The organism is Paenirhodobacter hankyongi (assembly GCF_003664585.1).
GTDB classification, from domain to species: Bacteria; Pseudomonadota; Alphaproteobacteria; order Rhodobacterales; family Rhodobacteraceae; genus Rhodobacter; species Rhodobacter hankyongi.
On record NZ_RCHI01000019.1, the window covers coordinates 1 to 55182 of the forward strand.

Here is a 55182-nt window from a genome sequence, read left to right on the forward strand (position 1 = left end):
GGCCAGATCGTGCTCGGTCGCGCGCAGGTGCTCGGCGAGACGCTGGTCGACACCGAGATTGGGATCGAGGATTTCTCGGTGAAGGAGCGCGACGCCTTCGGCAATTTCACCATCGTGCCGCGGCCATATTCGGATGGAACGAAGTTCCGCTTCAGCTTCCCGACCGGCGATGCACGCCGCATCCGCAAGATCCTCGCGCGGGTGCGCGCCACCCCCGCCGTCTATTACGCCGGAGACGAGACGAGCCAGTTCGGCACGACCGTCTACGGATACTTTCAGAATTTCTGGATCCCGCTGACGACCTCCGTCAGCTTTGGCAGCCTTGAAGTGGAGGGCCTTACATGACACTTCCGACGATCACCACGCCGCCCGCGTCGCCGAGCCGCAACGATCCGGCGACGTTCTCGCCCCGCGCCGATGCACTTGTGGCCTACATCGCGACGCTGGTGGCGGATCTCAACGCCCTCGTGGCAGAGGTCAACAAGTATGGCGACGGGTTCCCCCTGTTCGTCCCCACGGGCTCGGCCGCCGCGCCCGGGCTCTCCTTTGTCGGGGACGGCGACACCGGCCTGTTCCGCACCGGCGCCAATGCCATCGGCCTGGCGACCGGCGGGGTCGAACGGGCGCGGATCACCGCCGCCGGCCTGCAGCTTACCGGGCTCCTGAGCGGCACCGCCGTGGTGCAATCCGCCGCCGACACGACGCCAGGGCGTCTGCTCACCCCGGGCTGGATGGGGCTCGGGGCGATGTCCAGCCCGGCGCTCGACAATATCGACAGATACGACATCCCGCAGGGGTTCTGGTGGGTCTCGAGCGCCACCACGCTCGGCACGCTGCCGACCGGGGCGACCGTCGGCGACGGTGTGCTCGTGCTGCGGCCGACCCTGAACCAGACGACGCAGATCTATACGACGCCCAACAACGGGCAGACCTGGATCCGCAAGAGTTACTCCACCACCTCCTGGGGCCCGTGGCGCCGCCTCTATGACAGCGGCAATGTCCTCGGCACGGTGGGGCAGGCGGCGGGTGTGCCCACCGGCGCGCTCTTCGGGGCCGGAAGCAACGCGAACGGCAGCTATGAGATGCGCGCCGACGGCTACCTTGAATGCTCGGCCACGATCACCTCGCTCACCACTGGTGCCAAAACGTGGACCTTTCCGGCCTCGTTCGTGGCGGCGCCCGTTGTGACGATGACGGCCGTTTCGGCATCGGTGCTGGCCGCTGCCCAGCTCGATGCGGCCCCCGACGCAACCGGGTGCACGTTCTCGGTGCGGGACAAAACCGATACTCGCCTCGCCGCCGCGGTGCACCTGCGCGCCACCGGCCGCTGGTCGACGATGACCTAAGGAGAACACGATGAAAATTACTCTGACCCCGCAGTTGCGCCAGCAGGCACTCGTGCTCGAGCGTGTCGGCTCGGTCATGACGTGCAACGGTGTTGCGACCGATCTCGCGGCCTATACGGCCACGCCCGAAGCGCCGCACGACTGGATCGTCGGGCAGCCCGAGCAGGTGAGCGGCGAGTGGCATGTCACGATCGTGCTACCGCATGGCGCCGAGGCCCCCGAGGCGACCCGCTTCCCGGAGCCGATCACGGTGACCGCGGACGGCCCCGTGACCCTGCCGCCGCACGATGCCCCCGCCGACTGACTGGCGATCAAAACAACCCATGAAGATGCACCCGCCACCGGCGGGTTTTTTGTTGCCGGAAAGGGGCAGGACAGTGACGACTGACAAACTCGACCAGATTGCGACGCGGGCCGGATGGGCCACGATCCCGGGGGCGATCTCGTTCCCGGCGTGGTGGCCGACGCTCGAGAGCGCCTCGACCTTCGCCTCGCAGCTGGTGCCGATCGTGGGCTTGCTGATCGCGGTGGTGAACCTCGCGCTGCTGATCCGCAAATGGCGCCGAGGCCGGGGCCGGGCCTTCTGCGCCGACGAGAGCGGCGCCGTGGGCCGGCGCACCGTGGCGGGGCTCGGTGCGGTGCTGGCGCTTGCCGCGGCGGTCATCACTCCTTTCGAGGGGCGCGAGCTACGCGCCTATCGCGACATCGTCGGCGTCTGGACGATCTGCGACGGCGACACGCAGGGCGTGCGGCCGGGGCAGGTGGCGACGCCGGCCGAATGCGACAGCCGTCTGGCAACCCGGGTGGCGCAGTTCGAGCGCGAGATCCGGCCGTGCCTGCCCGCCGAGCTGCCCGACCCGACGCGCGCCGCCTTCATCTCGGCCGCCTACAACATCGGCTCCGGCGCGTTCTGTGGCTCGAGCATGGCGCGGCGGGCCCGGGCGGGCGATCTGCGCGGCGCCTGCGATGCGCTGCGGCTGTGGAACCGGGCCGGCGGGCAGGTGGTGCGCGGCCTCGTGCGCCGGCGGGAGGCGGAGCGCGACCTGTGCCTGAGCGGGCTGTGAGCCGGGCAGGGGGTACGCTGGCACTCTGCCTCGCACTTGGTGCCTGCGGCGCGCTGCCCGGTCTGCTGAGTGGCCCGAAGGTCGCCGCGAACGGGCAGGCGGCCCGCACCGCGGCGCAGACGCTGGGCACCAGCACGCAGCGCGATCAGGCGATCCGCACCGCCACCGCCGGCCGCGACGTCGTGCAATCGGCCGACGCCAATGCCGTGCGCGCGGGCCGCGTCGAGCGCGTGGTCGTCGAGGGCAACAGCCCGCCCTGGCTGATCCTCGCCTTTGCTGTTGCGCTGCTGCTCGACAGCCCATTGCGCTGGCCCGAGCAGATCTGGCGCGCGGTCAGGGGGAGGCGGGCGTGACGGTCACGCCGCGACGAGGTGATAGGGGCGCACAAGGCAATCCGCCGGGATGTGCCACTCGCTGCTCAACTTGTGGATCATGTCGAGGGTGAGTGCACGCTTGCGGTTCAGCACCTCGGACGCGCGCGGGCGAGAGCCGAACAGGGCCGCCAGATCGGCCTGGGTGCGGCCGGTCGCTTCCATGTGGGCCCGCAGGAAGTCGATCGGCTCCATCGGCTCGATCGGGAAGTTCCGGTCTTCATAGGCCTCGATCAGATCGGCGAGAACGTCGAAGCGGTCGGCGTCCGGAGTTCCCGGCGTCGGCTGGTTGTCGAAATATCGGGCGATCTCAGCGAGCGCCCAGTCGTGGTCCGCCTTGGTGCGGATCGGTCGGATGTCCATCATCAGATCGTCTCCGGGTTGATCTTGTCATAGTCCTTGTGGGTGCCGACGAACTTGATCAGCGCCCGGCGAAACGGGTAGGCGAAGTGGACGATCAGGCGATACTTGTTGCCCCCGATATCGAAGATGACGCGGTTGTCGCCAACGAAATCGACCGTGGTGCCAAACGCGGACTTCACATCGGCCGGGCCCGCCCAGTTCGCTTGAGATGCAATGGTATACCATGCCTTCAGCGGAGCTTCGGCGCGCGGCTCCCGTTCCCAGAAGGTCCGAAGCGTCGATTTTGCGATGATCTGCATCGTGCATCCATTGTTCCCGTATCGGGAATATCAGGCCGCCGTGAAGCGAAGTCAATAGCGGCGTTCCCAATTTGGGATCTTTGTTTGCGGGAGGCCGCGCGATCGGTGCGTCCTGTGGCAGTCATGCAGAGGCGTCGGCGCGCGGGCGCCTTGCCTCGCACGCTCGGCCTGTAGCACTCTGCCCGGTCTGCTGAGCGGCCCGAAGGTTGCCGCGAACGGGCAGGCGGCGCGCACCAAGGCGCAGCCCCTCGGCACAAGAGAGCGCCAGCCCGCCCTGGCTGATCCTCGCCTTCGCCGTCGCGCTCCTCCTCGACAGCCCCTTGCGCTGGCCCGAGCAGATCTGGCGCGCGGTCCGGGGGAGGCGGGGAGGTCAATAGGCATTAGCCATGAAGCCAATCTTCACTTGACGCGCCGTCGAATTGGGTGCGTCGTCCCTTGCCGAAGGGGGGTGACCCATGAAACATTTGTTCATGATATTGGTCCTTTGTGTTTCTGCTCTTCTCTTTCCGGCTAACGCCCAGTCTGGGCAGCCCTTTCTGCCCCAATCTCTTCAGATTGAGATCGTCAAGCCGGATGCCGCGATCGATCTGTTAGGCCGGATCCAGAACCAGGAGCCGAAGGAAAAGGTCTTCAATGCAGCCTGCTGCAAAATCTGCCACAAGGGCAAAGCCTGCGGGGATAGCTGTATCAGCAGATCATACACTTGCCACAAGGGGCCAGGGTGCGCCTGTGACGGCTGAGATGCGCCACTGTCAGCGGCTGCGTCGCCAGTCCCAAGGCATTTCGAACTGACTGGCCCAGATGCCGCGCTTGGCCGATCGTGCCCGGTTCTCTGCGGCAACGTAGTCAAGAGAGTAATGGCGATAGGCGACAGCCCAGCCATTCTCAACCATCCAGGCATTGAGGTTGGTTCCACGGGATCTGCAGATCGCCACAACACGTCCATAGCGATCGACGTCCCGAGGTTGGCAGGAAACAGGTGCTCGGCCGATCTGGTCTGCCAGGGCATTTGCGGCATCTGTTCCGCAGGCCCAGGGTTTTCCCGCGATGTAGCACCGCTGCCGCCCCTCGGGGCAGTCGATGCCATGCAGCCTAATGCGCTGGCCGTGAATATCGATCGTGTCGCCATCAATCACCGAGGCTGTGCCGCTGATATCGGCAGCCTGCACCGTGGTTGAAAAAAGGAAGGCGGAAATGAAAGGCAGGAATTTCATCGGAAATGGCCTTTGAAATGTTGGTTCTTGCGTTGAGAGCCGGCCTTCCCCTAGCTGGCCATCACTGAGCATCATGCAGCGCCAACCAGTTCGCGCCGGGCGGCTGAGGCGAGGAAGGACGAACGGGTCATGTGGCGCGCCCGGGCGGTCTCGTCGATGGCGCGCAGGAGCCCGCGCTCGATCGAGATATTGACCCGGGCGAGAGCGGTGTCCGCCGGGATGTAGGGCACCGGCATCAGCACTGCGCCGGCGGCGAGTTCCTCGGCCACCTCCGGGCGCTTGCGGATGGTCTCGATCGACGCGGCCTCGACATCGGGTTGATCCTCGAACCAGAGATCGAGCGCCTCGGCAGTGGCCCGGGGGATATCGTCCCAACTGTCAGCGGCGGCAAAACAGCCGGGAAGATCCGGGAAGGTCAGGCCATAAGCACTGCCCTCGTCGTGATGCACGAGCGCGGTATAGTAGCGCATCTTGTCCTCCTTGACGTGGATGCGGAGAGGCGATGGTGACGGGGCCTAGAGCAGCCCCGCCTGTCGGTAGATGCTCCTGACGGTGCCAAGCGGCAGGTCCTTCTTCGGGTGGGGCGGGATCACCATCCTGTCGCCCTTCCGGAGCTTGTGGTGATCGCCTTTGACGGAGACCACCTCGAACCCTGCGTCTTTCAGAACCTTCAGGAGCTTTCGGGAATTGGTCTCGAACTCCATCGCCCCTCCTTCGTGGGTATTTATATACACACTCATTCCATCGCATCAAGGAGGGTGTGTAATTAAGTGTGTTTCCCTTGTCGCCGATCCCGGCGGCAGGGGCGGGCTGCGCCAACAGCCCGACCACGCGGTGACGTTTGCCCCGTTCCGCGCCGACCCGCCCGTGGGTTGATGGTCGCCTGCTCCCCGCGCGGGAGGGTGACATATGGAACGAATAGCGAACATGAAGCAAGTGAAACCCGCGGCTCCGGTCGCCCCCTGGCTGGGCGGCAAGAAACATCTGCACCGCCGGATCATCGAACGGATCGAGGCAATCGACCACAAGACTTACATCGAGCCCTTCGTCGGGATGGGCGGTGTGTTCCTGCGTCGGCGGTTCCGGCCGCGGCTCGAGGTGGCGAACGACCTGAACGGCGAGATCGTGAACCTGTTCCGGGTGCTGCAACGGCACCATGCGCAGCTGCTGGAGGCGCTGCACTTCCAGCTGGTGAGCCGGAGCGAGTTCGAGCGCCTGCGCGCCACGCCACCCGAAGCGTTGACCGACCTCGAGCGCGCGGCACGGTTCCTCTACCTGCAACGGCTCAGCTTTGGCGGAAAGGTCGCCGGCGTCTTCGGGGTCGATGCCGGGCGCGCGCGGTTCTCGGTCGAACATCTTGCGGCGGTGCTGGAGGCGGCCTGGCGCCGCCTCGACGGGGTGGTCTTCGAGAATTTGGACTGGGCCGAGCTGGTCCGGCGTTATGATCGCCCTGGCGCGCTGTTCTACCTGGACCCGCCGTATTTCGGGGGCGAGAACGACTATGGCAAGGGGATGTTCGACCGCGGTCAGTTCGCCGAAATGGCCCGGCTGCTTGGCAGCATCGACGGCCCCTTCATCCTGTCCATCAACGACACGCCAGAGATCCGCGAGATCTTCGCCGGGTTCGAGATCGAAGAAGTCGCGCTGAGCTACTCGATCAGCGCGGCCGGCGCCACGGCTGCACGCGAGCTGCTGATCTCCAATCGGGCCCCGGCCGGGCTGCTGATTTGACTGTGGGCCCGGCACTGGAATGTGCCGGGCGGCGGAGCGGGCGGGCGGATCGGCGGGGGATCTGACCGCCCGTTTGAGCCCCGCTCAGCCCCCGCCGGACGGTCAGGCCCGACGCCGGGTTTCGCCGCGCCCGGCCCTGAGCCGACCTTCACCGAGTGAAGTGATGCTGCGGTGCAGCTTCATCAAAGCAGACATTGCCAATTGAGCCTAATCGTCATCGCCCGCTCCTACTTCGACCATATTTCTGCGCTTGACTGTATTTCTCCAATGTTTCGGGATTTAGCTGAGTGAAATCCTCATCGACCCAAAATTTCGCAAAACTCTGGGGATTAGTGGTCCGCCTTCCGTAGACAGTCGGGACGCCATTGAATTTCACTCCAACAGCGTGGCCGAAGCCGCGTTGATCAAGCTTTACAAGTTGTGGATGACCTCCCGTCATGAAGGATTTTGAAGGGATGCCATTGACTAGATCACAGAGGGACCAAAAGCAGGTCCGAGCCACGTCGCCTTGATCACCTTTGGCAATCCATTTTTGCCGGTCCTTGTTCGCGCGACCACCTAGGCCCGAACTATAGACATACGCCGACTTTTTGCTGTTCAACTCATTCTCACCAATCTGGTTCACGCTCCAACTTGAATTCGCGCGCCCGGCATGATGCAAGCGAAACAGTTGAAAGTCTGAAGGCCCTTCGGCATCGCAGCGCGCGCCGTATAGGATTTCAAGCTCACAAATCGGCCCCTTCAGAGGGGTAGCACAAGGCAATTCACAAAATTCTTCAGCCCGGCCTCGGGTCCCGGGCGAAGATTGGATCACAGCACGCTGAATTTCTTTCAGGAGCTGCCGCAGGAAAGATTGGCCCCATTGGAGATCCCCTGAGAGGGCAAAAATTTCTGGGGTGCAAACGCTTTCAAAGACCTTCTTTTCTCGCAAAGACACTGCTTGACCAGTTTGAAGAGATGTCCCTTGGCTATCAGCCCCCAAGTAAAATGTCCTTTTGCCTGTGGCTGACACCGAGAGCCATGCTGTGACGGTTGTCATACTCGTGCGGCCTACTTTCAGAAGTGGAAGTCCAAGAGGCTATGCTTTCCAGTGCAAACTTGGATTCTGGGGGACATACCAAAGGTCGCGAACCTGCGTGTCGTCGCTGTTGGGCGTAGGATCGGCATCCCTGACGCGGAAGGTGGTCGGAATCTTCACCGCGCTTCCGAAGATCAGCGCGTGCTGCTTCGGTAGAGATGGCAAGCGCCTCAGAACTGTTTCCGAGATGAATGGCGTCATCTGCTTAATCTGCGAAAGATCGTCGGGGTTTTGGATGCGGTGAATGATGAAGTTGTTACACTGCGAGAGAACCGTCTTCGAGAGCTCGCTTGGCCGTTGTGAAGCCACAATCAAGAAAGCCCCGTATTTCCTGCCCTCTTTGGCAATCCGCTGGAAGGTTATGCCCGCGTCGATGGCAAAGCGGCTCGGGCGCTCTGAGATGTAGCGGTGCGCCTCTTCGAGGATCAGATGGACAGGCATCTTGTTTCGGGGCGTCGCGCGGCGCATCCGGTCGAAGATCAGCCGTGCAACAACGGCAGAGGCTAGTTCGACGATCTCGTCCGACGCATCGTTTAGGTCGATGATGCAGATTTGACGGTCTTTCCGGTAGCTTGTGCCCTCCCGTGCAAGACCAAGGAGTCGATCAACGAAGTGCGTCGGCTCCCTGTCGTAATCCTGCAAGCCTTCAACAGATGCCCGCAAAAACTCGAAATCTGGATTGTCAGAAACAGACTTCAATCGTGTAACCAGTTGCGAACAATATTCCCTTATCTGCTTGTTTCCGTTTGCTTCTTCATAAAATAGGGCAAGATCGAGTGCTGCTTGCAATCTCCCAAAGGAAAATGGTGTATTTCCGTAACTGGGAAGCACAGGTTCGTCCGTGACCTGATTTTGCAGGAGTGCCAACACAGCTTCGTAGTTTTCTGATGTGCTAGAATTTCTTCCGTCTTTGAACTGCCCAAAATCATTGTACAAACCCGCTTTGATCGTGCCCCTACAAATCTCATCCGTGGAAAACGTATGAAGTAACGCGAGGATTCTCCCCTCTTTGCTTGGCACACTGGCATCATCATTTAAAATAGATAGAATGATCTTTGCCAAAACGTGGTTTCGAACACCTTTAAGATCATCACTAGCTCCGTCAACGACATCCGCGACAGGCTCTTCCTGAAAAAGGGTTGTTAGCCCGAGTGCGGTTCTCAGCGCTGGCAGTTGTGTTTTTTCGCTAGCGCGCAACAACAAAGCCCACTCGTCAACGGTCATGAACCAGTGCGGCAGACGAAATCTGTCAACCAAATCTGCACCGATGAAACCTTCGTCCAGAACTTCAGCTTCAGCTTCTGAGCTCGTTGCTTTGAAGTAGCTCGCTTGAATTTGCCAAGGCATGTCTTCAAATGCTTGTCGATACTCACCGTTGACATCAAATAGGACGAAAGAAGCACCAATTGCCCAAAACTCTTCTGCTCTATCAAACACGGACTGAATAATAGAAGCTACAGTGCAAGATTTTCCGCTTCCGGTATTTCCAAGAACAGCGACATGCCCACCGAAAAGTGCGTCAAGCTGCGCCTTCACAGGATAGTCCTTGAAAACCGCTGACGTGCCTATCTCGATCGTATGGGGAACCGTTCCCTCCTTTTGAGCCCCCTCAGCGTCGGTCTTTGTCTCACGATCTGCTGGTTGCTCCACGTTGAAGATGCGGTCCAGGTCTTCATCACGCGCATAAAGGGCATCTGCATAAAGCGGCGGAAACGTCGAGACCCCAAATTTGAAAGAGCCTCCTTGGACCGGCATTGAGCCGACGGGAACCACATCGAGGAACTTTGCTGCCGTGGTTTTGTCCATCTCTGCTGCGTTGCCGTAGGCTGGCGAAAAATCCTTCTCTCGGAGCCCGATAACCTCCAAGACGACATACTCGGATTGGGTCGGCACCATCAGATACGATCCCAAGGTCGCGACGTAATGGACATCATCGAAGCCAACGACTGTGAAGTTATCGCTCCCTCTATGCAGTTCGACGACTAGGCGATCCGCTGAAACGCTAACGATCTTGCCTATGGCACGGCTTGCATCATCCCTCGCCATTTTCGCCACCCTGCTGCTTGGAGAGCAGCTTCTTGAAGACCTTTTCGATAGCCTGTTCTTCTTTCTGGTCAGTGCTCGTTGGCATCAAGTCTTGCACGATACTGTCGAAGTAGTGCGCCTTCTTGCCTGTCGCCTCGTCGCTGCCCCAGATGAAGGAAATCCTCGGGTCTCCTAGCGCTGCGAGTTCTTTAGTCACCGGATTGTTGGCGTCGTCAGGATTGAGGAAGGCGATCAGGCGGAAGCCCGGGAGGGTTAGTCCCTGAAAAATAATGTTGTTAATGTGCTCGTCGCCAAAGCTGAATCCCATCACGAAAAGGACACTTTGATCTTGAACGACCTGACGCTGAAACTCACGGAACATGTCCGAATAGGGCGAGCCAAAACTCGCGGTCTGCTTCGAGGGCGTCGGATAGATCATGACGCGATCCTTGGAAGGATCGGGCTTGTCAGCAGACTCCCGGATCGGGAAAAGACCTGTCTCCTCTTCCGTCCAGTTTACAGACCCATGGAGCTTGCAGAAATGCACGTATCCATCGACCGCCGCCCACCTTTTTGAGGAAATATCGAGCTGTTCAGCTAGGGCGCGGCGGTATGTGGAAGGGTTGAAACGGCGCTCAACCGTGCCCGCAAACCCGTTGGAATAGGGAATGCCGGATCGATCCATCGCCCTCTCGTTAAAGAGGTCGTAATTTGTGGTGAAAACCCAAGGCGGCGCAAGGCCACGGGATCGGGTGGCCAGCGACTGATAAAAGCGCCGATACAGCGTCACGACTGCTTCGTCGCCGTTTGCAAAAGGTCCTTCAGTGCATTTCTGAAGGATGAACTTTTTCACGCCTGCGATGACGGCCTCGACGGTTCCGAGGGCACCTTGAAGATCCGCCTTACCGCTTCTCTTACAAAACTGCTGCGCCGTCATGAGGGCTTCCATCAACCGCTCCAGGTTTTTTCGAAAGTCTTCATGGGTTAGATCGATCCCCAGCTGATCGTTGAGGGTCATTATTTGTTCAGCTGTCACAAACACGCCGACGCCAGGCAGACCTGGAATTTCTTCAAGCGTTACCTGGAACTCTGCGGCAAGCGGCCCCATCGTCGGAATGCCAAGATCATTGCCTTCGTGCATGTAGGATGAGCAACCGGAGCCGATGAGAAAAGACAGGTTCTTGGAACCGAAGGCCTCTGCCAGATGCCGCCGGATAATTTCAGCGCGGTCATCATACCCTGCTTCAGGGGAGAGTTTTGCAAACTCGTCTCTGTTCCCTTTTCTAAAATTGATCAAGCAACCACTCCAAGTAAATTTCGTCCTTGCTGTCTCGCCACACGGTAGCCCAGGAACTCAAATGTTGTAAGTCCGGTTTCGGCGGTTATTCCTCAATCATAGGTAGATGCAGCGAATGGCCGCTCCCCGCCCTGGGCTGCCGGCGGGGCCTCACACCTCGACCGGCCGCTCTCCGCCCTTGGCCACCGGTGGGGCCTCAGTCGCCGATCGCCTCAATCAGCTCAGGCCCGTCATCGCGCATCGAGAAAGGTCTGACAGGGTGGTGTTCGAGTCTGGCGTCGTCGCCAAGGCCTGCGCCATCGGAGCCGCCAAGCCAGGCTCCGCGCTCGTCGGCGTTCAAGATCACCGGCATCCGTTCGTGCAGACCCGCCATTGCATCGGTTGCAGCGCGGGTCATGATCGTGCAGGTCAACAGGTCGTGCCAGCGACTTGCCAGCCCTGCAAGAAACAGGTTCTCCTCATTCCCGGCCGAACGGAAGAAGTGTGGCTGGCGGCGCCCCTTCGGTCCCGTCCATTCGTAAAACCCGCCCACCGGGATCAGGCAGCGCCCGTGGCGCCAGACCTGCCGGAAGGTCGGCTTCGTAGGCGCATCCTCGACCCGCGCGTTGAAGGTAGCCGCCTTCCAGTCCTTCGGGGCGTCACCGGAAAACCAGGATGGGATCAAGCCCCAGCGTGCCGTGAATGCCGTCAGCGGGTGCTTTGCAAGGATCACAACTTCGTCCGTCGGCTTGACGTTGTAGCGCCGGGGGAACGGGGCGATCTTGATCTGCGACATCTCGACCTCAGTGTTCCGAAGGTTCGGATCGATGAAACGCCCGCACATTTCAATGCTCCCCCTCTTCGTAATCAGCCGCAGGGCAGGCGGTGTGCATCGCGGCGCATGCATTGGACATTAGCACACAGCGATCAGGCGGTCCGCACCGCCAGCACTGGCCGCGACGTCATGCAGCCGGCAGATGCCAGCGCCGTGCGCGCTGGCCGCGTCGGGCGTGTGGTCGCCGAGGGCAACCGACCGCCCTGGCTGATCCTCCTCGACACCCCATTTCGCTGGCTCGTGCAGATTTAGCGCGCGGTCAGAGGAAAGAGTGGGGAAGGGTGGTGAGCCCCTAATCGGCGCTCAGGGTGACCGTTAGAACATGCTCTTCGTGGCTTTACATGTTCATCAGTTGTTCGATTTTTGTTCCGTAAAACTAATGGTCTTTTATGTTGATTTATAAAGATTTTCTTTGAAACCTAAATCTGGTGCGTCTACCAGTTTCGCCACACCCGCACGTGCCGCCTTCTAGCAACGCCCCCGTGGCCTGAACAGGGGGCGTGCGAAAAAATCCTCGCCCGATGAGGGAATTCGTTCTAATCTCGAAACAAAGCCGAAAACGGCGCGCCTTCAAGGCACAACGAGCAGGACAGACCCGATGGATAGGCCCCCCTCGGGACGGGAGACGCAGGGTGCGGATGCACCCGGCACCCGTTCCGCATCCGTTGTCGACCCGTATCTTCACTCCGGCGCCGCCCTGGCCGGCATCGCGCTCGGCACCCGGGTGGCGACGCTCGACGGGCTCTTGCCGGTCGAGTTCCTGAGCCCGGGCGATCGGGTCATCACCCGCTCCGGCATGTGCCGGCTGCGCGCCGCGACGGCGATGCCGGCGCGGGACGGGCTGGTGCAGATCTCTCCCGGCGCGCTCGGCCATGACCGGCCCGAACGCGCGCTGTTGCTGGGTGAGGGCACGCAGGTGCTGATCCGCGACTGGCGGGCCGAGGCGCTCTTCGGCCGCAAGGAGGCGCTGATCGAGGTCTCGCGGCTGATCGACGGGCAGTTCATCGCCCGTGTGGGCGCCGAGACGGTGCGCCTCTTCACCCTGCATTTCGACACGACCGAGGTGATCTATGCCGACGGCGTCGAGATCGGCTGCGCGCCGCTCGCCGCCGAGGTCTAGAGCAGGATCGCGCGGAACACCTTCGGCAGCTCGTCGGGCAGGTCCTCGGCGATCAGGCCGGGGCCGAAGCTGCGTGCCGCCTCGACATGCAGCCAGGTGCCGGTGCAGGCCGCCTCGTAGGCAGAGAACCCGCGCGCGAGCAGGCCGGTGAGGATGCCGGCCAGCACATCGCCCGAGCCCGCCGTGGCGAGCCATGGCGCGGCGCGCGCGCCGGTGGCCAGATGCAGCGCCGCCTCGCCGCCGGGCGCGGCGATCGCGGTCTCGGCGCCTTTCAGCAGCACCGTGCAGCCGGCCCGGTCGGCGGCCGCCCGCGTCGCCTCGACACGGGTCAGCACGCCGTCGGCAAGCGCCGTCGCAAGGTCGGGGAAGAGCCGGCCGAATTCGCCCAGATGCGGGGTCAGCACCACGTTCTCATGCAGCTGCGCGAAGAGCTGGCCGGGGTCGGCGGCAAAGGCACTGAGCGCATCGGCGTCGAGCACGGTCGCCCGTTTCGCCCAGAGTGCGGCGGGCACCATTTCCTGCGCGCGCGGCAGGCCGAGGCCGGGGCCGAGCAGGAGCGCGTTCAGCCGCCGGTCCTGCAGCTTGCCGCGCAGGCTGTAGCCATCGGGAAGGGCGGCCAGCATCACCGCGGTGAGCTGGGCGGCGTTCTCCGGAATCGCGGCCTGCGGCGGCAGCAGCGTGACAAGCCCCGCGCCGACCCGCAGCGCGGCGCGCGCGGCCAGCCGCGCCGCCCCGCCGTGGCCGACGCCGCCCGCCAGCACCAGCGCATGGCCATGGCCGTATTTATGCGCCTCGACGGTCTTGCGCAGCGCGGCGCGCATCTCTTCGGTCAGGGTGATGTGGCGGATCATGCCAAGGCTCCGGCGGTGGGATCGGCGCAGGGTAAGGCGGCGAGGGTGAGGAAAGGGTGAATCACAGTCCGATATCCGCGGTCACGACGGCAAGCCCCGCGGCGCGCAGGGGCGGGTGCACGGGCTTCTCGCGGTGGAAGGTGACGACCAGATCGCAGGCGGGGATGACCGGCGGAGGGGTGTCGGCGGCGAGGCCGGAGGGGATGTCGATCGCGACACGCCGCCAGCCTTCGGGATGCGCGGCGACGATCTGCCCGGCGATGGCCAGCATCTGCGCCGCGGCGGCGGGCAGGGGCGGGCGAAAGCCGATGCCATAGAGCGCGTCGATCACCACCCCGGCGCGGCAGCCCGTCCAGTCCTCCGCCGCAAGCGCCTCTGACGGCAGGGCGCGGGCGCCGGGCTGGGCGCTCCAGGCCTCGGCAGTCGCGCGCGCATCGGGCGGCAGCCGCTCGGGCCTGCCCAGAAGATAGGTCGCGACCCGCCAGCCGCGGTCGGCAAGCAGCCGCGCCACCACAAATCCGTCACCGCCATTGTTGCCCGGTCCGCACAGCACCACCGCGCAGGGCGGCTCGGCCGGGGTCGCAAGCGCCGGCCAGGTCTCGAGGATCGCCGCCACCACGCCCGTGCCCGCCCGCTCCATCAGCGCAAGGCCGCTGACCGTTCCGGCGGCCATCGCGGCCTGTTCGATGGCGCGCATTTGGGCAGATGTCAGAATTTCTGCCATAATCCCCTCGAAGTCTTTTCTTTTCGCCGCTATAATGCGCCATCTGCACAAAAAATGTGCGACGCATTGCGAATTGCCGGACTGCTCGACCCGGCCCCAGCCTAGCCGATTGCGAGCCCGGCTGGAAAGTGGTCAGTGAGGTTCGGCTAGACCTGAAGGGGGGAGTCGGCGGTATGAAAAAGGTTGAGGCGATCATCAAGCCCTTCAAGCTCGATGAGGTGAAGGAAGCGCTTCAGGAAGCCGGGATCCAGGGGCTTTCGGTGATCGAGGTGAAGGGGTTCGGCCGGCAGAAGGGCCATACCGAGCTCTATCGCGGCGCCGAATATGTCGTGGATTTCCTGCCCAAGGTGAAGATCGAGATGGTGCTGCCCGACGAGATGGTCGAGGCCGCCGTCGAGGCGATCATTTCCGCCGCCCGCACCGAGAAGATCGGTGACGGCAAGATCTTCATCTCTCCCGTGGAACAGGCGATCCGCATCCGCACCGGTGAAACCGGCGACGACGCGGTCTGAAGAATTCAGGGCCGGTGGCCCGGATACCCAATGCTCAAAGGAAAGGGTTATTTGCAATGAGCGCAGTCAAGAAAGCTCTCGAACTGATGAAGGCGGAGGAAGTCGAATACGTCGACGTCCGCTTCACCGACCCGCGCGGCAAGCTGCAGCACGTGACGGTGGTGGCCGATCTCGTCGATGAGGACTTCTTCGAGGAAGGCTTCATGTTCGACGGCTCGTCGATCGCCGGCTGGAAGTCGATCGATCAGTCCGACATGAAACTGATCCCGGACGCCTCGTCGGTCTACATCGACCCCTTCTATGCGGAAAAGACCCTCTGCGTGCATTGCGACGTGGTCGAGCCGGACACCGGCGAAGCCTATGACCGCTGCCCGCGTCAGGTCGCCCACAAGGCCGAGGCCTATCTCAAGTCCTCGGGCATCGGCGACGCGGCCTTCTTCGGCCCTGAGGCCGAATTCTTCATCTTCGACGACGTGCGCTACTCGGTCACGCCCTCGAAGGTCGGCTACGAGATCGACGCCGAGGCCGCTGCCTGGAACACCGATGCCCTCATCGAGACCGGCAACCTCGCGCACCGCGCCGGCCACAAGGGCGGCTACTTCCCGGTGAACCCGGTCGACGAAGCCCAGGACCTGCGTGGCGAGATGCTCTCGACCATGAAGCGCATGGGCATGAAGGTCGACAAGCACCACCACGAAGTCGCGACCTGCCAGCACGAGCTGGGCATGATCTTCGGTGGTCTGGTCGAGCAGGCCGACAACATCCAGAAGTACAAGTACGTGATCCACAACGTGGCCCACGCCTACGGCAAGACCGTGACCTTCATGCCGAAGCCCATGAAGGGCGACAACGGCTCGGGCATGCACGTGAACATGTCGATCTGGAAGGACGGCAAGCCGCTCTTCGCCGGCGACAAGTATGCCGACCTGTCGCAGGAAGCGCTGTACTTCATCGGCGGCATCCTGAAGCACGCGAAGACGCTCAACGCCTTCACCAACCCGTCGACGAACTCGTACAAGCGTCTGATCCCGGGCTTCGAAGCCCCGGTGCTGCGCGCCTATTCGGCCCGCAACCGCTCGGGCTGCGTCCGTATTCCGTGGACCGAATCGCCGAAGGCCAAGCGCGTCGAAGCCCGGTTCCCCGATCCGGCGGCCAACCCCTATCTCGCCTTCGCGGCGCTGATGATGGCCGGCCTCGACGGCATCAAGAACAAGATCGATCCGGGCCCGGCGTCGGACAAGGACCTCTACGACCTGCCGCCGGAAGAGCTGGCCGCGATCCCGACCGTCTGCGGCTCGCTGCGTGAAGCTCTGGAAGCGCTGGAAGCCGATCACGACTTCCTGCTCGCCGGCGACGTGTTCACCAAGGGCCTGATCGAGGGCTACACCGCGCTCAAGTGGGAAGAAGTCTACGCCTACGAGCACACCCCGCACCCGATCGAGTACCAGATGTACTACTCCTGCTGATCCCGTCCGGGACAGCGAGAGAAAGGGCGCCCCTCGGGGCGCCCTTTTGCATTGCGCTTCCCCCGCATCTCGGGTCTCATCCCGGTCATTTCAGGCATGAGGCAAATGATGTTTTTCCATTTCATCCGGGGTTTCGCCGTGGCGCTGATGCTGCTCGGGGCGCTGCCGCAAGCTGCGCAGGCGGGGGAGCGGCAGGGGCGGGCGACCGTCGGCGATTATCTCGTCGGCTGGTTCACGATGCCCCGCCCGGCGGGCGAGCGCGCGGATGTGCTGCTGTTCACCTTCGTCTGGAAAGACCCGGTGCCCTCGAGCGGCGTCAGCGAGGCCGACTGGGCCTTCGAGGCGCAGCGGCAGGGCACGGATGTCTATACGCTCAAGCAGATCATGGGGCGCGAGGTCTATCGTCCGGCGCGCGGCGGCGTGGCGATCTGCACCGCGAGCGCGGTCGCGAAGGGGCTGTGCGGGCGCAAGCTCGGGCTGAGCGAGGCGAAGCGCGCCGAGATCGCGGCCTCGGTGCTGCGTGTCGACGGCCGCTGCACCGCCGCACCCTTCGATCCGGCCTTCAACCGGCGGATGTCGAATGCGGTCGGAGCAGTCGATCAGATCGTGGTGCTGCGCGCCAGCTGTCGGTGAAAGGGCGGGAAATCGCCTGTTTCGCCCCGGTTATGAGCGGCTGCGCACAGATTCTGTTTGGATCTGTGGAATTGAGCCGAGCCTGCCGCGGCGGCATCTTGGCGCCATCCCATACAACACGGAGTCCTCCCGCATGAAATCGCTTCTTCTCGCCGCCGGCCTTGCCCTCGGCCTTGCCACCGTCGCCGTCGCCGAGCCGGTCGAATATGATCTCGACCCGAGCCACAGCCAGATCGTCTTCCACTACAGCCACCTCGGCTTCTCGACCACCACCGGCATGTTCTCGGGCTTCAACGGCAAGATCATGTTCGACGCCGAGAAACCGGCCGACAGCTCGGTTGCCGTCAGCTTCCCGGCGAAGTCGCTGTTCACCGGCTGGGACGAGCGCACCGCGCACTTCCTGACCGAGGACTTCTTCGGCGCCGACAAGAACCCCGACATCACCTTCAAGTCGACCTCGATCGAGGTGACCGGCGAGAAGACCGGCAAGATCACCGGCGATCTGACGATGAACGGCATCACCAAGCCGGTCGTGCTGGACGCCACGATGACCCAGATGGGCGAGCATCCGATGATGAAGAAGCCGTGGGTCGGCTTCGAGGCCACCACCACGGTCAAGCGCACCGATTTCGACATGGGCATGTATGCGCCCTACGTCGGCGATGACGTGACCATCGCGATCTCGATCGAGGCCGCGAAGGCCGAGTAATCGGTCCGCACCTGAGATCCGAAACGGCCGCGGGCAGACCCCGCGGCCGTTTTCATTTTTCGCAGCCGTGGCCGCCGCTGCTGCGGGCTTGGCTGCGCCTTGGGCGGGGCGTATCCTCGCGCCATGATTGCACCGATTGTCTTGCTGATCCTGCCCCTTGCGGCAATTGCGGCTGCGCTGACCGTCCCCGGGCTCTCTGATCTGCTGCTGGCAGGGCCAGCGGGGGGCCAGTCTGGTTCTGCTGCTGGCGCTGCCGGTCGCGCAGGTGATGGTGGTGCCGAAGGGGATGCAGGCCGACGAGATCTTGCGGTGACCGGGGCCGAGCCGCACTGAGGCCGGGACGGGCCGGGGCGGCGTGCCGCCCGCGGCCCCTGGGCTCACTCGGGCACGAAGGACATGTCGATCACCGACATCGGGTCGAGCGCCGCCGGCGCGAAGCCCTGCGATTGCGCCACCCAGTCCCAGGTCTTGGCGACCTGCGCCGGGTCGAAGCGGCCGAGCCCCGCGGCCCGCGTCACCTCGTTCTCGATCAGCGGGATCGCGGCGCGGAATTCCTGTGCGGCGATGGCGGCATCGACCTCGGGCACAAGCGCATGGATCGCCGCGGCCGCGCCGTCGGGATCGGCGATCGCCGCGGGCGTCGCCTTCGCCAGGGCCCGCAGGAAGGCCCGGGCGACCTCGGGCCGCTGCGCAAGGAAGGTGTCGCCCGCGGCCAGCGCGGCGCTGTAGCTTTCAAGCCCGTGCTCGGACATCGGGATCACCACCATCTCGCGCCCGGCCGCGGCCATCACCGCGCGGTCGAGCGGCGCGACGGTGACCCAGTTCACGATCGCGTCGACCTGGCCGCTGGCCAGCATCGGGGCAAGCGCGCTCGCATCGACCTTGACGGTGTCGATGCGGTCGGGGTCGAGCCCGTTGCGCCGTACAAACAGCGGCCAGGTGACGGTGGTGCTCGAATAGGCGGGCAGGGCGATCTTCTTGCCGGCAAGGTCAGCGAGGGTGGTGATCCCCGAATCCGCCCCGACATGGATCGAGCCGGGGTTCTTGGTGAAGAGCGCGTAGATCACCTTCGCCGGCACCTTCTGCTCGGCCGCTGCCGCCAGCGCGGCGTCAAGCCCGACATTGCCGATGTCGGCCGCACCGGCAGCGACCTTGGACAGGGTGTCGGTCGCGCCATTGCCGCTGCGGATCGTGACGTCGAGCCCCTCGGCGGCGAAATAGCCCTTCGCGAGGGCGTAATATTCGATCGCATTGGTGCCGCCGGGCACCCAGCCGAGCTGATAGATCACCGGTTCCGCGGCGCCGGCCGCAGTGCCGAGGGCAAGGGTGAGGGTCGCGGCAAGGGCCGCAAGTCGCAGTCTGATATCCATGATGAGGGCTCTTGCCTGTTGCGCCGGATCGATCACTGCACGGCCGGACCGCCCCTGAATAGCGCCGATTATCGCCCGCAGAGGTCTCGAAACGAGAGCGCCCGGCGCGCCGGAAACCGGGCCGCAAACGGCACGGACCGCGCCCCCGGAGAGGGGCGCGGCGCGGCGTTTGTCGATGTGCGGGGGCCTCAGTCCCCGGGGGCCGTCGGGCCGAGGATCGTCTCGGCGCCCAGCCCGAGCCCCGCCAGCATCCGCCGGTATTCGATCGACATCCGGTCGGCCGGGATGTGGATCTCGTCGCGCAGGTCGAGCGGCAGCTCGAGCGGCGATTGCGCCTCGACAAGCGGCGCATCCTCGGCGTTGATCCGGTTCTGGAAGGCGATCATCTCGGCAGGCTGCAACCGGCCGGTGCGGTCGACGAGGATCTGGAAGATGCGGGTCGTCATCGCGCTGACCGGCGAGGCGATGTCGAAGACGTGGAACTCCGATTCCGCGTCGGTGATCGTCAGCCAGGAGGCGAAGGGCAGGGTCAGCGCATAGGCGTAGTGCCGCGTGCGGCGGCCCTGCGGCGCGGCGCCGGGGGTCTTGTAGCGGGTCTGCTCGGTATATTCCGCCTCGTAGGACAGCGTGCCCGCCCCGATCTCGACCCGATAGGGCGCGATGGTGCGGTCCTCGTCGCCGCCGAAGGTATCGGGATGCACGAAGGGGATGTGGCACAGGTCGTTGAAATTCTCGACATGGCGCGCGGCAGAGGCCTGCCAGACCGCCGACGGGACGCGGGCGATCGTGCCGATGCCCGCCTCGATCAGCGGCCAGTCCGGCAGCGGCGCGCGCGGGCTTTCGGCAAGGCAGACCCAGACCAGACCATAGCGTTCGGCGCTGGCCCGGATGTCGAGGCGCAGCCGCTTCGGGATCGGCACCTCGGCGCCGAGCGCGGGCACCTTGCGGCAGGCGCCGCTGCCGTCATAGCGAAACCCGTGCAGCGGGCAGGTGATCTGCCCGGCGCAGACCTTGCCGCGCGAAAGCCTGCCGCCGCGGTGCAGGCACAGATCCTTCGCGGCATGGACGATGCCCGGCTCGTCGCGCCACAGCACCAGCCTTTCGTCAAGCAACCGCACTGGCACCGGCGCCGCGGCCACCTCTTCGGACCAGGCGACGGGGTGCCAGAAGCCCGACAGGATGTGCCAGTCGCCCTCGGCAAGGCTGCACGCGCGCGGCAGCGCGGTTTCGGTGCGGGTGGTCTTTGCGGGAAGAAACATGAGGCGCTCCTAGAGGTCGAGAACGAGGGTCGTGCCCGGCTGCCCGCGCGAGACGCAGACGAGCATCCGGTCGCCCGCGGCCTGTTCCGCGGCCGAGAGGTAATAGTCGTGATGGGCGATCGCGCCGCCGAGCACGCGGGTCAGGCAGGTGCCGCAGACGCCGCCCTCGCAGCTGGTCTCGGGCAGGACGCCCTCGGCGCGCAGCCGCTCGAGCAGGGGCTCGTGCGGCGCGACGGTGAAGCGGTGGCCGCTGCGGGCGAGCGCGACGGTGAACGCGCCGGCGTCGGCGGGCGGGGTCTCGGGTGCGGCGGGGGCGGTGAAGCGCTCGACATGCAGCACGACGTCGGGCCGGGCGGCAAAGGCGGCAAGCGCCGCGTCGATCATCCTGGCGGGGCCGCAGCACCAGACCTCGGTTCCGGCGGGGGCGGAGCAGGCAAGCGCCGCAAGGTCCGGGCGCGGGCCGCAGGCGGTGTCGTAATGCCACACCGGCGCACCCGGCGCCGCGCGCAGCGCCTCGGGGAACAGGCCCCCGCCGGCGCCGCGCGCGGCGTGATGGAGCGTGACCGGCCGGCCCGCGGCGATCAGCGCGCGGCGGATCGTGAGCATCGGGGTGATCCCGATGCCGCCCGCGATCAGCAGCGCCGGGCCGTTCGCGCGCGCCGGTCCGAAGCCGTCGCGCGGCGCCGAGACCCGGACCTCGTCGCCCACCCGCCAGCCGTCGTGGATCCGGCGCGATCCGCCGCGGCCAGGCGCGGCGAGCGCCACCGCGATCTCGTAGCGCCGCGGGTCGTCGCCGGTGAGCGAATAGGGCCGCAGGCCCACGCCCGGGATCTCGATCTCGACATGGGCGCCGGGGGCCGCCGCGGGCAGCGGCGCGCCGTCGGGGGCGGCAAGCGTGATGGCGAGGACGCCTTCGGCAAGCGGTGCGATCCGGGTGATGCGGAGCAGGAAACGATCTGCAGTCATCGCTCAGACCGCCGTCGCGATGCCGAGTTCCTCGATCCACTTCTGATACTCGATCAGCGGCAGATCGCCCGGGCCGAGGGGCAGCTCGATCTGGGTCCAGAACGGCGGCACGATCCAGGGGCGCTGGCTCTCGATCAGCGGCCGGTCCTGCTCGCGCACATGGGCGGCCATCTGCAGATAGACCGGGTCGCGCTCGGCGGCGAGATCGTAGTCGCGGGCGAAGATCCAGAAGTTGATTGTAAGGTTGTAATCGACCGGCGAGGTGGCCAGCCAGACGACATAGCGCCCGGCGGCGGACTCCTTCACCAGCCGGATCACGTTCGGCATGCCGACATGGTCGGTATAGGTCAGCCGCACCGTCGCGCCGGCATCGCTTTCGGGGCGCGACATGTCGGTGGTCATGATCCCGGCGGGCTGGTCGGCCTCGTATTGCACGATCAGCTCGGCGCCCTCGCGCCAGACCCGGTGCAGCGGCGGCTCGGGATGGGCGCGGTCGCCGAGAATGCCCTCGTGCACCCAGGGAAAATGGGTGTCGTCGAGCGTGCCCATGATCATCCGCGTCGCGCTGGTCCGCATCGGGTGCTCCTCGAGCAGGCGTACCTTGCGGAACCGCGGGTCGGCCTCCTCGGGGAAGTCCGGGATCGGGAAGCGCGGTTCCTCGGCGAGGCAGACCCAGATCAGGCCATGGCGCTCGGCGACGGCGAAGCGGCGCAGCCCGGCGGTCTTCGGGATGCAGCGGCCGGCGGGCAGCTGCGGGATGCGCGCGCAGGCGCCGTCGCCCGCGAAGGCCCAGCCGTGATAGTTGCATTGCAACAGCTCGCGGCCGTCGACCCGGACCACCGAGCCAAGCGACAGCTGCGCCTGGAAATGGCGGCAGGTGTCGGGGAAGGCGGTGGCGACACCGTCGAGCCGCACCAGCACCAGCCGCCGGCCCAGCAAGGTGACGGCGCGGGGCCGGTCGGCGAGGGAGGCGGCCTCGAGAACGGGGTGCCAGAAGGGTTCCATCCCGGCGCGGAAGCCGGCGATCGCCTCGGCCGAAGGGCCGTCTTCGGAGCGGAAATCGGAGGGAAGGGCGTTGGTCACGGGTCTTTCCTTGTCTGTCAGGAGGAGCGCCGCGCGTCGGAGGCGGCGAGGCTGTGGGGGAAGAACAGGCGCTGCACCAGCCCGACCAGCCCGAACAGCGCCAGCGTCAGCACGCTGAGCAGGGCGAGGCCGGCAAAGGCCAGCGGGATGCGGAAGAAGGCGGTCGAGGTGCGGATGAAGTAGCCCACGCCCTCGTCGGCGGCGACGAACTCGGCCACCACCGCGCCGATCACCGCGAGGGTGATCGCGACGCGCAGCGCCGAGAAGAGATGCGGCAGCGCATAGGGCAGGCGGATCTGCCGATACTCGCGCCCGGTCGTCGCACCAAGCGAGCGCGACAGCTCGATCAGCTCGTCGGGGCATTGCAGGAGCCCGGTCGAGGTGCCGACGACGATCGGGAAGAAGGCGATCATCGCGGTGATGACGACGCGCGGCAGATCTCCGGCGCCGAGCGTGACGACGAGGATCGGCGCGATCGCGACGATCGGGGTCGACTGGATCACCAGCAGGATCGGATAGATGCTGCGCCGGAACAGGGCAAAGCGCGAGATCGCCACGGCAAGCGGCAGGCTGATCGCCACCGCCGCGGCAAAGCCGAGCAGGACGATGCGCAGCGTCGCCCAGACATGGCCGAGCCATTGCGGCGCCGGCACCGCCAGGGCGGCCGCGGCGACGGCGCTTGGCGCGGGCAGCAGGAAAGGCGGGATCAGCCCGGCGCGCGCCGTGACCTCCCACAGCGCCAGAAGGCCGGCGACGGCGAGAGCGGGCGGCAGCCAGAGCGGAGCGCTTGCGCGCAAGAGACGGAAGAGGGGCATCAGGCGCGCTCCGTCAGCAGCGCGCGCAGATGCTCGCACAGGTCATGAAAGCGCGGCAGGCGCAGGGTCTGCGGGCCGCGCGGCGCCGGCAGGTCGACCTCGATCGTCTCGCGGATCGTGCCGGGGCGGGCGGACATCACGCAGATGCGGTCGGCCAGCAGCACCGCTTCGGGGATCGAATGGGTGATGAACAGCACCGCGCTGCGATGGCGTTCGCGCAGGCGCAGCAGCTCGAAGCTCATCTCGTCGCGGGTGAGGGCGTCGAGCGCCGAGAACGGCTCGTCCATCAGCAGCAACGACGGCGCGCCGAGCAGGGCGCGGCCGATGCCGACGCGCTGCTGCATGCCGCCCGACAGCTCGGCCGGGAAGCTGCGGGCGAAGTCCTGCAGCCCGATTGTCTCGAGCATCCGCGCCGCGCGGTCGCGGTCCGCTCCGGTGACCGGGCGGCCGCGATGGCGCAGCGGGAACAGCAGGTTGTCGGTCACCGTGAGCCAGGGCAGCAATGCGGGGCGCTGGAACACCATCGCGGTGTCGTCGCGCGGCCGCTCGATCGGGTGGCCGAAGATCCGCCCCGTGCCGGCGCGGATCGGCAAAAGTCCCGCGACCATCCGCAGCACCGTCGACTTGCCGCAGCCCGAGGGGCCGACGATCACGGTGAAGCTGTGCGCGGCGACCTCGAGCGAGATGTCGCGGAGCGCGGTGACGCTCTGCCCGCCGGTGCCGCGGAAGACCTGGCTGACATGCTCGAGCGCCACCGCGGGCGGGGCAAGGGGGCGCGCCGCCCCCGGGGGATGGGCGGGCGCACATGCCATTGGCGCAATGGCATGATCGTCGGATGTGATCGGCATCTGGGGTGTCGCGTTCCGTGTGGTTCGTCCTGTTCGCCCGAGGACAGAAACACGAAATCAGTGCGCCCATATAGCGCCGTTTTCAGATGCCTGCGGTCTCGTTTCGAGAACGCTCGGGGGCCGAGACCGTCGCCAGCCACTCCGGCAGGAAGGCCTTGAGCTGTTGCGAGAAGTTCGCGACCGCCACCGGCATCGAGGCATCCGCGACCCCCGCAATGAGCCGCTGCGGCGTGATCCCGGGATCGCGCAGCGGCAGGAAGGCCAGCCGCCCGGCGCGGATGTCGTCGGCGATCCCGACCGGGGTCATCACCGACAGCCCGCCGCCGCGCAGCACGAAGGCGCGCAGGAAGGCCATGCTGTTCGACCGCACCCGCGGCGCCAGACGCAGCGCGCTGGTGGCCATCACGTGGTCGATCTGCTCGAAGATGGTGATCGTCTCGTCCGGCAGCAGGACCTGTTCGCCCACGAGGTCGGACAGCGTCGCGCGGCTCTTGCGCTGTGCGAGCGGGTGGTCCGGCGGCGCGATGATGCCCAGCGGGAAATCGGCGCCGGCGACCTGGAACAGGGCATGTTTCGGCGGCGGGTTGAAGATCAGGCACATGTCCGCCTCGCCGCTGCCCACGGCCCTGATGCAGTCGAGCAACGGCATGCCGCGCACCGTCAGCTCGATCCGCGGGAAGCGCGTGCCGAAATCGAGGATCGCATCGGGCAGCACGTCGTTGAGCGCGGTCTCGATGCAGGCGATGGTGAGGTGTCCGCGCGCGCCGGTGCGCAGCTGCTCGATCTCGGACAGGGTCTTGCTGTAGTCGCGCAGCGTGGTGCGGATGTGCAGGCTCAGCAGCTCGCCCGCCGCCGTCGGCCGCACTCCGCGCGGCAGCCGCTCGAACAGCGGGGTGCCGAGCGTCTCCTCGAACTCGTTGAGATGGCGGTTGATCGCCGAGGGCGCGACGTTGAGCACCTCGGCCGCCCGGCGGATCGAGCCGTGCCGGACGATGGCGTCGTAATAGATGAGAAATCTGCTGTGCATCGGGTCCGCCGCTGTCTTTCGCCCATTCGCCTGCGCGGGGGGGCGAAGTCAACGCCCCGCGGCGGCGGCGGTGGCGGCCGGTGCATCGTCCGCGGCGGCCGGCGCCTGCCACCTGCCCGGTGTGCGGGCGGGCGGCGCGAAAATGCGGCGTCAGGTCAAGGAGGGCCCGGCGCGGCTCATCTGTCGGCGAGTCGATAGCCGACCCCCGGCTCGGTGAAGATCCAGCGCGGGTCGGCGGCATCATCGCCGAGCTTGGCGCGCAGCTGGCGGATATAGACGCGCAGATACTGGCTGTCGCCGGCATGGGCCGGTCCCCAGATCGCCTTCAGGATCATGTCCTGCGTGACCAGCCGTCCGGCGTGACCGGCCAGAAGCCACAGCAGATCGAATTCCTTGCGCGTCAGTTTCAGGTCCTCGCCCGACAGGCTGGCGCGATGCTCGACCGCATCAATGGCGAGCGGCCCGAGCGTCAGCGCGGCGGGCGCCGCGTCCCGTGCCCGGTCGCGCAGCAATCCGCGCAGGCGTGCCAGCAGCTCGCCGGTCGAGAACGGCTTGGTGACATAGTCCTGGGCGCCGGCATCCAGCGCGGCGATCTTGCCTGCCTCGTCGCTGCGCACGGAGAGGATCAGGACCGGCACCTGCGACCATTCGCGAACCGTCTTCAGCACCGAGATCCCGTCCGCATCGGGCAGGCCGAGATCGAGAATGATCGCCGCCGGGGCCTCGCGCGCGGCGAGCGCGATGCCGTCCCGCGCCGTCGCCGCCTCGGAGACGACATGGCCTTCGGTTTCCAGCGCGACGCGCAGAAAGCGCCGGATCGGCGCCTCGTCCTCGACGATCAGGATGCGGGCAGCGGCGGTCATGCGGATACCTCCGGGTTCCAGAGCGGCAGTTCCATCACGATCCGCGTGCCGCGCCCGTCGGGATGCACGGCCTCGGCGCGGATCGCGCCGCCATGGGCTTCCACGATCCCCTTGCAGATGGCAAGGCCGAGGCCGGTTCCCGCCTGTCCACCGTCGCCCTGCTCGGCGCGCCAGAACATGTCGAAGACATGGGCGGCCGCGCCCGGTGGCAAGCCGGGCCCCTCGTCCTCGACCGACAGCACCGCCCGCCCGCGCGACTGGCTTGCCGCGATCCGGATCGCGCGGCCCGGCCCGGCATATTTGCAGGCATTGTCGAAGATGTTGACCAGCACCTGTTCGATCAGCACCGGATCGACCTGCGCCGGCGCCATGTCGACGGGGATCGTCACCTCGACCGGATGGCCCCGCAGCGGACCGCGCAGCCGGTTGCGGGCCGATCCCACCAGTTCCCGCAGGTCGATGGCATGGGTTTTCAGCTTCAGCGCGCCGTGGCCGAGGCGGGTCATGTCGAGCAGGTTCTGGATGTAGCGGTCGAGCCGGTCGCCCTCGTCGCGGATGGTCTCGGCCAGGGTGCCGCGCGCCTCGGCGGTCAAACCCGGCTGCGTCAGCCCCTCCGCCGCGCCGAGGATCGACACCAGCGGCGTGCGCAGGTCGTGACTGACCGAGGACAGCAGCGCGGTGCGCAGCCGTTCGGTCTCGCTTGCCACACGGATCTGCGCCAGATCATCGGCAAGCCGCACCCGCTCCAGCGCCAGCGCCACCTGATCGGCCAGCGCCTCGACCAGCCGCCGGTCGCCGGGCGGCGGCTCGCGCCCGTCCTCGTAGGCCAGGCCCAGAACGCCGATCCGGCGCTCGGCGGCCAGCAGCGGCAGGAACAGCCAGCGCGAGGCGGGCAGGGTCGCCGAGCCCTTGCCCGTGGGTTCGCCATGCTCGAAGGCATAGGTCGCCGCGGACAGCTCGCGCGGCTCCATCCGGTCCTCTGGCGGAAAGGCCCCGACAATCGCAAGCTGCCCGCTTTCGTCGGGCAACAGCAGGATCGACTGGCATTCGAGCACCGCGGCGACATGGCTGACCGCCGCCCAGACCACGTCATCGACGGAGGCCGCCGCCGCGGCCCGGCGCGAGAAGTCGTAAAGCTTGCGCGTCCGGTCCGAGATCGCCCGCTGCGCGACGGCCCGGTCGCGCAGCCGCGCGGCAAGATTGCCGGTCAGGATCGAGACCGCAAGGAACAGCAGCAGCGTCACGAACTGGCCGCGGTTCCAGATGTGCAGCGTCATCCGCGGGTCGGTGAAGAACAGATTGTAGGCCAGGAAGCTGAGCACCGCAGCCGCGACCGAGGGCCAGCGCCCCAGTTTCGCGGCAACGGCCACCACCACCGTCATGTAGAGCAGCGACAGGCTCAGCACCGGGATCAGCCGCTCGGCGCCAAGGGCGAGCAGCGTTGTCGCGCCGACCGCCAGCGCGACAAGGCCGAGCGGGCGCAGCTGGGCGCGCAGATCGGCCCGGGCCGGCCGACGGCGCTGACGCTGGCGCGCCGGGCTTTCCTCATCGGTGACGAGGGTCAGCTCGAACTGCGTCGCGCCACGCAACAGGCCGGCGACCACCGCCTCATGCGGCGAGGGCGACAGCCAGCGCGCAAGCCGCGCCCTGGGGGCGGGCCGCGGAACGACGATGCGACGGACATTGTGCTTTTGCGCGAAGTCCAGCACGTCCTGGGCGGCGTCGCGTTCGGTCTGCAGCACCGTCACCTCGGCCCCCAGCCGTTCGGCCAGACGCAGCGAGGACGTGCCCGGATCGCCCGCAAGATCGCGCTGCGTCTCGGCGCGCAGGCTGGTCAGCGCCACCGCCAGCCACTCGACCCGCGCCCGGTCGGCCGAGCGCCTGGCAATCCGCACCGCGTCGCGGCCGACGGCACCTTCGGGCAGGACGACGAGGATCCGCTCCTGCGTCGGCCAGGGGCCCTCGATCGCGTTTGCCGCCATGTGTTCCTTGAGCTGCGCATCGACCCGGTCGGCGGCGGTGCGCATGGCAAGCTCGCGCAGCGCCGTCAGGTTGCCCTTGGCGAAGAAGTTCGCCACCGCCCGCGCCGCCTGGTCCTGCACATAGACCTTGCCCGCGCGCAGCCGCGCGATCAGCTCGTCCGGCGGCAGGTCGATCAGCTCGATCTCGTCGGCGAGTTCAAGCACCTGATCGGGCACCGTCTCGCGCACCCGGATCCCGGTGATCCGCGCGACGGTGTCGTTCAGCGTCTCGACATGCTGGACATTCAGCGTGGTGTAGACGTCGATCCCGGCGGCGAGCACATCCTCGACATCCTGCCAGCGCTTCTCGTGTCGGCCCCCCGACAGGTTCGAATGCGCCAGCTCGTCGATCAGCGCGAGGCCGGGAAGGCGGGCGATCAGGGCGTCGACATCCATCTCCTGCAGGATATGGCCCTGATGATAGACTGTCCGGCGCGGCAGAACCTCGAAACCGCGCAGCATCGCCTCGGTCTCGGCGCGGCCATGGGTTTCCACCACGGCGGCCAGCACGCTGACGCCTTCGGCCGCGCGATCGCGCGCGGCCTGCAGCATGGCGAAGGTCTTGCCCACACCGGGCGCGGCGCCGAGAAAGACCTTCAGCCGGCCCCGGCCTTCGCGGCGGGCCTCGGGCAGAAGGGCCTCGGGTTCGGGGCGGGAGGGTTCGGACATCTGACCTCTCAGTTCGCCGCAGCAGGCGCCACCGGCGTCGCGGCGTCAAGGGCAAGGTTGGTCAGCAGGACGTTGACGCACGGCTCGCCATAAAGGCCGAGCCAGCGGCTCTCGGTATGGGCGGCGATGATCCGGCTCACCTCGGCGAGGGGAAGGCCGCGGGCCGCGGCGATGCGGGCCGCCTGGCCATGGGCGTTGGCGGGCGAGATCTGCGGATCGAGGCCGGACCCCGACGCGGTGACCGCGTCCGCGGGGGCCGTGCCGCCATTCGCGGCCTCCCAGGCGCTGCGCCGGGCCGCCACCTCGCGGCGCAGCGCCGCCGAGCTCGGGCCGAGGTTCGAGGCGCCCGAGGGCATGGCGCTGAACGCCACGGCCGAGGGGCGCGGATGCAGATAGCGCTCGCCGGTGAAGTCCTGCGCGATCAGCCGCGAGCCGATCACGGTGCCGTCCTGCACGATCAGGCTGCCGTTGGCGGCGGCTGGCACCAGCGCCTGTGCGATCGCGGTGATCGCCAGCGGATAGGCGAGGCCGGTGAGAAGGGTCATCCCCGCAAGCAGGACGAGGGCGGGGCGGAATTGGGTCAGCATGGAAGCCTCCTTATGCCAGGCCAAGGGCGGTGACGGCCATGTCGATGGCCTTGATCCCGATGAAGGGCACGATCAGCCCGCCCAGCCCGTAGATCGACAGGTTGCGCCGCAAGAGCGCCGCGGCACTCGAGGGCTGGTATTTCACCCCGCGCAGCGCCAGCGGGATCAGCGCGACGATGATCAGCGCGTTGAAGATCACCGCCGACAGAAGGGCGCTTTGCGGTGAGGCGAGCCCCATGACGTTCAGAACGCCGAGCCCCGGAAAGGCGGCGACGAAGATCGCCGGCAGGATGGCGAAGTATTTCGCCACGTCATTGGCGATCGAGAAGGTGGTCAGCGCGCCCCGCGAGATCAGCAGCTGCTTGCCCACCATCACCACCTCGATCAGCTTGGTCGGATCGCTGTCGAGGTCGATCAGGTTCGCCGCTTCCTTCGCGGCGGGCGTGCCCGAGTTCATCGCCACCCCCACATCCGCCTGCGCCAGCGCGGGCGCGTCGTTCGAGCCGTCGCCGCACATCGCGACCAGCCGCCCGCCCGCCTGTTCGCGGCGGATGTAGTCGAGCTTCATCTCGGGCGTCGCCTCGGCCAGGAAATCGTCCACCCCGGCCTCGGCGGCGATCGCGGCGGCGGTCAGGGGATTGTCGCCGGTGATCATCACCGTGCGGATGCCCATGGCGCGCAGCTCGGCAAAGCGCTCGCGCACGCCGGGCTTGATCACATCCTTCAGATGGATCGCGCCGAGGATCACGTCGTCTTGCGCCACCAGAAGCGGCGTGCCGCCGGAGCGCGCGATCTCGTCGATCTTCGCGCGCAGGGCCGGATCGGCGGAGCGCCCCACGAACCGCTGAACGGCATCCACCGCGCCCTTGCGCAGCTGCCGGCCCGGCAGATCGACGCCGGAAAGCCGGGTCTGCGCGGAGAAGGCGACGGGCTCGCCCGGAGCCGCGGTCTCGCCGGTCAGGGCGGGGATCAGCCGGCGCGCCAGATCGACGATCGACTTGCCTTCCGGCGTGGCATCGCTGAGCGAGGCAAGCCAGGCAGCACGGACCAGTTGCGTCTCGATCACTCCCCGGGCCGGATGGAAGGCCTCGGCCATCCGGTTGCCGAAGGTGATGGTGCCGGTCTTGTCGAGCAGCAGCGTGTCCACATCCCCCGCGGCCTCGACCGCGCGCCCGGACTTGGCAATGACATTGGCGCGCACCAGCCGGTCCATGCCGGCGATGCCGATGGCCGACAGAAGCCCGCCGATGGTGGTGGGGATCAGCGTCACGAACAGCGCCGCAAGCGTCACGACCGGGATCGCGATGCCCGAATAGCGGGCGAAGGGGGCGAGCGTGACCACGACGAAGAGGAAGATCAGCGTCAGCCCGGCAAGAAGGATGTTCAGCGCGATCTCGTTCGGGGTCTTCTGCCGCTCCGCCCCCTCGACCAGCGCGATCATCCGGTCGAGGAAGCTCTTGCCCGGCTCGGCGGTGATCTTCAGGATCAGGCTGTCGGAAACAATCCGGGTGCCGCCGGTGACCGAGCAGCGGTCGCCGCCGGATTCGCGGATGACGGGCGCGCTTTCGCCGGTGATCGCGCTTTCGTCGACCGAGGCGACGCCGCGGATCACCTCGGCGTCGGTCGGGATCAGGTCTCCGGCCTCGACGCGCACAAGCTGCCCGGCCCGCAGCGCCGATGACGGCACCGATTTCGGCGCGGGGTCGTCCTCGCGGGCGAGCAGCCGGACCATGGTTTCGGCCTTGGTCGCGCGCAGGCTGTCGGCGCGGGCCTTGCCGCGGCCTTCGGCGAGCGCCTCGGCGAAATTGGCGAAGAGGACGCAGACCCAGAGCCAGAAGGCCACCTGAAGGGTCGCGCCCCAGCCCGGCGCGCCGATGGCAAGGTCACGCAGGGCGAGCACGCTGGTCAGCCCGGCGGTGACGGCGGTGACGAAGATCACCGCGTTGCCCATCAGGGCGCGGGGGTGCAGCTTGGCGAAGGCGGCCCGCAGTGCCGCCGTATAAAGGCCCGGATGGGCGGTCGAAGAGATGGACATGGGGTGTCCCTGAACTGAAGGGGGAAGGCGTGGCCCCTCGGGGCCGCGCGGGATCAGAAGCTTTGCCCTGCGGCCAGGGCGGTCTGTTCTGCGATCGGGCCAAGCGCCAGCACCGGGAAGAAGGTCAGCGCGCCCAGGATTGCGACGGTCAGGATCAGCAGCGTCACGAACAGCGGCCCGTGCGTCGGGAAAGTGCCCGAGGTGACGGCGGCGCGCTTCTTCGCGGCGAGTGATCCGGCAATCGCCAGCATCGGCACGATGATGGCATAGCGGCCGAGGAGCATCAGCAGGCCAAGGGCCGTCGTCTGCCAGGGCGTCGCGGCGCCGAACCCGCCGAAGGCCGAGCCGTTGTTGCCGACTGCCGAGGAATAGGCATAGAGGATCTCGCTCAGCCCATGCGGCCCCGCCTCCTGCACCGAGGCCAGCGCCGCCGGCACCGTGGCCGAGATCGCCCCGCCCGCCAGAATGCCGAGCGGCATCGACAGGAAGGCCAGCATCGCGAGCGTCACCTCGCGCGCCTCGATCTTGCGGCCCAGGTATTCCGGCGTGCGCCCGACCATCAGCCCGGCCAGGAAGACCGCCAGCACGACATAGAGCAGCATCCCGTAAAGCCCCGCACCGACGCCGCCGAAGACGACCTCGCCGATCATCATGTTGACCATCTCGACAAGGCCCGAGAGCGGCATGAAACTGTCGTGCATGGCATTGACCGAGCCATTCGAGGCCGCCGTCGTCGCCGCGGCCCAGAGGGCGGACAGACCGGCGCCGAAGCGCTGTTCCTTGCCCTCCATGTTGGTGCCGAGACCAAGGGCCGCGTTGCCGCCCGTCTCGCCCCACCAGATCACCACGAGGCCAAGGACGAACATCGCGCCCATGGCGGCGAAGATCGCCCAGCCCTGCCGCCGGTCTTGCGCCATCCGGCCGAAGACGAAGCAGAAGGCGACGGGGATCAGCAGGATCGACAGGCACTGGACCATGTTCGACAGCACCGTCGGGTTCTCGAACGGATGGGCCGAGTTCACGCCAAAGAAGCCGCCGCCATTGGTGCCAAGCTGCTTGATGGCGATCTGCGCGGCGGCGGGGCCGCGCGCGATCACCTGATCGGCGCCTTCGACCGTGGTCGCGTGCACTGCGCCCAGCAGCGTCTGCGGCACGCCCTGCACGGCCAGCACCAGCGCCACCACCACCGACAGCGGCAGCAGCACATAGAGAACCGAGCGCGTCATGTCGGCCCAGAAATTGCCAAGCCCCGCGCCCCTCTCGCCGGTGAAGCCGCGGATCACCGCGATGCCGACCGCCATGCCGGTCGCCGCCGAAACGAAGTTCTGCACCGTCAGGCCGGCCATCTGCGCGAGATAGCTCAGCTGTGCCTCGCCGGAAGAGGCCTGCCAGTTGGTGTTGGTGACGAAGCTGATCGCGGTGTTGAAGGCCAGATCGGCCGGCATGCCGGCAATGCGATCGGGGTTCATCGGCAAGGCGCCCTGCAGGCGCAAGATCGCATAGAGCGCGACGAACCCCGTCAGGTTGAAGACCAGAACGGCAAGCGCATAGGCCTTCCAGCCCTGCGAGACATCGGCGCGGATGCCGGCAAGGCGGTAGAACCCCCGCTCGAGCGGGCCGAAAACGGGCGAAAGCGGCGTGCGCTCGGCCGCATAGACGCGCGTCATCAGGCCGGCCAGCGCCCATCCGCCCGCCGTCAGCACCGCGCAAAAGAGGAAATATCCCAGAAGATCGTGCATCGTCGCGCCTCAGAACCGGTCGGGGCGCAACAGCGCGAGGATCAGGAAACCGAAAACCCCCGCCGCGACGGCGAGGCCCAGGAGGATGTCGAACATGCCGTCCTCACATCCTGTCGATGGGGCGCAGGGCGCCGGCGAAAAGGCAAAAGCCCGCCAGCCCGAGCGCGAGATAGATGAGGTCTGCCATGGCAGTCTCCCGCTGTTGTCATGGCAGCGGGATCGCCCGGGCGGGCGTGAAGGGGATATATGAAAGGCGGCGCGGAGGCATAAAGATCGCGTAAAGGGGCGGCTTTTGCCGGTGCGGGAAAGATGCCCCGCGCTTCGCAGCGCCGGAGCATTCCTTGCGGGAATGTCGGGCCCGTCCGTGTCACCGGAACCGAGCGACGGTCGCGACGGCCGCAGCGTGCATCTTGACGCCGATTGCGCCAGGCAAGGTCGGGTCGGGGCAGGGACGGGGAGGGGCAGGGACGGGGAGGGGGTGACGCGCTGCGCAGAACGCGCACAATCCCGCAAGGTTCTGAAAACAGATCAAAACTTCTTGGGAAAGTGGCGGAGAGACAGGGATTCGAACCCTGGGTGGGCGCAAACCCACAACGGTTTTCGAGACCGCCCCGTTCGACCGCTCCGGCACCTCTCCGCGTCGGTGGTCGTCTTGTGGAGGCGGATTTAGCCTGCCGCGCGGGGGCATGCAACCGCTTTTTTCATCTTTTTCGCGCGGATGCGCCACAGGCCCGAAAACGCCTGTCTACGCGATGCGGCGGGGCCTTGGCAGCGGGGCCGGGGGGGCTATGCTGCGCCACGATCTCCCGCGCGAAAGGCCCGCGACGATGCTTCGATTCTCCTCCCCCGCCGCTCCCTTGCGCCGTCTGGCGCTCGGCCTCGCGCTCGCGCTTGCTGCACCCGGGGCCCATGCCGACCCCGCGCGAATCTCGCACCTGCTGCACACCGACGCGCTCTTCACCATCCTGCAGAAGGAAGGCGTCGCCTATGGCCGCGATCTGGCCGAGGAAATGACCGGCGAGCCCTCGGATCCCGGCTGGGTCGCCGAGGTCGAGGCGATTCACGCCCCTGCGCGGCTGCAGCCGGCCTATCAGGACACCTTCGCCGCCGCGCTGAAGGGCGCCGATCAGGCGGCGATCGAGCATTGGCTCACCTCGGACACCGGCAAGCGGGTGGTCGAGCACGAGATCTCGGCGCGCGAGGCGCTGCTCGATCCAGATGCCGAGGATGCCGCGATCGCGGCGGCCGAGACCGCGCAGGCGCAGGGCGACCACCGCTTCGCCGCCGTCGAGCGCATCATCGAGGCCGCCGGGCTGATCGAGCCGAACGTGGTCGGCGGGATGAACGCCAACCTCGCCTTCTACCGCGCCATGGCCGAGGGCGGCGCCTTCCCCTACGAGGTGACCGAAAGCGACATGCTCGCCGATGTCGCCGCGCAGGAAGAGGAGATCCGCGCCGACGTCACGAGCTGGATCCAGGGCTATCTGTTCCTCGCCTATGGCTCGCTGCCGGCCGATGATCTGGACCGGATCGCGCGGTTCTCGGCCTCGGCGCCGGGGCAGGCGCTGCTGCGCGCTCAGTTCGAGGGATTCGATCTCGTCTACGAGGAAAGCTCGGCCGCGCTCGGGGCGGCGCTTGCGCGGCGGATGACGGCGGCCGAGCTCTAGGCACGGCGCGCACACGCCTTTTCAACTCGATGTGACGGTCAGGTGAACGCCTCCGCGCGCGAAATCCGCCGCGGGGGCGTTTCCATGCAATGGGTCAAGGCCTTGCAGCGGGGCGGCCGAAACTCCCCCGGATCACGCGTCGGCGGCAGTTGGCCGATGGAACCGCGGCGGGGGATTGATTGTTTCCCAAGGACTTATAGCTCGGTGCTGCGGACAGCAGACCGCAAACAGATCCACGGGGGACAGCCCCGAAAGGAGGACGAAAATGAAACGCATCCTGATGGCTTCGAGCGCCTTTGCCGTGGTCGCCGGCTCCGCCTTCGCGGGCGGTTACACCGCGCCCGTGACCGAGGCCCCGGTCGTCGCGCCGGCGCCCGTCGTGACCAGCAATGTCGACTGGACCGGGTTCTATGCCGGTGGTCAGCTCGGCTATGGCAAGACCAACAGCACCCTCGACGTCGACGGCGCCTATGCGGGCGTGCACGCCGGCTACATGAAGGACTTCGGCAAATACGTGCTGGGCGGCGAGCTCGCCTATTCGGGCGCCGGCATGAAGACCGGCAAGGGCGCGACCGAGCAGAAGGTCAAGGACTTCGCCGATCTCAAGCTGATCGCCGGCGTTCCCACCGGCAAATGGCTGCCCTATGCGGGCCTCGGCGCCTCGATGGTCGACGTCACGTCCGCCGGCACCGACTATTCCGACACCGTGCCGATGGCGCTCGTGGGCGTGAAATACCAGCTCAACGACAAATGGGCGCTCGGCGGTGAAGTCGACTACCGCAAGGGCAACAACTTCGACGGCAGCAAGCAGGACCTGAACCTGACCACCGTCGGCATGACCGCGTCCTATCGTTTCTGAGGACGACTTCTCCGGCATGATCCGGACGGCCGGGCAGGGCAGGCGCCTTGCCCGGCCGCAATTTTTCCGGAATGGAGCTGCCGTGGCAGGGGCGGCGCCGCAGATTTTCCGGTTCTGAATTTTTTCCGTTGCAGGCGGGTGTATTTCGCAAAACATTCGGTAAAATCACTGAATGGCCGCATCGGAGCCTGCCATGGATGACATTGATCGCAAGATCGCGGCGCTTCTCTCGGACGACGCCCGCGCCTCGCTGGCGCAGATCGGCGCCGTTGTGGGGCTCTCCACCTCGGCGGTGAACGACCGGCTGCGCCGGCTGATCGAGCGTGGCGTGATCCGCCGGATGAGCGCCGACATCGCGCCCGAGGCGGTCGGCCTGCCGGTCACCGGCTTCGTCTGGGTGGCGCTGGCGCCGGTGGCGGACGAGGGCGCCTTCCGCGCCGCGATGGCGCAGCTGCCGCGGGTCACCGCCTGCCATCACGTCACCGGGCCCTGGTCCTATCTGGTGCAGATCCGCGCGGCGAGCCTCGACGCGGTCGAGGACTTTCTCAGTGAACTGAAATCGGGCGGCTGGATCGCGCGCTCGGAAACCATGCTGGCGCTCTCGACCGTGGTCGAGCCGCCGTTCCGCTATCGGGGGTAATCATGCTGTTCCTGAAATCGCTGCTCGTGGGCCTTGCCATCGCCGCACCGCTCGGCCCGATCGGGGCGCTGTGCATCCAGCGCACGCTCGCGCGCGGCTTCTGGGCGGGGGCGGCAGGCGGACTTGGCACCGCCGCGGCAGATGCCACCTATGCCGCCGCCGCCGCCGCGGGCTTTGCCGCCTTCTCGGCCTTTCTCGCGCGGATCTCGCTGCCGCTCGGGCTCATCGGCGGCGCCTTCCTGCTCTGGCTGGCGTGGAAGGGCTGGCCGCGCGGCACCGTCACCGCGACGCCCGCCCGCGCGGCCGAGGGGCGCGGCCTGCTGGCGACCGCAGCCACCACCTGGGCGCTGACGATGACCAACCCCGCCACCATCCTCAGCTTCGCCGCGATCTTCGCGGGCCTCGGCCTCGCCGATGCCGCGGGGCCGCTTTCCGCGATCCTCGTCGTCACCGGCATCTTCGCGGGCTCGATGCTGTGGTGGATCTTCCTCTCGGGCACGGTCGCGGCGCTGCACCATCGCCTGCCCGCCGCCTTCGCCACCTGGACCGCGCGGGTCTCCAGCCTGATGATGGCAGGCTTCGGCCTCTGGGCTCTCGCCAGTGCGCTGACCTGACCCCGGCGCTTTCTCCTTGCCGAAAATACCTCGGGGGTGAGCGGCAAAGCCGCGAGGGGGCGGCGCCCCCTCAGGCCCTCTCAGCCCGCCAGCGCCTCGGCAAAGGCGCGCAGCCGCAGCAGCGCCGCCTCGAGTGCGCCATCCTCGAGCGTCAGCGCAATCCGCAGATGCCCCGCCGCCGGCGCGCCGAAACTCTCGCCCGGCATCACCGCGATCTTCTCCTCGTCGAGAAGCCGCGCGGCGAATTCCTCGCCCGAGAGCCCGGTGCGGCGGATGTCGAGCATCGCATACATCGCGCCGGCCGGATGGGTCAGCCCGACGACGGGGCTGGCAGCCATCACGTCGCGCACGATGTCGCGCCGCCGGCCGAAGGGCGCGGCCACCGCGGCCTCGAACCCCGCGCCCCGGCGCAGCGCGAAGAGCGCGGCATCCTGGATGAAGCCCGGCACGCCATAGGTGGTGTTGACCGCAAGCTCGTGGGCGGCGTCGATCACCGCCTCGGGCGCCACCATCCAGCCGATCCGCGAGCCGGTCATCGCATGGCTTTTCGACAGCGATCCCAGCACCACCGTGCGCTCGGCCATGCCCGGCAGGCTGCGCGGGCTGATCGCCGGGCCCTCCCAGACCTGGGTCTCGTAGACCTCGTCCGAGATCAGCCACAGGTCCGCCTCGGTGCAGGCCCCGGCGATGCCGGCGATGGTGTCGGGGGTATAGATCACCCCCGTCGGGTTATTGGGCGAGTTGATCAGCAGCGTGCGCGCGCCGGCGCTGGCCGCGAGGATGTCGGCCCTGGCGGGCTGGAACCCGGCCTCGGCCCGCGCCTCGACCGCGCGCGCCTCGGCGCCGCTCGCGCGGATCGTGCCGGTATAGGTCGGGTAGAAGGGCGAGATGTAGAGCCCGACATCGCCCGGATCGAGCAGCACCTGATGCGCGGTGTAAAGCGCAGCCTGACCGCCCGGGGTGACCAGCACATTCCCGGCCCGGGTCTCGACCCCGGTGCGGGCGGTGACGCGGGCGGCGATCTCGGTGCGCAGGGCGGGGATGCCGGGAATGTCGGTATAGCCGGTGTGGCCGTTCGCCGCCGATTGCGCCATCGCGGCGAGGATCGCCGGATCGGTCTTCACATCGGGCTCGCCGATCGTCAGCATCACCACCTTCTCGCCCGCCGCGATCATCGCCCGCGCGCGATAGAGGATGCCCCAGCCATTGCCGCCGGTGCCGCGCATATGCGCGACGCGTGCCGCCAGTTCCATTGTCGTGTCTTCCTTCACTTGTCGGGCTTCAGGTGTCGGGGGGCAGGATGCCCAGCCCCCGCAGATAGATGCCGATCCCGCTTTCGAGCAGGTCCTCGGGCGCCCAGGGTCCGGCCGTGCCGGGGGCGGCGCGGGCGAAAAGCTCGACCACGCCATGGCTCATCGCGCGCACATGGGCGGCGACCATGCTGGCGGGCGGGCGGCGGGCGGCGGGCAGGGCCGACAGCAGCGCCTCGGTCGCGCGCAGCATCACCGCCTCGGCCCGCTCGGCCCCCGCCGCCAGCTCGGGCGAGCGGTTCGGCGCGATGCCGCTTTCGAACATCGCGACGTAATGGCCCGGGAAGCGGCGGGCGAAGGCCAGATAGGCCCGTCCGGTCGCGCCGAAGGCCGCCAGCGGCGCCGGCGTGCCGCCGTTCCAGGCGTGCTCCATCACATCGGCGAAGATCGCATAGCCCTGCCGCGCGCATTCGGCGATCAGGTCCTCGCGCCCGGCGAAATGGCGATAGACCGCGGCCGGCGTCACGCCGGCGCGCTTGGCCGCCTCGGACAGCGTGAAGCCGCCCGGCCCCTGCGCCCGGATCAGATCGAGCGCGGCCTCGACCAGCGCCTGGCGCAGGTTGCCGTGATGGTAGCCCTGCTTAGCCATTCAGGATGTCGAGACCACCGCAGATCCTGTCGTCGATCTCGCCGATCGCCTTGCGGTCCTTGCGGGCGAACTCGACCGCGCCGAGCACGGTCTGCACCGCGGCGACGCGGGCGCGCATCTTGTCGTCCGAGCGGATCACCGTCCAGGGCGCCGAGACGGTGTGCGAGCGTTCAAGCGTCTCCTTGATCGCCGCGGTGTAGTCGTCCCACTTCTTCAGCCCCTCGACGTCGACCCAGCTCAGCTTCCACTGCTTGAGCGGGTCTTTCTCGCGGTCGAGGAAGCGCTTGAGCTGCTCGGCACGGTCGACCGAGAGCCAGATCTTGACGAGGATCACCCCCTCGTCGACCAGCATCTTCTCGAAATCGGGAAGCTGGGCGAAGAAGCGTTCGCGCTGCGCGTCGGTGCAGAAGCCGAAGACCTTCTCGACCACGCCGCGGTTGTACCAGGAGCGGTCGAAGATCGCCATCTCGCCCGCCGCCGGCAGCCAGTCGACATAGCGCTGGAAATACCATTGCGTCGCCTCGCGCTCGGTGGCCTTCGGCAGCGCGACGACATAGGCCGAGCGCGGGTTCAGGTTCTCGCGCAGCCGATCGATGGTGCCGCCCTTGCCGGCCGCGTCGCGCCCTTCGAACAGCACCACGAGACGCCGCCCGGTGGCTTTCAGGTCCCACAGCATCTTCACCAGCTCGACCTGAAGCGCCGCCATCTGCGCCTCGTAGTCCTTCTTCTTCATCTCTTCCCGGTAGGGGTAGGATTTCGACAGGATCTGGTCCTTGTCGGCGGTCTCGATCGCCTTGCGCACCGCCTCGGGCGCCTCGGTCTTCAGGTATTTCGTGATGTCACCGACGAAGGGAATGCCCTCGTCCTTCGCCTCGGCGGCGACCGCCGCGGGCAGCGCGACCTTGTCTTCGGATTTCCTGTCCTTGCCCATGGCGTCCTCCCGCGGTGATGTGAATGCGCTTCACTATAGGCCGCGGGCGGGCGGCCGCAAGCCGGGCGCGGGCGCCCGGCCGGGGGCTCAGTCGCCGATCTTCGCCAGATCGTAGGGTGTGTCCTGATAGATCTGGTTGATCCAGTTGCCGTAAAGCAGATGCGCATGGCTGCGCCAGCGGTTCAGCGGCACCTGCGTGGGGTCGTCGTCGGGATAGTAGTTCTTCGGCACGTTGATCGCCTTGCCCGCCGCGACGTCGCGGTCATACTCTTCCTTCAGCGTGCCGCTGTCGTATTCGAAGTGGTTGAAGATATAGAGCGCGCGATGCGCCGCATCCTCGACCAGACAGGGCCCGGTCTCGTCCGAGGCGATCAGCGTGGTCAGCCCGGCCGCGTCGATCTCGTCCTGATGCATCTCGGTCCAGCGGCTGACGGGCACCAGCACGTCATCCGAGAAACCGCGCAGATAGGGCGAGGTCGGCGCGAGGTTGCGGTGGCGGAAGCAGCCGAAGGCCTTGTGGGCGAGGGCGTGCTTCTGGACGCCATGGAAATGATAGGCCATCGCCATGCCGCCCCAGCACACGCCGAAGGTCGAGAAGACATGGCTCTGCGTCCAGTCGAAGATCCGGCTGATCTCGTCCCAGTAGGTCACTTCCTCGAAGGGCATCTTCTCGATCGGGGCGCCGGTGATGATGAGGCCGTCGAACTTCTCGCCGGTCGCCTCGACCTCCTCGAAGGGGCGGTAGAAGGTTTCCATGTGCTCTGCCGCGGTGTTCTTCGTCTGATGCGAGGTGATCCGGATCAGCTGGAAGTCGATCTGCAGCGGCGTTGCACCGATCAGCCGGGCGAACTGGTTCTCGGTCTGGATCTTCTTCGGCATCAGGTTCAGCAGGCCGATGCGCAGCGGTCGGATATCTTGCGAGGCGGCCCGCCCGGGCGACATCACCATCACGCCTTCCCGCGACAGGATCTCGTATGCGGGGAGGGTTTCGGGAAGGGTGACAGGCATGATGTTTCCGATACTTGCGGTGTGATCTTTAGGTAATGCTCGAAGCGGTTCCGGCTCAGGCGGGAAGGGTTTGCGCGATCAGGGATATAAAATCCTTCTCGTCACGGACAAGGGCGACCTGCTCGGCGGTGACGGTCACGCCCCAGTTCCGCGCCATCGCCGCATAGCGCGGCTGGCGGTGGTCGAGCGCCTGCCGATAGGTCCAGCGCACGAAATCGTCGGGGTCGACCTCGTCCTCGCGCCGGCCGCGCTCGACGCGGTATTGCACCCATTTTCGGTCGAGGAAATCGGGCGAGTAATACATCGGCTTCGGGGCGCGGTCGAAACGGCGGACAAGCTCGTCGGTATGCGCCGCCGAGCCCTCGATCCAGACCATCAGCAGGTTCTTCGACAGCGCCGTCAGGATCGGGTCGGTCGGGTCGTCGGGGTCCACCACCTCGCAGATCGAGCCGCCCGAGTCGCAGACGAAATTCGGGATCCGGTAGATCTCTTCGGCGCGGCGGATGAAATAGGGCGTGTCGAGCAGCGCCGCCTGTTCGGCCTGCCGGTGCTGGGTCTGGCGGCGTTCGTATTCCTCGAGCGCGAGCCCGCCGCGGGCGGCCGAGCCGGGCTTGCCGAGATAGGTGGACAGCGGCGCGAGGTTGTCGAAGGTGATGTTCGACTCGATGCACACCGAATCCGACAGCAGCAGCTCGGCGAGGAAGGGGTTCTTCATCGCCTCGCGCTTGAAGTTGTCGGCGATGTATTCGCCCATGTAGCGCGTGCCGATGCGGTAATCGACAGAGTAATGGAACCAGCCCGAGCCCGAGCCGCGCAGCATCGAGGCGAGATAGGTCTTGCCCAGCCCCGACATGCCGAACAGAAGCACCCGCTTGCGCGCGCTCGCCAGCCAGTCCGCCCGATTGCGATAGATCATCCGAACCCCCGTGTTTGGCCCCGTTTAGCGCGCGCGGGCGGCGCCGTCACGGGGTTTCGGGCAAAGGCGAAGGCCCCGCCGGGGCGGGGCCTTGCGGTTTCGTGCAGGCGTCTTGCGGATCAGAAGCTGATGCCGACGCGCACGCCCGCGGCGACGGCGTGGTTGTCGGTGAACTTCGCGCGCGCGGTGCCGGCGGTCTGCGCATCGGCATCGCCCAGCCACAGGTAGCGCACCGCGCCGGTGACCTTGACGTTCTCGTGGGTGTAGACCGCGGCAAGGCCGATGCCGGTGTAGCCGCGCGTCGGCGCGAGCGGCGAGACGAGCTTGTCATCGCCGCCGCCCGGTTCGTACATCACGAAGGCCGAGCCCGACCAGGAGTCGTTGAACTTGTGCCCGACGCCGAGCGTGTAGCTCGTCGAGTTGTTCAGATCGACGAGGCCGCCGCCGGTGGTGGCGGTGAACCAGGCCGGATCGATGGTGAACTGGCTCCAGTGCACCCAGCGGACCGAGCCGAAGGCCAGCCAGTCGGGGGCGACACCGGTCTGGAAGTCGAGCGTCACGGCCTCGGGCGTATCGACCTCGGTCGAGCCGGTGGCGATGGTGGCAGAGCCCATCTTCTCGGTGGTGTCGAACTTGTGCGTCACCTTCGACTGGTAGGTCAGCGCGACGCGCAGCGCGATCTCCGGCTTCTCGTAGGCGGCGCCGAGCGAGTAGCCCGTGGCCCAGTCGTTCGAGAAGTGGGCGTTGTAGCCCGAGATCGCGCCATAGGCGAGGCCGCTCAGCCCGACCACGGCTGAGGCGTTCGACAGGCGCAGCCCGCCATGCACCGACCAGTTGTCGTCGAACTTGTAGCGCATCAGCGCGGTATAGCCCTCGGACTGCACGTTCACGTTGGTGCCGGCGAATTCCGGCGCGCCGCCGAGCGGATACTCGATGTTGGCACCATAGAAATGGTCGTACATGACGGCCATCGACAGCTTGTCGTTGAACTCGTGCTTGTAGGCGAAGCCGGGCAGGTAGTGGTTTTGCGCCACGCCACCGGTGTTCGCACCGGTATAGACGCCGACGCCGCTCACCGACGGACGGATCCGGCCATAGGACAGCTCGACGTAATCCTTGCCCTTCTCGAACAGGACGCCGACCGACTGGGTGGACCGTTCGATCCCGCCCGCGGACACAGCTCCCGCGCTGAGGGCAAGCAGGCTTGCCCCCATAAGAATGTGTTTCATTTGAACCTCTTCCCTAGAGTGTGAGACCTCTCTCCACGCCCGACCGTAGCATGACGCAAACGTGAATCAATTCGGCCTGCGGCCTGACGTCGCGTCGCGTGGAGATGCTGCGCTGCAGCCTGTGACCGCTGCGCCACGGCTAGTGCGGAAACACGGAATGCGGCCCCGTCGCAAAGCCGGAACCGGCCGGCGGGCGATGCGAAAACACACGGGCGGCCGCGTGCGGTGCCGGCGGTGTGCCGGGCGATTGGGGGGATCTCATCGGGTGTCTCCTGACTCGGGTTCCGTGGGTGGTGAGGTCATTAAGCATGAAACTGGTAAGCCAGAGCTTAACGGGACGCGGAAAACCGATCTCCGTCCCGACCGTCGACATCTGGGCAACAGGGCGAGGGCACACCAGCCGGCAACCGACCCCTGCGGCGATCGGCCCGGCTTTCCCTTGGCGGCGAAATATTGCAGTCTTCCGCGCGCCCGCCGGCCGAGGCCGTGCGGGCAGGGACAGACAGCGCGCGAGGACAGCATGGCCTTCCACCCCCCGAAACCCACCCCCAAGGGGCTGTGGCGGCGCACGCCGCCGGCGATCTTTCCGGCAACGCTCGGCCTGCTGGGGCTGGCGCTCGGCTGGCGCCGCGGCGTCGGGCAATTCGCGCTGCCGCCGGGGCTTGCCGACCTCTTCCTCGGCGCGGTGGTGCTCTTCGCGCTGTTTGCCCTGCTGACCTATGTGGTGAAGCTGATGCGCCGTCCGGCCGTGGGGCTCGAGGATCTGCGGATCCTGCCCGGCCGTGCCGGGCTCGCGGCGGCGGTGCTGTGCCTCTATCTGCTGGCGCTGGCCTTCGGGCCGATCTCGCCGGCGCAGGCACGGCCGATCCTGCTCCTGGGCATCGTCGCCCATCTTGCGCTCACCGTCGCGGTGCTGTGGACCTTTGCCCATGGCCCGGCCGAGCAGCGCCGGGTGAACCCGGTGTGGCATCTGACCTTCTCGGGCTGGATCGTCGCCGCGCTTGCCGCGCAGGGGCTGGGGCTGGCGACGCTGGCGCTTGCGCTGTTCTGGCTGGCGCTGCTGGCCGCGCTGGTGATCTGGAGCCTCTCGATCGGGCAATTCGCGCAGGAAAGCGTGCCGGCACCGCTGCGCCCGCTGCTGGCGATCCATCTCGCGCCGGCCTCGCTGCTGGGGACGGTGGCGACGGGGTTCAATGCCGGGGGGCTGTCGCTCGCCTTCGCCGCGCTCAGCGTGATCCTGCTGGCGCTCTTCGTGGTGCGGGCGCGCTGGCTGCTTGCGGCCGGGTTCAGCCCGCTCTGGGGGGCGCTGACCTTCCCGCTGGCCTCGACCGCGAGTTTCTGGCTCGCGCTCGGCGGCCCCTGGACGCTGCCCGGCGCGGTGCTGCTGGTCGCGGCCACGGTGATCATCGTGCCGATCGCGCTGCAGATCACCAAGCTCTGGGCGAAGGGGACGCTGGCGATCAAAACCAACGCCGCCATCGCCTGAGGGGGCTTGCATCCGGCGCCGATGCGTGAAACAGGGGCGTGCCAAACGTAGCCTGCCAAGGAGATTCCGATGCAGATTCGCGAGGCGCTCACCTTCGACGATGTTCTTCTCGTTCCCGCCGCTTCCTCGGTCCTGCCGTCGGAGGCCGATGTTTCGACCTTCGTGACGAAGACGATCCGGCTGAACATTCCGCTCCTGTCCTCGGCCATGGACACCGTGACCGAGGCGCCGATGGCGATCGCCATGGCGCAGGCCGGCGGTATCGGCGTGATCCACCGCAACCTCACCGTCGCGCAGCAGGCCGACGAGGTCAGCCGGGTGAAGCGTTTTGAAAGCGGCATCGTCTACAACCCGATCACGCTCACCCCGGACCAGACGCTCGCCGATGCGAAGGCGCTGGTTGCGCGCTACAACGTTTCGGGTTTCCCGGTGGTCGATGCCGCGGGCAAGGTCGTCGGCATCGTCACCAACCGTGACATGCGTTTCGCCACCGATGACCGCACCCCGGTCTCGGCGATGATGACGCACGACAACCTCGCGATCCTGCACGAGCCGGCCGACCGCGAAGAGGCAATGAACCTGATGAAGGCGCGCCGGATCGAGAAGCTTCTCGTCACTGACGGCCACGGCAAGCTCACCGGCCTGCTGACGCTGAAGGACAGCGAGAAGTCGGTGCTCCATCCGCTCGCCACGAAGGACGAGAAGGGCCGGCTGCGCGCCGCCGCCGCCTCGACCGTGGGCGATGCGGGGTATGAACGCAGCTGCGCGCTCGTCGATGCGGGCTGCGACCTGATCGTGATCGACACCGCGCATGGCCATTCGGCAGGCGTCGCGATTGCCGTCGAGCGGATCAAGAAATACCGCGAGGACGTGCAGGTGGTGGCCGGCAACGTGGCGACCGCGGCGGCGACGAAGGCGCTGATCGAGGCGGGCGCGGATGCGGTCAAGGTCGGCATCGGCCCGGGCTCGATCTGCACCACGCGCATCGTCGCGGGGGTCGGCGTGCCGCAGCTCACCGCGATCATGGACGCCTGCTCGGGCGCGGGCGACGTGCCGATCATTGCGGACGGCGGCATCAAGTTCTCGGGCGATTTCTCGAAGGCGATCGCGGCGGGCGCAAGCTGTGCGATGGTCGGCTCGGCGATCGCCGGCACCGACGAGGCGCCGGGCGAGGTGATCCTGTATCAGGGCCGGTCGTACAAGTCCTATCGCGGCATGGGCTCGCTCGGCGCGATGGCGCGCGGCTCGGCCGACCGCTACTTCCAGAAGGATGCGGCGTCGGACAAGCTGGTGCCCGAAGGGATCGAGGGACAGGTGCCCTACAAGGGGCCGGTGGCGACCGTGCTGCACCAGATGGTGGGCGGCCTGCGCGCCTCGATGGGCTACACCGGCAACGCGACGGTCGCGCAGATGCGCGGCGGCTGCGAGTTCGTGCGCATCACCGGCGCCGGGCTGAAGGAAAGCCACGTGCACGACGTGCAGATCACCCGCGAAAGCCCGAACTACCGGATCGGGTGAGCCTTCGAACTGGCGAGCGCCCGACGCGCAAGCGCAGGGTACGCCGCCACGGCAAGTCCCTGATCTCATGCGCAAGGCCGCACCGCCGGCCTTGCGACTTCGCTCGGTGAGGGGGCGCTGCCCCCTCGCGGCCGGGGCCGCTCACCCCCGAGGTATTTCGGTCAGGAAGAAAGCCCCCTGGTTTTTTCCTGGCGAAAATACTCCGGGGGGTGAGGCCGCAGGCCGAGGGGGCAGCGCCCCCGTCTTCCCCTCCCGAAAGGACCCCCGATGACCCCTGCCGCCCGCCTTGCCGCCGCGATCGCGATCCTCGACCAGCTGCGCGACGGCACGCCGGCCGAGCGGGCGCTGACGAACTGGGGCCGGGCGAGCCGGTTTGCGGGCTCGGGCGACCGGGCGGCGGTGCGCGACCATGTCTTCGATGTGCTGCGCTGTCGCGGCAGTTTCGCCGCCCTTGGCGGTGGCGAGAGCGGGCGGGCGCTGGTGCTGGGGCTCGCCCGCGCGCAGGGGCTGGATCTCGCGTCGCTTTTCACCGGCGAGGGGCATGCGCCGGCGCCGCTGACCGAGGCGGAGGCGGCGCGGCTGGCGCAGCCCGTGCCCGACGCGGGCGCGCTGGCCGATCTCGACTGGCCCGACTGGTTGCGCCCGCAGCTGCAGGCGGATCTGGGCGCCGATTACGGCGCGGTGAGCGCGCGGATGCGCGCCCGCGCGCCGGTCTTCCTGCGGGTGAACCTGGCGCGCGGTGACCGCGCCGCGGTGCAGGCGGCGCTGGCGGCCGAGGGCATCGCGACGCGGCCGCATCCGCTCGCCGAGACCGCGCTCGAGGTGATCGAGGGCGCGCGGCGGATCCAGGCGTCGGAGGCCTATCGCGAGGGTCTGGTCGAGTTGCAGGATGCGGCCTCGCAGGCGGCGATCGCGCTGGTGCCGGTCGCGGCGGGGATGCGGGTGCTCGACTTTTGCGCGGGCGGCGGCGGCAAGGCGCTGGCGCTGGCTGCATGCGCGCCCGCGGCGCGGATCGAGGCGCATGACGTCGACCCGGGCCGGATGCGCGACATCCCGGTGCGCGCGGCGCGGGCCGGGGCGCGGATCTCGACCGTGGCGCCGGGCCGGCTGGGGCGGGAATACGACCTTGTCCTGGTCGACGCGCCCTGTTCGGGCTCGGGCACCTGGCGGCGCACGCCCGAGGCGAAATGGCGGCTGACGCCCGAGCGGCTCGAGACGCTGTGCACGCTGCAGGCGCAGATCCTGCGCGAGGCGGCGGCGCGGGTCGCGCCGGGCGGGCGGCTTCTCTACATGACCTGCTCGCTGCTCTCGGTCGAGAACACGGCACAGGCCGCGGCCTTTGCGCGCGAGACCGGCTGGCACATGGACGAGGAACGCCGGTTCACCCCGCTCGATGGCGGCGACGGGTTTTTCGCGGCGCTGTTTCACCGCGGAGATTGACTCGCCCGAGGGTTGTGTCTTCCATCGCATTAACGGGGCCTTAAGCCTTTTGGCCCCGAATGCTGGAAAGACGAATCTGCAAAGGACGAGGCGCGTGTCGCATACCGATCAGCCCCTGCTGCCCTTCGGTCGCGCGGCGGCAAAGCTCGCGCCCGGGGCCATTTACCTTCTGGGCGGGGCGCTTGTCGCGGCCGTTGCCGCCATGCTGGTGCCCGAACGGATGATGACCTTGCTGCTTGCCTCGGTCGCGGGAACGCTGGCCGTTCTCGCGGCGGTGGTGCGGCTTGCGGGATTTTCGCTCGCCCGACGTCGGGCCCGGCTGCGCGAGGCGATCTCGCATTTCGTCGAACAGGATGCCGCTCCCTCCTTCACCACCGATCCCGATGGCGAGATCACCTTCCAGAATGGGGCCGCGCTTGAGCGCTTCGGCTCACGTGGCGGGCAGACGCTCGTGCATGCGATGAGCGAGGTCTTTGCCCACCCCGCGGCGACGCTTGCGCGGATGCAGCAGAAGGCCGCGGCGCTTGGCGCGACGCACGAGGATCTGGTGACCCGGCGCGGCCACGTGCGGCTCTCTGTGCACCAGATCGGTGAGGAAGGGTTCCTGTGGCGGCTCGAGGACATGGCCGAACGGCCGACGGGCGGGCGCGGGGCCGAGACGATCAGCCTGCCGATGCTCACCGCCTCGCGCTCGGGCACGATCCTGTTCATGAACGAGGCACTGCGCCGGATCGTCGGCGAGCGGGTGCGCACGCTGGACCGCATCTTCACCGACCTGCCGTTGCACCCGGGCGAGGAGCACGAGATCGCGACCCCGGACGGGCCGCTGCGCTGCGTGATCGCCGAGATCGAGGGGCCGGGCGGGCGCAGCGAGATCTATCTGCTGCCGCTGCCGGCCGGGCGCGTGGCGCCGCATGATCCGGCCTCCTTCGAGTCGCTGCCGGTGGCGCTGATGCGGCTTGGTGCCGACGGGCGGGTGCTGGCAGTGAACCGCGCGGCGCGCGCGCTGCTCGGTCAGATCGCGCCCGAGGCGCGGCTGTCGGACCTGTTCGAGGGGCTCGGCCGGCCGGTCACCGACTGGGTCGCCGATGCCGTCGCCGGCCGCGCCGACCGTCGCCCCGAGGTGCTGCGCGCCCGCCGCGGCGACCGCGAGGTCTATCTGCAGGTCACGCTCAGCCGGATGGTCGAGGAGGGCAAGGTCGGCCTTGTCGCTGTGCTGTCGGATGCGACGCAGCTGAAGACCCTCGAGGCGCAATTCGTGCAAAGCCAGAAGATGCAGGCGATCGGCCAGCTTGCGGGCGGTGTGGCGCATGACTTCAACAATCTGCTGACGGCGATTTCCGGGCATTGCGACCTGTTGATGCTGCGCCACGACAAGGGCGACCCGGATTATGCCGACCTCGACCAGATCAGCCAGAACGCGAACCGCGCGGCCTCGCTGGTGGGACAGTTGCTCGCCTTCTCGCGCAAGCAGACGATGAACCCGCGCATCATCGACCTGCGCGACACGCTCTCCGATCTGACCCATCTGCTGAACCGGCTGGTTGGCGAGAAGGTGGTGCTGAACCTGACCCATGACCCCGATCTGAAGCCGATCCGTGCCGACAAGCGCCAGCTCGAGCAGGTGATCATGAACCTCGTGGTGAACGCGCGCGACGCGATGCCGGGGGGCGGCGAGATCCGGATCGAGACCGAGAACGTCACCCTGACCGAGGACCTCAGGCGCGACCGCGCCACCGTCGCCAAGGGCGACTGGGTCGTGGTGCGGGTGATCGACGAGGGGGTGGGCATCGCTGCAGACAAGCTGCAGAAGATCTTCGAGCCGTTCTACACCACGAAGCGCACCGGCGAGGGCACGGGGCTGGGCCTGTCGACGGCCTATGGCATCGTCAAGCAGACCGGCGGTTACATCTTCTGCGATTCGGTGGTGGCGAGCGGCAGCTGCTTCACCCTCTATCTGCCGGCGCACGAGCGGCTCGCGCTGGTCGAGCCGGAGGCGGCCGAGGCTTCGGCACCGGTGCTGCCGCCCGAGCCGATGAATGCGACGATCCTGCTCGTCGAGGACGAGGCGCCGGTGCGCGCCTTCGCCTCGCGCGCGCTGAAGCTGCGTGGCTATACCGTCTTCGAGGCCGAGAATGCCGAGGAGGCGCTGCGCATCCTCGAGGACGAAAGCCTGATCTTCGATGTCTTCGTCACCGATGTGATCATGCCGGGGATGGACGGGCCGACCTGGGTCGCCGAGGCGCTGAAGGCGCGCCCCGACACGGCGGTGGTCTTCGTCTCGGGCTATGCCGAGGACGTGTTCCGCGACGGCCGCCCGCCGGTGACAAATTCGGTCTTCCTGCCGAAGCCATTCTCGCTGAGCGAGCTGACCGCGACGGTGCAGAACCAGATTCCGCACTGAGCGGGCGGGAGCGGCACGGCTTCAGCCGAGGCTGTCATAAAGGGCGACATCGGCCGCCATCGTCGTGCGCAGCGCCGCCTCGCTTTCGCCCGTCAGCTTGACGTCTGCGGCGGGGGGCACGTTGACCCGGGGCAGGGTGATCGCGCAGTCGAGCCGGTCCTCGAGGAAATGCACGAAGCGGTCGATCGCCTCGTAACGGAAGATCCGGTCGACGAGCGGCGCGCCTGCGGCATCGGCCAGCACGTCGGACTGCAGCCCGATCTCGCTGCGCAGCGGGTCGGCAGGGTCCATGTAGCTGCGCGCGAAGGTCTCGAAGCTGTGGCGCCGGATCGCCGCGTCCTCGCCGTCGAGGACGTCACGCTGACGGAAGCGATACCAGGACATCAGCCAGCCCACCGGCTCGCGCATCAGCGCGACGGTGGTGAAGCGCTCGCCGCTCGTCGCCTCGAGATAGGGCGCCAGATTCGCAAGATAATCCTGCGCCGCCATGTGCTTGAGCGGATCGGGCCGCTTCATCGCCACCGAGGCGAGCGGCTCCAGTGCGGCCTCGACTGCGGTGGAGCCGGCCTTCGGCGTTGCCAGAAAGACCAGTCGTTGATCCCAGAAGATGAGCATCCTGCCCTCGTTGTCTTGCTTCGTTCGTGCCCCGGGAGAGGGCGTCAAACAATCATTGCAGTCCGTGCGACAGAACAAATCTGTTGCAATGTTCTCGTATTGTGCTCATATGGAACGAAATGAGAACGAATGGCGGACGGCCCCGAGATTGCCGCGGTCGGCGCACTGTGGGATAAGGATACGATCCATGTCAACGGCAGGCCTTTTCGAGATGACTGACAAAAGCAAGGCGGACAAGCAGAAGGCGCTCGAATCGGCGCTGGCTCAGATCGAACGGCAGTTCGGCAAGGGCTCGATCATGAAACTCGGAGCCGAGAACCCGGCGCTGGAGATCGAGGCGACCTCGACCGGCTCGCTCGGCCTCGACATCGCGCTTGGCATCGGTGGCCTGCCGAAGGGGCGCATCATCGAGATCTACGGGCCGGAAAGCTCGGGCAAGACCACGCTGACGCTGCATTGCATCGCCGAGGAGCAGAAGAAGGGCGGCGTCTGCGCCTTCGTCGACGCCGAACATGCGCTCGACCCGCTCTATGCCCGCAAGCTGGGGGTGAACCTCGACGAGCTGCTGATCTCGCAGCCCGACACCGGCGAGCAGGCGCTCGAGATCGTCGACACGCTGGTGCGCTCGGGTGCGGTGAGCATGGTGGTGGTCGACTCGGTTGCCGCGCTGACGCCGAAGGCCGAGATCGAGGGCGACATGGGCGACGCCACGGTGGGCGCCCAGGCCCGCCTGATGAGCCAGGCGATGCGCAAGCTGACCGCTTCGATCGGGCGCTCGAACTGCATGGTGATCTTCATCAACCAGATCCGGATGAAGATCGGCGTGATGTTCGGCAGCCCCGAGACCACTTCGGGCGGCAACGCGCTGAAATTCTATGCCTCGGTCCGTCTCGACATCCGCCGCATCGGTTCGATCAAGGACCGCGACGAGGTGGTGGGCAACGCGACCCGGGTGAAAGTGGTGAAGAACAAGGTCGCGCCGCCCTTCCGCCAGGTCGAGTTCGACATCATATATGGCGGAGGCATCTCGAAGGTCGGCGAGCTGATCGATCTGGGCGTCAAGGCTGGCGTGGTCGAGAAGTCGGGCTCGTGGTACAGCTACGGCGACGAGCGCATCGGCCAGGGCCGCGAGAACGCCAAGCAGTTCCTGCGCGACCACCCCGACATGGCTTATGAGATCGAGGACAAGATCCGCGCGAGTCATGGGCTCGACTTCAGCACCAGCGCCGACGACGAGCCTCTCACCGAGGAGTGAGGGCGCCGATCAACGCCCCTTGTGCAAGGCCGGGCCCATGCCCGGCCTTTTGCTTTCTGGACAGGGGCGGGCGCGAAGGCTAAACGGAAGCAAATTGCCCCGGAAGGCCAGAGATATGCCCAGCCTGAACGATATCCGATCGACGTTCCTCAACTTCTTCGAGCGCAACGGCCACCGCGTCGTCGAAAGCTCGCCGCTCGTGCCGCGCAACGACCCGACGCTGATGTTCACCAACTCCGGCATGGTGCAGTTCAAGAACTGCTTCACCGGCGTCGAGAAGCGCGACTACGTCCGCGCCACCACCGCGCAGAAATGCGTGCGCGCCGGCGGCAAGCATAACGACCTCGACAATGTGGGCTATACCGCGCGTCACCACACCTTCTTCGAGATGCTGGGGAACTTCTCCTTCGGCGACTATTTCAAGACCGGCGCGATCCCCTATGCCTGGGAGCTGCTGACCAAGGACTTCGGCATCCCGAAGGACAAGCTTCTGGTCACCGTCTATCACACCGATGACGAGGCGGCCGAGATCTGGAAGAAGGTCGCGGGCCTGCCCGACGAGCGCATCATCCGCATCGCCACGAAGGACAACTTCTGGCAGATGGGGCCGACCGGCCCCTGCGGCCCCTGCACCGAGATCTTCTTCGACCACGGCGATCACATCTGGGGTGGCCCGCCCGGCTCGAAGGACGAGGACGGCGACCGCTTCATCGAGATCTGGAACCTCGTGTTCATGCAGAACGAGCAGTTCGAGGACGGCTCGATGCGCACCCTCGACATGCAGTCGATCGACACCGGCATGGGGCTGGAACGCATCGGCGCGTTGCTGCAGGGCAAGCACGACAACTATGACACCGACCTGATGCGCTCGCTGATCGAGGCCTCGGCGAACGTCACGAGCCAGGACCCCGACGGCCCCGGCAAGGTGCATCACCGGGTGATTGCCGACCACCTGCGCTCGACCTCCTTCCTGATCGCCGATGGTGTCATGCCCTCGAACGACGGCCGCGGCTATGTGCTGCGCCGCATCCTGCGCCGTGCCGCGCGTCATGCCCACATGCTGGGCGCGAAGGATCCGGTGATGCACCGTCTGGTGCCGGCGCTGGTGCGCCAGATGGGCGAGGCCTATCCGGAACTCGTGCGCGCGCAGGCGCTGATCGAGGAGACGCTGAAGCTCGAGGAGACGAAGTTCCGCGTGACGCTTGACCGCGGGCTCAAGCTGCTCGACGACGAGGTCTCGGCGCTGCCCGAGGGTGGCGTGCTGCCGGGCGATGCGGCCTTCAAGCTCTACGACACCTACGGCTTCCCGCTGGATCTCACGCAGGACGCGCTGCGCGAGAAGGGCATGACCGTCGACACCAGCGGCTTCGACACCGCGATGGCCGAGCAGAAGGCGAAGGCGCGTGCCGCCTGGGCCGGCTCGGGCGAGACCAAGGACGCCAAGATCTGGTTCGAGATCGCAGAAGAGAAGGGCGTGACCGAATTCCTCGGCTATGACACCGAAAAGGCCGAGGGCCAGATCCTTGCGCTGGTGCAGGACGGGGCCGAGGTGAAATCGGCCAAGGGCACGGTGCAGATCGTCGTCAACCAGACGCCCTTCTATGCGGAATCGGGCGGTCAGGTCGGCGATGCCGGCATCATCCGCACCGAGACCGGCGAGGCCCATGTGACCGACACCCGCAAGGTCGCGGGGGTGTTCCTGCACATCGCCGAGGTGACGATGGGCGAGATCTCGGTCGGGCAGGGCGCGCGGCTCGAGGTCGACCACAAGCGCCGCGGCGCGATCCGGGCGAACCACTCGGCCACCCACCTGCTGAACGAGGCGCTGCGCCGCACGCTGGGCGAGCACGTCGCGCAGAAGGGCTCGCTCAACGCCGAGGACCGGCTGCGCTTCGACTTCAGCCATTCGAAGGCGATGAGCGCCGAGGAGATCGCCACGGTCGAGGCCGAGGTGAACGCCTTCATCCGCCAGAACGCCCCGGTCGAGACCCGGATCATGACCCCCGACGACGCCCGCGGCCTTGGCGCGCAGGCGCTGTTCGGCGAGAAATACGGCGACGAGGTCCGCGTCGTGTCGATGGGCGAGCTGCTTGGCTCGGGCAAGGGCCCGGCCGGCAAGACCTATTCGCTCGAGCTGTGCGGCGGCACCCATGTGGCGCGCACCGGCGAGATCGGCGCCTTCGTCGTGCTGGGCGACAGCGCGTCCTCGGCTGGCGTGCGCCGGGTCGAGGCGCTGACCGGGCAGGTGGCGCTTGACTATCTCAAGGGGCAGGCGGCGCTGGCGGCCGAGGCTGCGGCGGTGCTGAAGACCTCGACCGCGGATCTGGTCGAGCGCGTCCATGCGCTGGCCGAGGAACGCAAGCACCTGGCGAACGAGGTGGCGCAGCTGCGCCGCGAGCTCGCCATGGGCGGCGGGGCGTCGGGTGGCCCCGAGGCCGAGGACATCGGCGGGGTCAAGTTCCTCGCGCAGATCGTCACCGGCGTCTCGGGCAAGGACCTGCCGGCGCTGGTCGATGCGCTGAAGGACAAGGTCGGTTCCGGTGCGGTTCTGGTCGTCGCGGACACCGGCGGCAAGGCGGCGGTCGCGGCGGGTGTCACCGCCGACAAGACCGGCACCGTCTCGGCCGTCGATCTGGTCAAGGCGGCGGCGGCGGCGCTTGGCGGTAAGGGCGGCGGTGGCCGTCCCGACATGGCGCAGGCGGGCGGGGCCGATCCGTCGAAGGCCGCCGAGGCGGTCTCGGCCGCGCGTGCGGTTCTGGCGGGGGCGGTCTGATGCCCGGCGCCTACTGGATCGCGCATGTGACCGTCACCAACCCCGAGGCCTATGGCAAGTATGCCGAGGCCGCGGGGCCGGCGATTGCCAAGGCGGGCGGCAAGTTCCTGGCCCGCGGCGCACGCTATGTGCAGCTCGAGGGCAAGGAGCGGGCGCGCAATGTCGTCGCCTGGTTCCCGAGCCTCGAGGCGGCCGAGGCCTGCTATCGCGGGCCCGAGTATCAGGCGGCGCTCGCCCATGCCAAGGGCGCGGCCGAGCGCGATCTGGTGATCGTCGAAGCGATCGAGTGACTTTGCGCGCCGTCATCACCGTGTTACATTGCCGCAATGCAGCATGAGTGAGGGCGGCGCGTTTCGCGCCGTGTGAGAGCCAGAATGTGCCGTTGGGCCGCCTATATCGGACAGCCGACCTTCCTTGAGGATATCGTCAGCCGGCCGGGGCATTCGCTGATCCATCAAAGCCATTGCGCAACGCGCTGCCACACGGCGATCAACGCCGACGGGTTCGGCGTCGCCTGGTATGGTGAAAAGCCGGAACCGGGGCTGTACCGCGACGTGATGCCGGCCTGGTCGGACCCGAACCTGCGCTCGCTCACCGCGACGGTGAAATCGGGGCTGTTCCTCGCCCATGTCCGCGCCTCGACCGGCACCGCGACCTCGCGCAACAATTGCCATCCCTTCGTCGTCGGTCATTGGAGCTTCATGCACAACGGCCAGATCGGCGGTTTCGACGCCTTCCGCCGCGACGCCGAGATGATGATCCCCGATGCCCTCTATCCGCAGCGCAAGGGCGCGACCGACAGCGAGGCGCTGTTCCTGGTGGCGCTCGGCGAGGGGCTCGAGGCCGATCCGAAATGCGCGCTTGAACGCGCCGCGGCACGGTTCGAGGCGCATGCGCGCGAGCGTGGCCATGCGCCCTATCTGCGGTTGACGGCGGCGCTGTCGGATGGCGTGCGGCTTTATGCGGTGCGCTATGCCAGCGACGAGGCGGCGCCGACGCTCTATCACCGCTGGTCGGAAACCCGCCGCG

The 55182-nt window shown here is 67.2% G+C and carries 54 protein-coding genes, 1 tRNA gene and 1 pseudogene (1 of these 56 only partly in view); 24 read left to right on the plus strand and 32 right to left on the minus strand.

Going from position 1 to position 55182, the window contains the following annotated elements; genetic code table 11:
- From DYS74_RS18715 to DYS74_RS15860, 5 genes and pseudogenes are all read left to right on the plus strand, one after another.
- Window positions 1-345: pseudogene (locus DYS74_RS18715) on the plus strand (hypothetical protein); the annotation flags it as partial.
- Window positions 342-1346, plus strand: a complete 1005-nt coding sequence (locus DYS74_RS15845; RefSeq protein ID WP_121534650.1) for a pyocin knob domain-containing protein — start codon at window positions 342-344, stop codon at window positions 1344-1346. The pseudogene DYS74_RS18715 and the gene DYS74_RS15845, both read left to right, overlap by 4 nt.
- Window positions 1347-1356: 10 nt before the next feature.
- Window positions 1357-1650, plus strand: coding sequence for a hypothetical protein (locus tag DYS74_RS15850; RefSeq protein WP_147435524.1), 294 nt, complete (start codon window positions 1357-1359; stop codon window positions 1648-1650).
- A gap of 73 nt (window positions 1651-1723) precedes the next feature.
- A complete protein-coding gene (locus tag DYS74_RS15855) occupies window positions 1724-2410 on the plus strand; it encodes a lysozyme (RefSeq protein WP_220668866.1) in 687 nt (228 codons plus the stop codon).
- Window positions 2407-2763 carry a bacteriophage spanin2 family protein gene (locus DYS74_RS15860; RefSeq protein ID WP_121534652.1) on the plus strand — a complete coding sequence of 119 codons (357 nt, stop codon included), beginning with the start codon at window positions 2407-2409 and terminating at the stop codon, window positions 2761-2763. Before DYS74_RS15855 ends, DYS74_RS15860 begins: the two co-directional genes overlap by 4 nt.
- 3 nt (window positions 2764-2766) lie before the next feature.
- Here the strand turns inward: DYS74_RS15860 and DYS74_RS15865 are convergent, their stop codons facing one another.
- Both DYS74_RS15865 and DYS74_RS15870 read right to left on the minus strand, forming a co-directional pair.
- Window positions 2767-3147, minus strand: a complete 381-nt coding sequence (locus DYS74_RS15865) for a helix-turn-helix domain-containing protein (protein ID WP_245965306.1) — start codon at window positions 3145-3147, stop codon at window positions 2767-2769.
- The gene (locus DYS74_RS15870) at window positions 3147-3443 is read right to left on the minus strand and encodes a type II toxin-antitoxin system HigB family toxin (RefSeq protein ID WP_121534654.1); all 297 of its coding nucleotides are present in this window, start codon (window positions 3441-3443) and stop codon (window positions 3147-3149) included. The genes DYS74_RS15865 and DYS74_RS15870 overlap by 1 nt, the downstream gene beginning before the upstream one ends.
- A 455-nt stretch (window positions 3444-3898) precedes the next feature.
- Here DYS74_RS15870 and DYS74_RS18505 point away from each other — a divergent pair, with 455 nt between their 5' ends.
- Entirely contained in the window at window positions 3899-4183 is a 285-nt protein-coding gene (locus DYS74_RS18505) for a hypothetical protein (RefSeq protein ID WP_147435526.1), read from the plus strand.
- A 12-nt stretch (window positions 4184-4195) separates the two neighbouring features.
- On the opposite strand, the gene DYS74_RS15875 is transcribed toward DYS74_RS18505, so the two are convergent.
- The 3 genes from DYS74_RS15875 to DYS74_RS15885 all read right to left on the minus strand — a co-directional run bounded on the left by DYS74_RS15875 (window position 4196) and on the right by DYS74_RS15885 (window position 5361).
- The gene (locus DYS74_RS15875) at window positions 4196-4657 is read right to left on the minus strand and encodes a thermonuclease family protein (RefSeq protein ID WP_121534655.1); all 462 of its coding nucleotides are present in this window, start codon (window positions 4655-4657) and stop codon (window positions 4196-4198) included.
- 71 nt (window positions 4658-4728) lie between these two features.
- The gene (locus tag DYS74_RS15880; RefSeq protein ID WP_121534656.1) at window positions 4729-5127 is read right to left on the minus strand and encodes a type II toxin-antitoxin system HicB family antitoxin; all 399 of its coding nucleotides are present in this window, start codon (window positions 5125-5127) and stop codon (window positions 4729-4731) included.
- A 45-nt stretch (window positions 5128-5172) separates the two neighbouring features.
- A complete protein-coding gene (locus DYS74_RS15885; protein WP_121534657.1) occupies window positions 5173-5361 on the minus strand; it encodes a type II toxin-antitoxin system HicA family toxin in 189 nt (62 codons plus the stop codon).
- A 223-nt stretch (window positions 5362-5584) separates the two neighbouring features.
- Between DYS74_RS15885 and DYS74_RS15890 the strand changes: the two genes are divergently transcribed.
- On the plus strand, window positions 5585-6388 hold the full coding sequence (locus tag DYS74_RS15890) for a DNA adenine methylase (protein WP_121534658.1): 804 nt from the start codon (window positions 5585-5587) through the stop codon (window positions 6386-6388).
- Window positions 6389-6602: 214 nt separating this feature from the next.
- Here the strand turns inward: DYS74_RS15890 and DYS74_RS18510 are convergent, their stop codons facing one another.
- The 4 genes from DYS74_RS18510 to DYS74_RS15905 all read right to left on the minus strand — a co-directional run bounded on the left by DYS74_RS18510 (window position 6603) and on the right by DYS74_RS15905 (window position 11611).
- On the minus strand, window positions 6603-7370 hold the full coding sequence (locus DYS74_RS18510) for a hypothetical protein (protein ID WP_147435527.1): 768 nt from the start codon (window positions 7368-7370) through the stop codon (window positions 6603-6605).
- Between the two features lie 96 nt (window positions 7371-7466).
- Window positions 7467-9512 (minus strand): ATP-binding protein, encoded by a 2046-nt coding sequence (locus tag DYS74_RS15895; protein ID WP_121534659.1) that lies wholly within the window; start codon window positions 9510-9512, stop codon window positions 7467-7469.
- Window positions 9499-10788 carry an SIR2 family protein gene (locus DYS74_RS15900; protein ID WP_245965307.1) on the minus strand — a complete coding sequence of 430 codons (1290 nt, stop codon included), beginning with the start codon at window positions 10786-10788 and terminating at the stop codon, window positions 9499-9501. Before DYS74_RS15900 ends, DYS74_RS15895 begins: the two co-directional genes overlap by 14 nt.
- 196 nt (window positions 10789-10984) lie before the next feature.
- Window positions 10985-11611, minus strand: a complete 627-nt coding sequence (locus DYS74_RS15905) for an SOS response-associated peptidase (RefSeq protein ID WP_121534661.1) — start codon at window positions 11609-11611, stop codon at window positions 10985-10987.
- Window positions 11612-12200: 589 nt separating this feature from the next.
- Here DYS74_RS15905 and DYS74_RS15910 point away from each other — a divergent pair.
- Window positions 12201-12722: a Hint domain-containing protein gene (locus tag DYS74_RS15910; protein ID WP_121534662.1), complete on the plus strand. Its 522-nt coding sequence runs from the start codon at window positions 12201-12203 to the stop codon at window positions 12720-12722.
- Here DYS74_RS15910 and DYS74_RS19155 read toward each other — a convergent pair.
- A complete protein-coding gene (locus tag DYS74_RS19155) occupies window positions 12719-13573 on the minus strand; it encodes an NAD(P)H-hydrate dehydratase (RefSeq protein ID WP_121534663.1) in 855 nt (284 codons plus the stop codon). The two genes, DYS74_RS15910 and DYS74_RS19155, sit on opposite strands and share 4 nt — an antisense overlap.
- A 61-nt stretch (window positions 13574-13634) precedes the next feature.
- Window positions 13635-14270 (minus strand): NAD(P)H-hydrate epimerase, encoded by a 636-nt coding sequence (locus DYS74_RS19160; RefSeq protein ID WP_245965309.1) that lies wholly within the window; start codon window positions 14268-14270, stop codon window positions 13635-13637.
- A 200-nt stretch (window positions 14271-14470) separates the two neighbouring features.
- Between DYS74_RS19160 and DYS74_RS15925 the strand changes: the two genes are divergently transcribed.
- The 4 genes from DYS74_RS15925 (at window position 14471) to DYS74_RS15940 (ending at window position 17617) form a co-directional block, all read left to right on the plus strand.
- Window positions 14471-14809: a P-II family nitrogen regulator gene (locus DYS74_RS15925; RefSeq protein WP_113901462.1), complete on the plus strand. Its 339-nt coding sequence runs from the start codon at window positions 14471-14473 to the stop codon at window positions 14807-14809.
- Between the two features lie 56 nt (window positions 14810-14865).
- A complete protein-coding gene (glnA, locus tag DYS74_RS15930) occupies window positions 14866-16275 on the plus strand; it encodes a type I glutamate--ammonia ligase (RefSeq protein ID WP_121534665.1) in 1410 nt (469 codons plus the stop codon).
- A gap of 108 nt (window positions 16276-16383) precedes the next feature.
- Complete coding sequence (locus DYS74_RS15935) at window positions 16384-16908, plus strand: hypothetical protein (RefSeq protein WP_147435528.1); 525 nt, start codon at window positions 16384-16386, stop codon at window positions 16906-16908.
- Between the two features lie 133 nt (window positions 16909-17041).
- A complete protein-coding gene (locus DYS74_RS15940) occupies window positions 17042-17617 on the plus strand; it encodes a YceI family protein (RefSeq protein ID WP_121534667.1) in 576 nt (191 codons plus the stop codon).
- 377 nt (window positions 17618-17994) lie between these two features.
- On the opposite strand, the gene DYS74_RS15945 is transcribed toward DYS74_RS15940, so the two are convergent.
- From DYS74_RS15945 to DYS74_RS16010, 14 genes are all read right to left on the minus strand, one after another.
- Window positions 17995-18987 carry an ABC transporter substrate-binding protein gene (locus DYS74_RS15945; protein WP_121534668.1) on the minus strand — a complete coding sequence of 331 codons (993 nt, stop codon included), beginning with the start codon at window positions 18985-18987 and terminating at the stop codon, window positions 17995-17997.
- Between the two features lie 188 nt (window positions 18988-19175).
- Window positions 19176-20246 (minus strand): aromatic ring-hydroxylating oxygenase subunit alpha, encoded by a 1071-nt coding sequence (locus DYS74_RS15950; RefSeq protein WP_121534669.1) that lies wholly within the window; start codon window positions 20244-20246, stop codon window positions 19176-19178.
- Between the two features lie 9 nt (window positions 20247-20255).
- Window positions 20256-21212, minus strand: a complete 957-nt coding sequence (locus DYS74_RS15955; protein ID WP_121534670.1) for a PDR/VanB family oxidoreductase — start codon at window positions 21210-21212, stop codon at window positions 20256-20258.
- Between the two features lie 3 nt (window positions 21213-21215).
- Window positions 21216-22295, minus strand: a complete 1080-nt coding sequence (locus DYS74_RS15960) for an aromatic ring-hydroxylating oxygenase subunit alpha (RefSeq protein WP_245965310.1) — start codon at window positions 22293-22295, stop codon at window positions 21216-21218.
- Between the two features lie 17 nt (window positions 22296-22312).
- Window positions 22313-23110 (minus strand): ABC transporter permease, encoded by a 798-nt coding sequence (locus tag DYS74_RS15965; protein ID WP_121534671.1) that lies wholly within the window; start codon window positions 23108-23110, stop codon window positions 22313-22315.
- Window positions 23110-23958, minus strand: coding sequence for an ABC transporter ATP-binding protein (locus DYS74_RS15970; RefSeq protein ID WP_220668867.1), 849 nt, complete (start codon window positions 23956-23958; stop codon window positions 23110-23112). Before DYS74_RS15970 ends, DYS74_RS15965 begins: the two co-directional genes overlap by 1 nt.
- Window positions 23959-24040: 82 nt before the next feature.
- Complete coding sequence (locus tag DYS74_RS15975; RefSeq protein WP_121534672.1) at window positions 24041-24985, minus strand: LysR family transcriptional regulator; 945 nt, start codon at window positions 24983-24985, stop codon at window positions 24041-24043.
- Window positions 24986-25161: 176 nt separating this feature from the next.
- Window positions 25162-25848 carry a response regulator gene (locus tag DYS74_RS15980; protein WP_121534673.1) on the minus strand — a complete coding sequence of 229 codons (687 nt, stop codon included), beginning with the start codon at window positions 25846-25848 and terminating at the stop codon, window positions 25162-25164.
- Window positions 25845-28538 (minus strand): sensor histidine kinase, encoded by a 2694-nt coding sequence (locus tag DYS74_RS15985; RefSeq protein WP_121534674.1) that lies wholly within the window; start codon window positions 28536-28538, stop codon window positions 25845-25847. The genes DYS74_RS15980 and DYS74_RS15985 overlap by 4 nt, the downstream gene beginning before the upstream one ends.
- Window positions 28539-28546: 8 nt before the next feature.
- Window positions 28547-29125 carry a potassium-transporting ATPase subunit KdpC gene (gene kdpC, locus DYS74_RS15990; RefSeq protein WP_121534675.1) on the minus strand — a complete coding sequence of 193 codons (579 nt, stop codon included), beginning with the start codon at window positions 29123-29125 and terminating at the stop codon, window positions 28547-28549.
- 10 nt (window positions 29126-29135) lie between these two features.
- Entirely contained in the window at window positions 29136-31160 is a 2025-nt protein-coding gene (kdpB, locus tag DYS74_RS15995; protein ID WP_121534676.1) for a potassium-transporting ATPase subunit KdpB, read from the minus strand.
- Window positions 31161-31213: 53 nt separating this feature from the next.
- Window positions 31214-32899, minus strand: coding sequence for a potassium-transporting ATPase subunit KdpA (gene kdpA, locus DYS74_RS16000; RefSeq protein ID WP_121534677.1), 1686 nt, complete (start codon window positions 32897-32899; stop codon window positions 31214-31216).
- A gap of 9 nt (window positions 32900-32908) precedes the next feature.
- On the minus strand, window positions 32909-32995 hold the full coding sequence (gene kdpF, locus DYS74_RS19165) for a K(+)-transporting ATPase subunit F (RefSeq protein WP_121534678.1): 87 nt from the start codon (window positions 32993-32995) through the stop codon (window positions 32909-32911).
- Window positions 32996-33446: 451 nt separating this feature from the next.
- A tRNA-Ser gene (locus DYS74_RS16010) sits at window positions 33447-33536 on the minus strand.
- Window positions 33537-33726: 190 nt separating this feature from the next.
- Between DYS74_RS16010 and DYS74_RS16015 the strand changes: the two genes are divergently transcribed.
- The 4 genes from DYS74_RS16015 to DYS74_RS16030 all read left to right on the plus strand — a co-directional run bounded on the left by DYS74_RS16015 (window position 33727) and on the right by DYS74_RS16030 (window position 36679).
- Window positions 33727-34566: a DUF2059 domain-containing protein gene (locus DYS74_RS16015; RefSeq protein ID WP_147435529.1), complete on the plus strand. Its 840-nt coding sequence runs from the start codon at window positions 33727-33729 to the stop codon at window positions 34564-34566.
- A gap of 265 nt (window positions 34567-34831) precedes the next feature.
- Window positions 34832-35425: an outer membrane protein gene (locus tag DYS74_RS16020; protein ID WP_121534680.1), complete on the plus strand. Its 594-nt coding sequence runs from the start codon at window positions 34832-34834 to the stop codon at window positions 35423-35425.
- Window positions 35426-35618: 193 nt separating this feature from the next.
- Entirely contained in the window at window positions 35619-36065 is a 447-nt protein-coding gene (locus tag DYS74_RS16025) for an Lrp/AsnC family transcriptional regulator (protein WP_121534681.1), read from the plus strand.
- A gap of 2 nt (window positions 36066-36067) precedes the next feature.
- Complete coding sequence (locus DYS74_RS16030; protein WP_121534682.1) at window positions 36068-36679, plus strand: LysE family transporter; 612 nt, start codon at window positions 36068-36070, stop codon at window positions 36677-36679.
- Between the two features lie 80 nt (window positions 36680-36759).
- Here DYS74_RS16030 and DYS74_RS16035 read toward each other — a convergent pair whose 3' ends face one another.
- The 6 genes from DYS74_RS16035 to DYS74_RS16060 form a co-directional block, all read right to left on the minus strand.
- Complete coding sequence (locus DYS74_RS16035; protein ID WP_121534683.1) at window positions 36760-37932, minus strand: pyridoxal phosphate-dependent aminotransferase; 1173 nt, start codon at window positions 37930-37932, stop codon at window positions 36760-36762.
- 28 nt (window positions 37933-37960) lie between these two features.
- Window positions 37961-38578, minus strand: a complete 618-nt coding sequence (locus tag DYS74_RS16040) for a TetR/AcrR family transcriptional regulator (RefSeq protein ID WP_121534684.1) — start codon at window positions 38576-38578, stop codon at window positions 37961-37963.
- The gene (ppk2, locus tag DYS74_RS16045; RefSeq protein ID WP_121534685.1) at window positions 38571-39509 is read right to left on the minus strand and encodes a polyphosphate kinase 2; all 939 of its coding nucleotides are present in this window, start codon (window positions 39507-39509) and stop codon (window positions 38571-38573) included. Before ppk2 ends, DYS74_RS16040 begins: the two co-directional genes overlap by 8 nt.
- Window positions 39510-39596: 87 nt before the next feature.
- Window positions 39597-40517 carry a homoserine O-succinyltransferase gene (locus DYS74_RS16050; RefSeq protein ID WP_121534686.1) on the minus strand — a complete coding sequence of 307 codons (921 nt, stop codon included), beginning with the start codon at window positions 40515-40517 and terminating at the stop codon, window positions 39597-39599.
- Window positions 40518-40572: 55 nt separating this feature from the next.
- Complete coding sequence (locus tag DYS74_RS16055) at window positions 40573-41433, minus strand: ATPase (RefSeq protein ID WP_121534687.1); 861 nt, start codon at window positions 41431-41433, stop codon at window positions 40573-40575.
- A gap of 119 nt (window positions 41434-41552) precedes the next feature.
- Window positions 41553-42662 carry an OmpP1/FadL family transporter gene (locus tag DYS74_RS16060; RefSeq protein WP_121534688.1) on the minus strand — a complete coding sequence of 370 codons (1110 nt, stop codon included), beginning with the start codon at window positions 42660-42662 and terminating at the stop codon, window positions 41553-41555.
- Window positions 42663-43182: 520 nt separating this feature from the next.
- On the opposite strand from DYS74_RS16060, the gene DYS74_RS16065 reads away from it, so the two are divergent.
- From DYS74_RS16065 to DYS74_RS16080, 4 genes are all read left to right on the plus strand, one after another.
- Entirely contained in the window at window positions 43183-44148 is a 966-nt protein-coding gene (locus tag DYS74_RS16065) for a TDT family transporter (protein WP_121534689.1), read from the plus strand.
- A gap of 69 nt (window positions 44149-44217) precedes the next feature.
- Window positions 44218-45666, plus strand: coding sequence for an IMP dehydrogenase (guaB, locus tag DYS74_RS16070; RefSeq protein ID WP_121534690.1), 1449 nt, complete (start codon window positions 44218-44220; stop codon window positions 45664-45666).
- Window positions 45667-45933: 267 nt separating this feature from the next.
- Window positions 45934-47106: an RsmB/NOP family class I SAM-dependent RNA methyltransferase gene (locus DYS74_RS16075; protein WP_121534691.1), complete on the plus strand. Its 1173-nt coding sequence runs from the start codon at window positions 45934-45936 to the stop codon at window positions 47104-47106.
- A 202-nt stretch (window positions 47107-47308) separates the two neighbouring features.
- Complete coding sequence (locus DYS74_RS16080) at window positions 47309-49510, plus strand: ATP-binding response regulator (RefSeq protein ID WP_245965316.1); 2202 nt, start codon at window positions 47309-47311, stop codon at window positions 49508-49510.
- 21 nt (window positions 49511-49531) lie between these two features.
- On the opposite strand, the gene DYS74_RS16085 is transcribed toward DYS74_RS16080, so the two are convergent.
- Window positions 49532-50125 (minus strand): hypothetical protein, encoded by a 594-nt coding sequence (locus DYS74_RS16085; protein WP_121534693.1) that lies wholly within the window; start codon window positions 50123-50125, stop codon window positions 49532-49534.
- Between the two features lie 187 nt (window positions 50126-50312).
- Here DYS74_RS16085 and recA point away from each other — a divergent pair, with 187 nt between their 5' ends.
- From recA to DYS74_RS16105, 4 genes are all read left to right on the plus strand, one after another.
- On the plus strand, window positions 50313-51380 hold the full coding sequence (gene recA, locus DYS74_RS16090) for a recombinase RecA (protein WP_121534694.1): 1068 nt from the start codon (window positions 50313-50315) through the stop codon (window positions 51378-51380).
- Between the two features lie 115 nt (window positions 51381-51495).
- The gene (gene alaS, locus DYS74_RS16095; protein WP_121534695.1) at window positions 51496-54153 is read left to right on the plus strand and encodes an alanine--tRNA ligase; all 2658 of its coding nucleotides are present in this window, start codon (window positions 51496-51498) and stop codon (window positions 54151-54153) included.
- The gene (locus DYS74_RS16100) at window positions 54153-54443 is read left to right on the plus strand and encodes a DUF1330 domain-containing protein (RefSeq protein ID WP_121534696.1); all 291 of its coding nucleotides are present in this window, start codon (window positions 54153-54155) and stop codon (window positions 54441-54443) included. The genes alaS and DYS74_RS16100 overlap by 1 nt, the downstream gene beginning before the upstream one ends.
- Window positions 54444-54527: 84 nt before the next feature.
- Window positions 54528-55182, plus strand: partial view of a class II glutamine amidotransferase gene (locus DYS74_RS16105; protein ID WP_121534697.1) — the 5' portion only. It continues 140 nt past the right edge of the window; the window shows 655 of its 795 coding nt (coding positions 1-655); it begins with the start codon at window positions 54528-54530; its stop codon lies beyond the right edge, outside the window.

Excerpts from the sequence above, each read along its gene's own strand:
- DYS74_RS15910 (WP_121534662.1), top strand. The coding sequence starts at position 12,201 with ATGGATAGGCCCCCCTCGGGACGGGAGACGCAGGGTGCGGATGCACCC.
- DYS74_RS15845 (WP_121534650.1), top strand. The coding sequence starts at position 342 with ATGACACTTCCGACGATCACCACGCCGCCCGCGTCGCCGAGCCGCAAC.
- DYS74_RS15955 (WP_121534670.1), bottom strand. The coding sequence starts at position 21,212 with ATGACTGCAGATCGTTTCCTGCTCCGCATCACCCGGATCGCACCGCTT.
- DYS74_RS15890 (WP_121534658.1), top strand. The coding sequence starts at position 5,585 with ATGAAGCAAGTGAAACCCGCGGCTCCGGTCGCCCCCTGGCTGGGCGGC.
- DYS74_RS19155 (WP_121534663.1), bottom strand. The coding sequence starts at position 13,573 with ATGATCCGCCACATCACCCTGACCGAAGAGATGCGCGCCGCGCTGCGC.
- DYS74_RS16025 (WP_121534681.1), top strand. The coding sequence starts at position 35,619 with ATGGATGACATTGATCGCAAGATCGCGGCGCTTCTCTCGGACGACGCC.
- DYS74_RS15875 (WP_121534655.1), bottom strand. The coding sequence starts at position 4,657 with ATGAAATTCCTGCCTTTCATTTCCGCCTTCCTTTTTTCAACCACGGTG.
- DYS74_RS16080 (WP_245965316.1), top strand. The coding sequence starts at position 47,309 with ATGCTGGTGCCCGAACGGATGATGACCTTGCTGCTTGCCTCGGTCGCG.
- DYS74_RS16075 (WP_121534691.1), top strand. The coding sequence starts at position 45,934 with ATGACCCCTGCCGCCCGCCTTGCCGCCGCGATCGCGATCCTCGACCAG.
- DYS74_RS16060 (WP_121534688.1), bottom strand. The coding sequence starts at position 42,662 with ATGAAACACATTCTTATGGGGGCAAGCCTGCTTGCCCTCAGCGCGGGA.
- DYS74_RS15895 (WP_121534659.1), bottom strand. The coding sequence starts at position 9,512 with ATGGCGAGGGATGATGCAAGCCGTGCCATAGGCAAGATCGTTAGCGTT.
- DYS74_RS15970 (WP_220668867.1), bottom strand. The coding sequence starts at position 23,958 with ATGCCGATCACATCCGACGATCATGCCATTGCGCCAATGGCATGTGCG.
- kdpC (WP_121534675.1), bottom strand. The coding sequence starts at position 29,125 with ATGCTGACCCAATTCCGCCCCGCCCTCGTCCTGCTTGCGGGGATGACC.
- DYS74_RS18505 (WP_147435526.1), top strand. The coding sequence starts at position 3,899 with ATGAAACATTTGTTCATGATATTGGTCCTTTGTGTTTCTGCTCTTCTC.
- recA (WP_121534694.1), top strand. The coding sequence starts at position 50,313 with ATGTCAACGGCAGGCCTTTTCGAGATGACTGACAAAAGCAAGGCGGAC.
- DYS74_RS16035 (WP_121534683.1), bottom strand. The coding sequence starts at position 37,932 with ATGGAACTGGCGGCACGCGTCGCGCATATGCGCGGCACCGGCGGCAAT.
- DYS74_RS15925 (WP_113901462.1), top strand. The coding sequence starts at position 14,471 with ATGAAAAAGGTTGAGGCGATCATCAAGCCCTTCAAGCTCGATGAGGTG.
- DYS74_RS15880 (WP_121534656.1), bottom strand. The coding sequence starts at position 5,127 with ATGCGCTACTATACCGCGCTCGTGCATCACGACGAGGGCAGTGCTTAT.
- DYS74_RS15940 (WP_121534667.1), top strand. The coding sequence starts at position 17,042 with ATGAAATCGCTTCTTCTCGCCGCCGGCCTTGCCCTCGGCCTTGCCACC.
- DYS74_RS16020 (WP_121534680.1), top strand. The coding sequence starts at position 34,832 with ATGAAACGCATCCTGATGGCTTCGAGCGCCTTTGCCGTGGTCGCCGGC.
- kdpB (WP_121534676.1), bottom strand. The coding sequence starts at position 31,160 with ATGTCCATCTCTTCGACCGCCCATCCGGGCCTTTATACGGCGGCACTG.
- DYS74_RS15950 (WP_121534669.1), bottom strand. The coding sequence starts at position 20,246 with ATGTTTCTTCCCGCAAAGACCACCCGCACCGAAACCGCGCTGCCGCGC.
- DYS74_RS16085 (WP_121534693.1), bottom strand. The coding sequence starts at position 50,125 with ATGCTCATCTTCTGGGATCAACGACTGGTCTTTCTGGCAACGCCGAAG.
- DYS74_RS16015 (WP_147435529.1), top strand. The coding sequence starts at position 33,727 with ATGCTTCGATTCTCCTCCCCCGCCGCTCCCTTGCGCCGTCTGGCGCTC.
- DYS74_RS15850 (WP_147435524.1), top strand. The coding sequence starts at position 1,357 with ATGAAAATTACTCTGACCCCGCAGTTGCGCCAGCAGGCACTCGTGCTC.
- DYS74_RS16030 (WP_121534682.1), top strand. The coding sequence starts at position 36,068 with ATGCTGTTCCTGAAATCGCTGCTCGTGGGCCTTGCCATCGCCGCACCG.
- DYS74_RS16050 (WP_121534686.1), bottom strand. The coding sequence starts at position 40,517 with ATGCCTGTCACCCTTCCCGAAACCCTCCCCGCATACGAGATCCTGTCG.
- DYS74_RS15870 (WP_121534654.1), bottom strand. The coding sequence starts at position 3,443 with ATGCAGATCATCGCAAAATCGACGCTTCGGACCTTCTGGGAACGGGAG.
- DYS74_RS15985 (WP_121534674.1), bottom strand. The coding sequence starts at position 28,538 with ATGTCCGAACCCTCCCGCCCCGAACCCGAGGCCCTTCTGCCCGAGGCC.
- DYS74_RS15885 (WP_121534657.1), bottom strand. The coding sequence starts at position 5,361 with ATGGAGTTCGAGACCAATTCCCGAAAGCTCCTGAAGGTTCTGAAAGAC.
- alaS (WP_121534695.1), top strand. The coding sequence starts at position 51,496 with ATGCCCAGCCTGAACGATATCCGATCGACGTTCCTCAACTTCTTCGAG.
- DYS74_RS15975 (WP_121534672.1), bottom strand. The coding sequence starts at position 24,985 with ATGCACAGCAGATTTCTCATCTATTACGACGCCATCGTCCGGCACGGC.
- DYS74_RS16040 (WP_121534684.1), bottom strand. The coding sequence starts at position 38,578 with ATGGCTAAGCAGGGCTACCATCACGGCAACCTGCGCCAGGCGCTGGTC.
- DYS74_RS15935 (WP_147435528.1), top strand. The coding sequence starts at position 16,384 with ATGTTTTTCCATTTCATCCGGGGTTTCGCCGTGGCGCTGATGCTGCTC.
- DYS74_RS16055 (WP_121534687.1), bottom strand. The coding sequence starts at position 41,433 with ATGATCTATCGCAATCGGGCGGACTGGCTGGCGAGCGCGCGCAAGCGG.
- DYS74_RS15980 (WP_121534673.1), bottom strand. The coding sequence starts at position 25,848 with ATGACCGCCGCTGCCCGCATCCTGATCGTCGAGGACGAGGCGCCGATC.
- DYS74_RS19160 (WP_245965309.1), bottom strand. The coding sequence starts at position 14,270 with ATGCGCGCCATCGAACAGGCCGCGATGGCCGCCGGAACGGTCAGCGGC.
- ppk2 (WP_121534685.1), bottom strand. The coding sequence starts at position 39,509 with ATGGGCAAGGACAGGAAATCCGAAGACAAGGTCGCGCTGCCCGCGGCG.
- DYS74_RS15965 (WP_121534671.1), bottom strand. The coding sequence starts at position 23,110 with ATGCCCCTCTTCCGTCTCTTGCGCGCAAGCGCTCCGCTCTGGCTGCCG.
- DYS74_RS16065 (WP_121534689.1), top strand. The coding sequence starts at position 43,183 with ATGGCCTTCCACCCCCCGAAACCCACCCCCAAGGGGCTGTGGCGGCGC.
- kdpA (WP_121534677.1), bottom strand. The coding sequence starts at position 32,899 with ATGCACGATCTTCTGGGATATTTCCTCTTTTGCGCGGTGCTGACGGCG.
- DYS74_RS15865 (WP_245965306.1), bottom strand. The coding sequence starts at position 3,147 with ATGATGGACATCCGACCGATCCGCACCAAGGCGGACCACGACTGGGCG.
- DYS74_RS16100 (WP_121534696.1), top strand. The coding sequence starts at position 54,153 with ATGCCCGGCGCCTACTGGATCGCGCATGTGACCGTCACCAACCCCGAG.
- kdpF (WP_121534678.1), bottom strand. The coding sequence starts at position 32,995 with ATGTTCGACATCCTCCTGGGCCTCGCCGTCGCGGCGGGGGTTTTCGGT.
- glnA (WP_121534665.1), top strand. The coding sequence starts at position 14,866 with ATGAGCGCAGTCAAGAAAGCTCTCGAACTGATGAAGGCGGAGGAAGTC.
- DYS74_RS15945 (WP_121534668.1), bottom strand. The coding sequence starts at position 18,987 with ATGGATATCAGACTGCGACTTGCGGCCCTTGCCGCGACCCTCACCCTT.
- DYS74_RS15905 (WP_121534661.1), bottom strand. The coding sequence starts at position 11,611 with ATGTGCGGGCGTTTCATCGATCCGAACCTTCGGAACACTGAGGTCGAG.
- guaB (WP_121534690.1), top strand. The coding sequence starts at position 44,218 with ATGCAGATTCGCGAGGCGCTCACCTTCGACGATGTTCTTCTCGTTCCC.